The sequence below is a fragment of the Candidatus Binatia bacterium genome, from assembly GCA_026415395.1.
Taxonomy (GTDB): domain Bacteria; phylum Desulfobacterota; class Binatia; order HRBIN30; family HRBIN30; genus HRBIN30.
In genome coordinates, this window is record JAOAHD010000012.1 from 1 (window position 1) to 50710 (window position 50710).

The 50710-nt window shown below is 63.2% G+C and carries 40 protein-coding genes and 1 pseudogene; 18 read left to right on the forward strand and 23 right to left on the reverse strand.

The genetic code is table 11. The features are described 5' to 3' along the window. From N3C12_11230 to N3C12_11245, 4 genes are all read left to right on the forward strand, one after another. A partial coding sequence (locus tag N3C12_11230) for a phosphate-starvation-inducible PsiE family protein (protein MCX8073009.1) occupies window positions 1-257 on the forward strand: 257 nt, incomplete at its 5' end. Next, window positions 250-1962 (forward strand): cation:proton antiporter, encoded by a 1713-nt coding sequence (locus tag N3C12_11235; protein ID MCX8073010.1) that lies wholly within the window; start codon window positions 250-252, stop codon window positions 1960-1962. The genes N3C12_11230 and N3C12_11235, both read left to right, overlap by 8 nt. A 121-nt stretch (window positions 1963-2083) precedes the next feature. Then, window positions 2084-2794: an adenylate kinase gene (gene adk / locus N3C12_11240; protein MCX8073011.1), complete on the forward strand. Its 711-nt coding sequence runs from the start codon at window positions 2084-2086 to the stop codon at window positions 2792-2794. Window positions 2795-2855: 61 nt separating this feature from the next. Beyond that, on the forward strand, window positions 2856-4259 hold the full coding sequence (locus tag N3C12_11245) for an AarF/UbiB family protein (GenBank protein MCX8073012.1): 1404 nt from the start codon (window positions 2856-2858) through the stop codon (window positions 4257-4259). Here N3C12_11245 and N3C12_11250 read toward each other — a convergent pair. Both N3C12_11250 and N3C12_11255 read right to left on the reverse strand, forming a co-directional pair. Continuing rightward, the gene (locus N3C12_11250; protein MCX8073013.1) at window positions 4197-4637 is read right to left on the reverse strand and encodes an HIT domain-containing protein; all 441 of its coding nucleotides are present in this window, start codon (window positions 4635-4637) and stop codon (window positions 4197-4199) included. The two genes, N3C12_11245 and N3C12_11250, sit on opposite strands and share 63 nt — an antisense overlap. A gap of 330 nt (window positions 4638-4967) precedes the next feature. Next, entirely contained in the window at window positions 4968-6470 is a 1503-nt protein-coding gene (locus N3C12_11255; protein ID MCX8073014.1) for a CSLREA domain-containing protein, read from the reverse strand. Window positions 6471-6962: 492 nt separating this feature from the next. Between N3C12_11255 and N3C12_11260 the strand changes: the two genes are divergently transcribed. The 4 genes from N3C12_11260 to N3C12_11275 are packed head-to-tail and all read left to right on the forward strand — an operon-like array spanning window position 6963 to window position 12074. After that, window positions 6963-8123, forward strand: coding sequence for a dipeptidase (locus tag N3C12_11260; GenBank protein ID MCX8073015.1), 1161 nt, complete (start codon window positions 6963-6965; stop codon window positions 8121-8123). A 46-nt stretch (window positions 8124-8169) separates the two neighbouring features. Then, a complete protein-coding gene (rnr, locus tag N3C12_11265; GenBank protein ID MCX8073016.1) occupies window positions 8170-10458 on the forward strand; it encodes a ribonuclease R in 2289 nt (762 codons plus the stop codon). Window positions 10459-10509: 51 nt separating this feature from the next. Continuing rightward, complete coding sequence (locus tag N3C12_11270) at window positions 10510-11709, forward strand: cytochrome P450 (GenBank protein MCX8073017.1); 1200 nt, start codon at window positions 10510-10512, stop codon at window positions 11707-11709. Then, window positions 11706-12074, forward strand: coding sequence for a rhodanese-like domain-containing protein (locus N3C12_11275; GenBank protein MCX8073018.1), 369 nt, complete (start codon window positions 11706-11708; stop codon window positions 12072-12074). Before N3C12_11270 ends, N3C12_11275 begins: the two co-directional genes overlap by 4 nt. 18 nt (window positions 12075-12092) lie before the next feature. On the opposite strand, the gene ispH is transcribed toward N3C12_11275, so the two are convergent. Further along, a complete protein-coding gene (ispH, locus tag N3C12_11280; protein ID MCX8073019.1) occupies window positions 12093-13067 on the reverse strand; it encodes a 4-hydroxy-3-methylbut-2-enyl diphosphate reductase in 975 nt (324 codons plus the stop codon). Between the two features lie 201 nt (window positions 13068-13268). On the opposite strand from ispH, the gene N3C12_11285 reads away from it, so the two are divergent. The 3 genes from N3C12_11285 to N3C12_11295 all read left to right on the forward strand — a co-directional run bounded on the left by N3C12_11285 (window position 13269) and on the right by N3C12_11295 (window position 16679). Beyond that, window positions 13269-13721: a CBS domain-containing protein gene (locus N3C12_11285; protein MCX8073020.1), complete on the forward strand. Its 453-nt coding sequence runs from the start codon at window positions 13269-13271 to the stop codon at window positions 13719-13721. A gap of 24 nt (window positions 13722-13745) precedes the next feature. Next, the gene (locus tag N3C12_11290; GenBank protein MCX8073021.1) at window positions 13746-15158 is read left to right on the forward strand and encodes a sigma-54 dependent transcriptional regulator; all 1413 of its coding nucleotides are present in this window, start codon (window positions 13746-13748) and stop codon (window positions 15156-15158) included. A gap of 258 nt (window positions 15159-15416) precedes the next feature. Then, complete coding sequence (locus N3C12_11295; protein ID MCX8073022.1) at window positions 15417-16679, forward strand: protoglobin domain-containing protein; 1263 nt, start codon at window positions 15417-15419, stop codon at window positions 16677-16679. 379 nt (window positions 16680-17058) lie between these two features. On the opposite strand, the gene N3C12_11300 is transcribed toward N3C12_11295, so the two are convergent. Both N3C12_11300 and N3C12_11305 read right to left on the reverse strand, forming a co-directional pair. Next, window positions 17059-17478 (reverse strand): hypothetical protein, encoded by a 420-nt coding sequence (locus N3C12_11300; protein MCX8073023.1) that lies wholly within the window; start codon window positions 17476-17478, stop codon window positions 17059-17061. 1052 nt (window positions 17479-18530) lie between these two features. Continuing rightward, entirely contained in the window at window positions 18531-19520 is a 990-nt protein-coding gene (locus tag N3C12_11305; protein MCX8073024.1) for a hypothetical protein, read from the reverse strand. A gap of 187 nt (window positions 19521-19707) precedes the next feature. On the opposite strand from N3C12_11305, the gene N3C12_11310 reads away from it, so the two are divergent. Both N3C12_11310 and N3C12_11315 read left to right on the forward strand, forming a co-directional pair. Further along, window positions 19708-20142: a hypothetical protein gene (locus tag N3C12_11310; protein MCX8073025.1), complete on the forward strand. Its 435-nt coding sequence runs from the start codon at window positions 19708-19710 to the stop codon at window positions 20140-20142. A gap of 66 nt (window positions 20143-20208) precedes the next feature. Next, a complete protein-coding gene (locus N3C12_11315; protein MCX8073026.1) occupies window positions 20209-20676 on the forward strand; it encodes a hypothetical protein in 468 nt (155 codons plus the stop codon). Window positions 20677-21378: 702 nt separating this feature from the next. Here the strand turns inward: N3C12_11315 and N3C12_11320 are convergent. Beyond that, a complete protein-coding gene (locus tag N3C12_11320; GenBank protein MCX8073027.1) occupies window positions 21379-22218 on the reverse strand; it encodes a pantothenate kinase in 840 nt (279 codons plus the stop codon). 24 nt (window positions 22219-22242) lie between these two features. Continuing rightward, complete coding sequence (locus tag N3C12_11325) at window positions 22243-23469, reverse strand: GNAT family N-acetyltransferase (protein ID MCX8073028.1); 1227 nt, start codon at window positions 23467-23469, stop codon at window positions 22243-22245. 201 nt (window positions 23470-23670) lie between these two features. Between N3C12_11325 and N3C12_11330 the strand changes: the two genes are divergently transcribed. Then, complete coding sequence (locus N3C12_11330) at window positions 23671-25197, forward strand: PAS domain-containing protein (protein ID MCX8073029.1); 1527 nt, start codon at window positions 23671-23673, stop codon at window positions 25195-25197. A gap of 44 nt (window positions 25198-25241) precedes the next feature. Here N3C12_11330 and nadA read toward each other — a convergent pair whose 3' ends face one another. The 4 genes and pseudogenes from nadA to N3C12_11350 all read right to left on the reverse strand — a co-directional run bounded on the left by nadA (window position 25242) and on the right by N3C12_11350 (window position 29873). Beyond that, a complete protein-coding gene (nadA, locus tag N3C12_11335; GenBank protein MCX8073030.1) occupies window positions 25242-26243 on the reverse strand; it encodes a quinolinate synthase NadA in 1002 nt (333 codons plus the stop codon). Between the two features lie 77 nt (window positions 26244-26320). Further along, window positions 26321-26923 (reverse strand): annotated as a pseudogene (locus tag N3C12_11340) (CDP-alcohol phosphatidyltransferase family protein). Window positions 26924-26967: 44 nt separating this feature from the next. Continuing rightward, entirely contained in the window at window positions 26968-27888 is a 921-nt protein-coding gene (locus tag N3C12_11345; protein MCX8073031.1) for a class I SAM-dependent methyltransferase, read from the reverse strand. Window positions 27889-28025: 137 nt separating this feature from the next. Further along, the gene (locus tag N3C12_11350; GenBank protein MCX8073032.1) at window positions 28026-29873 is read right to left on the reverse strand and encodes a hypothetical protein; all 1848 of its coding nucleotides are present in this window, start codon (window positions 29871-29873) and stop codon (window positions 28026-28028) included. Window positions 29874-30388: 515 nt separating this feature from the next. Here N3C12_11350 and N3C12_11355 point away from each other — a divergent pair. Continuing rightward, a complete protein-coding gene (locus N3C12_11355; protein ID MCX8073033.1) occupies window positions 30389-31618 on the forward strand; it encodes an acyl-CoA dehydrogenase family protein in 1230 nt (409 codons plus the stop codon). Between the two features lie 52 nt (window positions 31619-31670). Beyond that, a complete protein-coding gene (locus N3C12_11360; protein MCX8073034.1) occupies window positions 31671-32789 on the forward strand; it encodes an acyl-CoA/acyl-ACP dehydrogenase in 1119 nt (372 codons plus the stop codon). Here N3C12_11360 and N3C12_11365 read toward each other — a convergent pair. The 8 genes from N3C12_11365 to rpmB form a co-directional block, all read right to left on the reverse strand. Continuing rightward, a complete protein-coding gene (locus tag N3C12_11365; protein MCX8073035.1) occupies window positions 32786-33559 on the reverse strand; it encodes a sulfite exporter TauE/SafE family protein in 774 nt (257 codons plus the stop codon). The genes N3C12_11360 and N3C12_11365 overlap by 4 nt on opposite strands. Before the next feature lie 122 nt (window positions 33560-33681). After that, window positions 33682-34263, reverse strand: coding sequence for an outer membrane beta-barrel protein (locus tag N3C12_11370; protein ID MCX8073036.1), 582 nt, complete (start codon window positions 34261-34263; stop codon window positions 33682-33684). Between the two features lie 361 nt (window positions 34264-34624). Further along, the gene (locus tag N3C12_11375) at window positions 34625-35629 is read right to left on the reverse strand and encodes a hypothetical protein (GenBank protein ID MCX8073037.1); all 1005 of its coding nucleotides are present in this window, start codon (window positions 35627-35629) and stop codon (window positions 34625-34627) included. Window positions 35630-35638: 9 nt separating this feature from the next. Next, window positions 35639-36217 carry a D-sedoheptulose 7-phosphate isomerase gene (locus tag N3C12_11380; protein ID MCX8073038.1) on the reverse strand — a complete coding sequence of 193 codons (579 nt, stop codon included), beginning with the start codon at window positions 36215-36217 and terminating at the stop codon, window positions 35639-35641. 588 nt (window positions 36218-36805) lie between these two features. Further along, window positions 36806-37693, reverse strand: coding sequence for a hypothetical protein (locus N3C12_11385; GenBank protein ID MCX8073039.1), 888 nt, complete (start codon window positions 37691-37693; stop codon window positions 36806-36808). A gap of 29 nt (window positions 37694-37722) precedes the next feature. Beyond that, window positions 37723-39564 carry a DNA mismatch repair endonuclease MutL gene (mutL, locus tag N3C12_11390; GenBank protein MCX8073040.1) on the reverse strand — a complete coding sequence of 614 codons (1842 nt, stop codon included), beginning with the start codon at window positions 39562-39564 and terminating at the stop codon, window positions 37723-37725. A gap of 32 nt (window positions 39565-39596) precedes the next feature. Continuing rightward, complete coding sequence (locus N3C12_11395; GenBank protein MCX8073041.1) at window positions 39597-40994, reverse strand: hypothetical protein; 1398 nt, start codon at window positions 40992-40994, stop codon at window positions 39597-39599. A gap of 317 nt (window positions 40995-41311) precedes the next feature. Then, window positions 41312-41521 carry a 50S ribosomal protein L28 gene (rpmB, locus tag N3C12_11400; protein ID MCX8073042.1) on the reverse strand — a complete coding sequence of 70 codons (210 nt, stop codon included), beginning with the start codon at window positions 41519-41521 and terminating at the stop codon, window positions 41312-41314. A gap of 68 nt (window positions 41522-41589) precedes the next feature. Here rpmB and N3C12_11405 point away from each other — a divergent pair, with 68 nt between their 5' ends. Next, the gene (locus N3C12_11405; protein ID MCX8073043.1) at window positions 41590-42198 is read left to right on the forward strand and encodes an SCP2 sterol-binding domain-containing protein; all 609 of its coding nucleotides are present in this window, start codon (window positions 41590-41592) and stop codon (window positions 42196-42198) included. On the opposite strand, the gene rfaE2 is transcribed toward N3C12_11405, so the two are convergent. The 4 genes from rfaE2 to N3C12_11425 all read right to left on the reverse strand — a co-directional run bounded on the left by rfaE2 (window position 42191) and on the right by N3C12_11425 (window position 50095). After that, complete coding sequence (gene rfaE2, locus N3C12_11410) at window positions 42191-42706, reverse strand: D-glycero-beta-D-manno-heptose 1-phosphate adenylyltransferase (GenBank protein ID MCX8073044.1); 516 nt, start codon at window positions 42704-42706, stop codon at window positions 42191-42193. The two genes, N3C12_11405 and rfaE2, sit on opposite strands and share 8 nt — an antisense overlap. Window positions 42707-43257: 551 nt before the next feature. Next, entirely contained in the window at window positions 43258-46227 is a 2970-nt protein-coding gene (nirB, locus tag N3C12_11415) for a nitrite reductase large subunit NirB (GenBank protein MCX8073045.1), read from the reverse strand. Next, window positions 46224-48437, reverse strand: coding sequence for a nitrate reductase (locus N3C12_11420; GenBank protein ID MCX8073046.1), 2214 nt, complete (start codon window positions 48435-48437; stop codon window positions 46224-46226). The genes nirB and N3C12_11420 overlap by 4 nt, the downstream gene beginning before the upstream one ends. Then, a complete protein-coding gene (locus tag N3C12_11425) occupies window positions 48434-50095 on the reverse strand; it encodes a dimethyl sulfoxide reductase anchor subunit (protein MCX8073047.1) in 1662 nt (553 codons plus the stop codon). The genes N3C12_11420 and N3C12_11425 overlap by 4 nt, the downstream gene beginning before the upstream one ends. A 156-nt stretch (window positions 50096-50251) precedes the next feature. On the opposite strand from N3C12_11425, the gene N3C12_11430 reads away from it, so the two are divergent. After that, window positions 50252-50710 (forward strand): hypothetical protein (locus N3C12_11430; GenBank protein ID MCX8073048.1); only part of this gene is annotated, 459 nt, incomplete at its 3' end.

Below are 50710 nucleotides of genomic sequence, written 5' to 3' on the forward strand. Positions count from 1 at the left end.
GTGGGCTCGGAGATGTGTATAAGAGACAGGAGTTCAACCACACAGTACTGTACATGGTGCGCCGCCAAGAAAGTGTTGTGCAAGCGCGCATCGTGATCTGGATTGCCCTGCTGGCCTTAGCTCGAAAATTCATCGTGCTCGACATCAGCACGACGAGCCCCGAGCACATGTTCGGCCTTGCCGCCATTACAGTAGCCCTCGGTGTTACCCTATGGTTATCCGGCAGGGGGCAGACCGCGCCTTCGTCGAATGTCTGAACACCTAGCGGGTGAAACGTTAGTGCTGGTGGCGGCAAGCGCCATCGGCGTGTGGTTGTGCGCGCGCCTGCGCTTGCCGGTGGTGTTGGGCTACCTCCTCGCCGGGTTGGTGGTCGGACCGCACGGGATGCATTTCGTTGGCGAAACGTCCGGCGTGCGTTTTCTCGCCGAGTTGGGCGTGGTTTTTCTCATGTTCACCATTGGCCTGGATTTTTCCCTGACCACTCTGTGGGGGGCTCGACGGGCGGTGTTTGGTGCTGGCACGCTGCAGGTGGGTTTAACGACTCTCGCCGTTACACTCGGTAGTTTGCTCGCGGGCTTGGAGCTGGACCAAGCGATTTTGATTGGCGGCGCCGTCAGCATGTCCTCTACCGCTCTGGCCCTGAAGCAGCTCGGCGACCAAGGGGAACTGTTCACCCACTACGGTCGCATCGTGGTGGGCATCTTACTTTTTCAAGATTTGGCAACGTTGCCCTTCCTCGTGCTCGTTGGCCTGCGGGCCACCCCGACTCCCGTGGCTGGGTGGGAGATCGTGTCGGCCTTTGCCTTGGTCAGCGTCGCCATTCTGTTCGTGGCCGTTTTCGGCCGCCCGCTGTTGCATGGACTGCTGGGTACCGTGGCGCGGATGCGCTCGAACGAACTCATGTTGCTCACCGCGCTGCTGCTCGCGCTGGGCACCGGTTTTGCGGCGCGTGCTCTCGGGTTTTCCACGCCCATTGGCGCTTTTCTTGTCGGAATGGTTTTGGGCGAGACCGACTTCCGCCATCAGATCGAAGATGACGTCCGCCCGTTTCGGGAACTCTTTTTGGGCTTGTTTTTCGTTACCGTAGGCATGACGATCGACACGCCATCGTTTCTTTCTGCTTGGCCGAGCGTCCTCGGGTGCACGGCGCTGTTTATTGTGGGCAAGGCATTGTTAGTTGTCCTGGTTGGAACGTTCGCCCGCTGGTCGCGTGGAGTCGCCGTGCGCACCGCGTTGATCCTTGCTCACGGCGGAGAGTTTGGTCTCTTACTCTTGTCCGAGGCATTCCAAGGCGAGTTGCTGCCAGCGCAGGTCGCGCAGCCGTTGCTCGGCGGCCTGCTCCTCAGTATGGCCGTGGCCCCGTTTCTAATCGGGCGCAACGAGCAGCTCGCCCGCCGCCTCGCAAGAGTGCGGCCGTCGAGTGCCGAGGAGGACCAAGAAGCCTGGGTACAAGCGGAGCACGAGCGGCTCGAAGGGCATGTCCTGCTCTTGGGCTGCGGCCGCGTGGGTCGGCTGGTGGCGGCGGTGCTCGAAGCAGCCGAGGTGCCGTACTTAGCTTTCGAGTCAGACCCTGCGCGGTTTCAAGAAGCCAAGCGCCAAGGCCACCGTGTAATCCTCGCCGATGCCGGGCGTTTGCGGCTTTTGGACGCCGCGGGCGTGGCACGCTGCAAGCTCATCGTGATGACTTTCAGTTACCCGCGATTGGTCGAGCGCATCCTGCACCATGCCCGCGAGCGCAACCCGGCGGTGCCGGCGATTGTCAGCGCCAACGAAGAAACTGAGCTTCCGATGCTGGCGCAAGCTGGGGTAACCGCTGTGTTCCCAGAAAACCTGGCGGTTGGCCTGGCCTTGGGAAATCAGGCACTTTTGCTATTGGGCCGCTCGCACGAGGAGGCCGCGCGAGTGGTCACGGAGCTGCGCGCCTTGCTCAATCCGGAGTTAGCTGGCCACATCGGGGTGTAAGCCACAAGGGTCCGCTATGGTTGTCAAAACACGCACGTCCATGCATTTTGCCCTGGGGTCATGCCGTGCTGACAGGAAGGGCCCAGCGAGACTCTGAATCCAACGTCGAGAGGTTGATTGCATGACATCAGAACGCGACCGTAGAATCGTGTTGATTGCGCCCCCGGGGGCAGGCAAAAGCACGCAAGCCACACGCTTGGCAGAGCAGCTCGGAATTCCTTGGATTTCTACCGGGGAGCTGCTGCGTGCGGCCGTGCGCGACGGCACGCCTCTAGGACAAGCGGCCAGAGGGTATATGGACCGTGGGGAGATGGTGCCGGACGATGTGGTGATCGCACTCGTGCGCGAGCGACTGGCGAGCCCCGACTGTCAAAACGGCTTCATCTTGGATGGCTTTCCGCGCACGACCGCACAGGCCGAAGCTTTGCGCGCCGCTGGGGTGACCCTCGATTACGTGATTGAACTAGACCTCGACGACGCTGAAGCCATCCTGCGCCTCAGCGGACGCCGAGTGCACCCTGCCTCAGGTCGTACGTACCATGTCGTGTTCCATCCCCCCAAGGTGGCAGGCAAGGACGATGTCACGGGAGAGGATCTGGTCCAGCGGGCCGACGACAGCGAGGAGGCCGTGCGCACCCGACTTCAAGTGTACCGGCAGCAAACGGAACCCGTGGTGCGATGGTACCGCCAGTGGGCCGCACTGAACGACCCACAAGCGCCCCGGTATTACCGAGTATCGGCTGCTGGTACGCCCGATGAGGTCGCGGCGCGCTTAGCTGCGGTGCTTCAGCCGGGCGGAGAGCAGGCTCGCGCTGCAGCCTCGCCGGCCTAACCCTGAGCGCAAAGAGTACGAGGGAAATGGTCGCGCTCCCCAGCGCGGCCGGCAGCGAGTGGTGAAGGCGCCCGAACGATCCATCGAGAACGGTCACCCGGGCACAGCGGAACCTTCGCTGGCCCATGCCTTACTCGCTGCCCGCCGATTTTTACAAATCACTTGGGCGTTTGCGGCCGCCGTTCCCCGCTTTCTTTGGCTGCGGTGGCAACTGCGCGGGCAAAGCGACGCGAGCGCCCGCGCCCTGGGGCGCACCTTGGTCCACTTGTGCAGCCGCTTGGGGGCCACGTTCATCAAGATCGGGCAAATTGTGTCGAGCCGCAGCGACTTGCTGCCGGCAAGCTTCGCGCGCGAACTTGCGGCTCTGCAAGACCGCGTGCCGCCGTTTCCATGGGCAACGGTGCGGACCATCGTGGAAACCGAGTTGGGCCGCCCCCTGGCCGAGTTGTTTGCCGAATTTTCCGACGAGCCGGTGGCTGCCGCTTCGGTCGCGCAAGTGCACCGGGCGGTGTGGCGCGACAGCGGAGAAATCGTGGCGGTCAAGGTGCGGCGGCCGGACGTGTTGGAAAAGATCCAGCTCGACCGCGCGGTGCTCCTGTTTTGCAGTCGGTGGCTGGAACGTTTGTTTCCCTCCCTGCGGCTGGTTTCGCTGCACATGCAAATGGCGCAATTTTGTGATGCCGTCGAACGGCAGGTGCACTTCGAGAACGAAGCGCGCAACAACGAACGCTTTCGCGCCAACTTTGCTGGCGATCCTGACATCTCCTTTCCGCGCCTGCTGCGCGAAGCATGCACCGATGCGGTGCTGGTGATGGAGTTCATCGACGGCTTGCAGGAGGCCGACTTGGACCACGCCGCTCTCGATCGCAACCGCATTGTCGCTGCCGGCGTGCGTTGCGTCGGCAAGATGGTGTTCGAGCACGGCTTCGTGCACGCGGATTTGCACCCGGGCAACCTGCGCTTCCTTCCGCCGGGGAGGATCGTGCTGCTCGATCTCGGTTTGGTCGGAGAACTCACACCGGCAGATCGGCAGATCACCGCCGAAACTTTGCTAGCTTTGGTGCAGGGCGATGGCCGGCGCGTGGCGCGCTTGTTTTACGACAATGCGCCGTTTCGCAACGTGCCGGACTACGCCGCATACGAACACGAGATGGAGCAGTTGGTCGGCGAGCTTCGTGGCCGCAGCTTAGCGTCGGCGGAGTTTTCCCGCGACATCGCCAAGATTTTCGACGTTCTTCGGCGCCATCGCGTCCAAGCGCGCGGGCACATGACCATGGTGAATTTGGCGCTCATGACCGCGGAGGGTTTGGGCAAGCGCCTCGACCCCTCATTGGTGCTGGCCGAGGCAGCCCTCCCCTACCTGCTTGCCGGAGTTGGCGGCACCGAAGCGCGAACGCCCGACTCACCCCTGCCCTTGCATACTCCCTTCGCTAGCAGCGAGAGCGGCACGCAGCTTCGCGGCTAGCTCGGCAAGCTCTTGCGGGTCGCCCGCTTGCCGCGCATGCAGGCGCAGGGGCTCGCCCTCCGCACGGGGCATCAAGTGCATGTGGTAGTGGAATACCGTTTGGCCGGCGGCAGCCCCGTTGAGTTGGAACACCATGAGCCCAGCAGGGCGCACCACCGCGCGCAAGGCGTGCGCGACTTTTTTGGCCACTGCCGCGACCGCCACGAGAGCCGCAGCATCGGCTTCGAACAAGTCGGCGTAGTGCGCCTTGGTAACCACCAGGGTATGTCCGGCGCTGACGGGAAAAATGTCGAGAAACACAATGACGCACTCGTCCTCGTACACGCGATGCGCGGGGGCCTCCCCGCGAACAATCTTGCAAAAGATGCACGATTGCATGCCCGACTGCCTACTTCGTTTGCGCGCGCCAAGCTAGCCTGGTCTATGTTGCCCGCTCCTCACCATGGGCCACTCGCCTAACTGGGCGCCAGAGGTGCCTAGGCGCTCTCTTGGATTCTGGCATGCCTAGCTGCGAGCATCGTGCACCCCTTCCGCTTCGGCATCCACTTCCACTCCGGCTAGCACCGTGCTCGAGCCAAAAGCAGCCGCGGATCCGCGGCTTTGCGCGGTTGTTGCCGGCACGGAGAGACTTGCCCGCACCACCCAACGGGACACCAAACGCGGAGCGCGTGTGACCAGTGCCTCTCCGGGTGCGCGGTGAACGACGAGTTACTTGCCTGGCCAGGGTCTCCAGAGCCGCCGGACGCCGAACGCAGCGAGGCCTGCCGACAGCGCCGCCAAGCCCCACAGCGGAGCGACCGGCACCGGAGCCGCACTCCCCCAGAGCGTTTCGTACGCACCCACGTCGCAGCGCAGCCCTTGGGGGCGGCCGATCCCACGCTGATCGGCCGCGACCGGGGCGTTGCTCATGTCCATGCACTGCCCGAGCGGCACGCCATCGATCGCCACACTGCCAGCAAAGAGCGCATGCGTGTCGGTCGGACCGCCATAGTTGGCGAGGGGTCCAAGATTGAGCTGCGTCGAGGTGACTTGAGTGAACGAACTGCAGCTCGCATCGGTGGCGAGGTTCACTCCACTGGCCGTTACAGCTCCACTGCAATTGCTCGAGATGTTGTCTCCCACGATCGAATTCCGCACGGCAAAGCTGCCCGACGCCCCGTTGTTGTTCTGGATCCCCCCACCAGCCGCGTTGTTCGCCACCGTAACGAAGCTCGCAGTCACCGTGCCGCTGGGGTCGTTCAAGATGGCGCCTCCCATACCCATAAAGGAGAAGTTGGCCGAAAGAGTACAATTCAACAACATCAACTGCCCAATGTTGTAAATGCCGCCGCCAAACCAGGCCGCGTTGTTTGCGATCGTGCTGTCGACAATGCTTGCAGTGCCGTTGTTCCAAATGCCGCCGCCTATGTTGGTTGGAGGTACAACAAGGGCATAGTTGTTAGCCACAGTGCTACGCTCGATCGTCAGGATGACTCCCTGGCCATTGGCGATTCCTCCGCCGAGCCCCTGGGAGAGATTGCCGATCACCAGGCTATCGGTCATGCGCACCGTGCCGCTGGACGGCCCGGCCGCAATTCCTCCGCCTTCGGCCATCGCGAAATTCTCCTCGATCCTGCTGTTGCGGAGCAGCAAAGTGGCCCCAGGAGCCACCAACACACCGCCGCCGGTGGGGTCGGAACCGCCGGACCCATCGGCGCACCCGAAAGAGATCGCGACGCCACTCAGCTTCAACACTGCGTTGTTCTGGACGTGGAAGATGCGAAACTCACCCGCAACACTTCCGCCGTCGGGGTCACAGTCGAGCTGAAAATCGCGCGCGACCAGTGTATTGTTCCCTTGGATGGTGACTGTGCTTCCTGTGGTGACGTCGAGGTCGTCCTCATCCGCAGCATTCTCGTCTCCGTTGTTTGGGTCCCGCGATAACGTATACGTTTGCCCGGCCTGCAACACGATGGTGTCAGCTCCTGAACCCGCACCGCAATCGCTCGACCCGCTTTGATTGTCGTTGTTGGCATTGATCACCGCCTCGCGTAACGAGCATTCGCCGTTCGTGTTGCGCTCGTCGGCCGTCGTCGTAACCGAAATGGTGGCGGCTCCTGCCGGCAGGCACCCGAGGAAGCAAATCAGCCCACAAAAAAACGCCGCTGTGCCTAGGCTCACTCGCAGCACGCGCTCGTCGCTAACCCGTAGGCGACACTTGCTAGCCCGCATCGTCCCGTTCCTTTCTCCTTTCCCGCCTCCATGCTGGGCCGAGTGGAACGTCGGCGAACCTGCAATACGGGTAAGGCGTAAGCAGCAGCGGCCCAGGGCATGAATACTCGACTTGAACTATTGTTCCGCACAGTCCTCCTCGACCTTGAGGGCCGCGAGCCCGGGGCTGCTGGGGAAGTGACCCGCAGGGTACGTCACTCGTCGCCTACTACGGATTGCCGCCACCAGTCAAGCGAAAACTGCGGCAGAACCGTTATCAGGATTGGGGAGCAGAGTTCTCGAATAGGGCGCTGGCTTCGGAGCGAGCAATAGGGGCAAGGGGATCGCGAGCGTTAATCGCGAAGGACACGATCGTGCGGCCACCAGCCGGTCGCCCCCCCCACGCGAGTGTGGCGGATGGCAACAGCGTGCCGTGGATGTGCACTCCCTTGGGTCTTCGATGAGCAAGCGCCCAGGTTGACAACTCTGCGCCACATCAGCGAAACGGAAGCCGTGAAGTGGTTCTTGCTCGCGGTTGGGGCCGCGCTGGTGTTGATCGGGGCAACGGTGTTGTACATGCTCCCGAATGCGGTGGACCGCCGCTTCAACCGCATTCTCCCTGCCGACCCTTACCCAGTGCGCGACGACGTCCGTACTTGGTTTCAGGGCTTGTTTGTCGCCGACCTGCATGCCGATACGCTGCTGTGGCAGCGGGAACTTGGCGTGGAAGCCGATCATGGGCATGTCGACCTACCCCGCTTGCTGCGCGGCAATGTGGCCCTCCAGGTGTTCACCGCAGTCACTAAAGTCCCAACCGGTTTAAATTACGAAGCGAACGACGCTCATTCGGACATGATCCGTTGGCTTGCGGTCATCCAGCGCTGGCCCTGGCCCACGTGGAACAGCTTGCTGGAACGCGCACTGTACCAAAGCGAACGCTTGCGGGTGGCTGCCGAGGCGGCGCACGGTCAACTGCTTCTCGTCCGCAACCAGCAGGACTTGCAAGCCCTGATGGCCGAGCGACAGCGAGGCCGCGGGGTGGTAGGCGCCGTGCTCGGCGTCGAGGGCTTGCATTGTCTCGAAGGGCGAGCGGAAAACCTCGAGCGCCTTTACGAAGCTGGCTACCGCGCCGTCGGCCTCGCGCACTTTTTCGATAATGAAATCGGTGGCTCGGCCCACGGTCAGGAAAAGGGCGGGCTTACGGCGTTGGGAGCCGAGGTGGTTCGCCGCGCCGAAGCTCGCGGCATGATTATTGACCTCGCCCATGCCTCACCCGCGCTCTTTGCCGACGTCATTGCGCGAGTGACCCGGCCGCCGATTGTCTCCCACACCGGGGTGAAGGGGACGTGCGGTTCGGTGCGCAACCTATCGGACGAACAGCTACGCGCCGTGGCGGCGAAAGGCGGCGTGGTGGGCATCGGGTACTGGGACGGCGCTGTGTGCGAGCCCAAGCTAGCGAACGTCGTGCGCGCGATTGTTTATGCCGTGCGCTTGATCGGTGCGGAACATGTGGCGCTTGGCTCGGATTTCGATGGTGGAACCACGACGCCGTTCGACACCACCGGGATCGTCCAACTTGCCCAAGCCTTGCTGGATGCGGGACTCACCCGACCGGAAGTGGCCCTGGTCCTCGGTGGCAATGTGCAACGGCTCTTTGCTCAGTTGCTACCGTGAACAGGCGCCAAACCGCGAACGAGGGCCATGAGGATGGGAGGATGCGATGGCGCGCGCTGTGAGCGCCGATGAACTGTTGCGAGCCTTGCAAGAAGCAGCACCGCGCCCGCTGACCATCGCAGAGCTGGCCCGCCGGCTGGACCTGGGAAGCTACGACCGCCGCCAAATCAAAGCCGCACTCGAAGCGGCGGTTGCTGAGCAAAAGCTTCGTCGGATTGGCAAGACGCGCTACCAGTGGATCCGCATGCCCGAGGTGCGCAAGCTCACTCAGCCGCGTCCCCAGGCGCGCCCGCGCTTGGCCGTGGAGGAAGCACGATTCGAAGGGCGTTACCACCGTGTGCGCGGCGGTTACGGTTTCGTGGAAATTCTCGGCATGGCGGCCCGCCACTTCCCGCGCGACGTCCTCATTCCCGCCGGGTTCGAAAACGGTGCGATGCACGGCGACCGAGTCGAGATCGAAGTGGTGCGTCGCGATCCACGGCTGCGGCGGGTGGTGGGCCGGGTCACGCGCGTCGTCTCCTCCGTCCACGAGAAAATTCTCGGCACCTTGGAGCCGACGAGGCGGGGCTGGCAACTGGTGCCGGAGCTCGATGTCTTGCCCACGGTGGACATCGTCGGCCCGCAACAGCCGCGGCGCGACCAAGCTGGCTTGATTGCCCAGGTGCGCATCGTTCGTCCGCCCACGGCGATGCGCCCACCCGCCGGTGAGCTCGAAGTGGTGCTCGGGCCCGTCGAGCATCCCGACGTGCAATTCGCCATCATTGCCGCGGAACATGGTCTTAAAACGGAGTTCCCCCCGGAGGCGCTCGCCGAGGCCAAGCGGCTACCCGATGACCCGGAGCCGAGCGACTACGCCGCGCGGCGCGACTTGCGCGACTTGCCCTTCGTGACCATCGACGGCGAGACTGCGCGCGACTTCGATGATGCCGTGTGCTTGCAGCACATCAGCGCCGGGAATCGCATTCTTTGGGTGGCCATTGCTGATGTGTCGCACTACGTGCCGGAGGGCTCGGCGCTCGACCGGGAAGCCCTGGCGCGCGGCACCAGCGTATATTTCCCCGACCGCGCCATCCCCATGTTCCCAGAACAACTCTCCAACCAGTTGTGCTCGCTGGTACCGGAGCGGGATCGCTTAGTACTCGTGGCGGAGCTGCATTACGATCGCCACGGGCATCGCCAGCATGCAGAGTTTTATCCGGCTGTAATCCGGAGCCGGGCCCGGCTGACCTACACAAAGGTGGCCGCAGTGATTTCGGATGCCGTGTCGGCGGAAATCGATGCATGGCGGGCCTCGCTCGGCCCTTTGCTCGACGACTTGCGCGCCATGCACGCACTGATGCAGCAGTTGAACCGCGCCCGGCTTGCGGCCGGCTCGCTCGACCTGGATTTGCCCGAAGCCTTGATCGATCTCTCCGAAGAAGGGCGCAGCGTGGGCGTGCGGCTGCTGCTGCGCAACGACGCCCACCGCATTATCGAGGAGTTCATGCTGGAAGCCAACCGCGCGGTGGCCATGTTCTTGCGCGAGCACCGTGTGCCCTTCCCATATCGGATTCACGAACCACCCGACCCGAATGACATCGAACAGCTCAACCGCTTCTTAGTGCGCTTCGGCTTTCGCGTGCAGTACGAGGGGCGCGTCCGCCCACACGATGTCGCGCGTGTGCTGAAACAAATTGAAGGGCACCCGCTCGCGCGGGTGCTCTCGCGCCAGGTGCTCCGGGCCTTGAAACAAGCGCAGTACAGCACCGTGAACGTCGGACATTTCGGCTTGGCTTTTCCCGTGTACTGCCATTTCACCTCCCCGATTCGCCGTTACCCAGACCTGCTGGTTCACCGGCAGTTGCGGCGGGTTCTGGCGGGCGAGGTTGACGAAGGCAGGGAACTTGCCGAACAGCTCGAAGCGATGTCCGTCCAGTGCTCGCAGTGCGAGCGGCAAGCGGTGGAGGCTGAACGTGCCATGCTCGACCTCAAGAAGTGCGAATTCATGTTCGATCACTTGCTGGAGCCCGAACCTGGCACCATCGTCAGCGTGACCAACTTTGGCTGCTTCGTCGAGCTCGATGCGTATCCCATCGAGGGTTTGCTCAAACCGGAAAGCTTTCCGGACGACCGCTACTTCTATCACGACGAACAGCTTGCATGGGTCGGGGCCCGCCGCCGGCAGCGCTTCACCATTGGCGATCGCGTACGGGTGGAGTGCACGAACGTATCGCTCCGGCGCCGGGAGATTGATTTTGCCTTCCTGGAACGGCTCCCGGCTGCGGGATCGGAGGCGAGAGAGCGGAGCGCGGAGCTGCGGCCGAAGAAGCGTCGCGAGCGTAAGGGTCGTCGTTGAACGCACGGCCGGACTCGCCCCTGTGCCACGACTGTGTAAAAAACGGATCGCATGACCCAGAACTTCAACTTTCATCCGTTCGACGAAAGCACCCGGCGCAATCCCTTTCCTGTGTACGCTCAGGCGCGCCGCACCTGCCCGGTGTACGAGCACGAGGGTTTACCGGTGGTGTCGATCTTCCGCTATGCGGACATTTTGGAAATCTTGCGCGACCCGCACACCTGGTCGAACGTATTCCCGCCGCCCCCAGGTTTCGCGCGCCCGGATCACCTGCCGCCGAGTATGCTCATGCTCGATCCCCCGGAGCACACCCGCCTCCGCAGCCTGGTGAACCAAGCCTTCACCCCGCGCCGAGTGCGAGCCCTCGAGAAGCGGATCGAAGAAATTGCCGAGGGGTTGGCTCGCGAGTTGGTTGCCCAGCGCACGTGCGACTTTGTGGCGACCTTTGCTTACCCCTTGCCGGTGATTGTGATTGCCGAACTCCTTGGCATTCCTGCGGAAGACCGCGAGCAGTTCCGGGAGTGGTCCGATGCCTTGGTGGAACACTTGGGCGGCGGCATTTTGGCTCCTCCTGCGCCAGAGGTGGTGTGGAAGGAGCTGGCGACCATTGAGGCCATGCGCGGGTACTTTGCCGAGAAGGCCGCAGAGCGCCGCCGGGCACTAAAAGACGACCTTCTTTCTGCCTTAGTGGCCGCTGAGGTCGAGGGCTCGCGGCTGAGCTTCGACGAAATGTTGCAAATGCTCGTGCTGCTCTTGGTTGCCGGGAACGAAACCACGCGCAACTTACTGAGCAACGCCGTCTGGACCTTGCTGGAACATCCCGACGCGCTCGCCCGTTTGCGGGCGGAGCCGGAGCTCGTGCCGTCAGCGGTGGAAGAGGTGTTGCGCTTTGCCAGCCCGATCCAGTGCGACGTCCGCCGCTTAGTGCGGGATACGGAAGTGGCGGGCCAGCGGATCGAAGCCGAGAAGATCGCGCTGCTTTGGCTGGGAGCGGCGAACCGTGACGAAACCGTGTTCCCCGAAGCCGAGCGGTTTGACATTGCGCGGGCGGACAATCGCCACTTGGCCTTCGGCTTCGGGCCACACTACTGCTTAGGTGCCAACCTCGCCCGTTTGGAAGCGCAAGTCGCGTTACGCGTCCTACTGGCCCGCACGCGCACTTGGCGCTTGGCGACATCCGAGCCTTTGCCGATGCACCCCAGCTTGATTTTCCGCGCATTCACCCGTTTGCCGCTGGAGGTCGAAGGATGAAGCACGCACCCGGATTCTTGCGCTTGGTCGAAGCCGCACGCCGACAAATCAAAGAGGTGAGCATCGACGAGGTGAAAGACATGCTCGCCCGCGGTGAGCCGGTGTTGCTGCTCGATGTGCGCGAAGAAAGTGAGTGGCAGCGCGGGCACCTGCCCGGAGCAAAGCACTTGTGCAAGGGCGTGCTCGAGCGCGACATCGAAAGCCTGTGCCCCGATGTGCACACGCCGATTGTGCTCTACTGCGGGGGAGGTTACCGCTCGGCCTTGGCGGCGGAAAACCTCCAGCGGATGGGTTACACGCGCGTGGCCTCGATGTGGGGTGGCTGGCGCGCCTGGGTGGATGCGGGCTACCCGACAGAAAACTAAGCGGTGCCCACCGCAAGCTTACGCGCGCGCTTGTCCCGCCAGCGCACGCAGTGGCCGTGGCAAAGGAAACGAAACGTCTTCGTGCGCGGCTTCCACCGTTTCCACCCGCGTGAACCCGTACCCGGCTAGGTGCGCAATGGCGCGTTGGACCAAATGTTCAGGAGTCGATGCTCCGGCGGTGAGGCCGACTCGGTGCACGGGAGCGAGCCAGTTCGTCTCAATCGCTTCAGCCCGCTCGATCAGATGGGCCATCGCCCCTTGTTTGCGGGCAACTTCGACCAGGCGATTCGCATTGCTCGAGGTGGGTGAGCCGAGAACCAACACGAGCGGGGCACGGCGAGCGAGTTCTTTGACCGCCAGTTGCCGGTTTTGCGTCGCGTAACAAATGTCATCGCGCGCCGGCAGGCGGATATTCGGAAAGCGCGCCTGCAACGCAGCAAGGATTTCTTTGGTGTCGTCCACCGACAGCGTAGTTTGCGTGACCACAGCGAGCTTCTCCGGCTGGCGAACCACGAGACGTTCTACGTCCTCCGGGCTTTCCACCAAATACATCCGCTCCGGAGCATGGCCCATCGTTCCCTCCACCTCCACGTGGCCGCGATGACCAACCATGACAATTTCGTAGCCCTCCCGCGCGTAGCGCAGTACCTGCAGGTGTACTTTGGTAACGAGCGGGCAGGTGGCGTCGATGACGCGCAAATTGCGTGCCCGCGCCTCGGCGCGCACGGCGGGCGATACCCCGTGGGCGCTAAAGATGAGCAGTGCCCCTTTGGGGACGTCCGCCACATGGTCGACGAAGCGCGCCCCGGCCGCACGCAACTCTTCGACCACATGCCGATTGTGCACGATCTCATGGCGCACCCAAATGGGCGGCCCGTAGCGCTCGAGAACCAAGCGGACGATTTCGACTGCGTACGACACACCGGCACAAAATCCCCGCGGGCTCGCAAGGAGCACGGTGCGCTCGGACTGCGGCTCGGCCGCCTTTGCCATGGCTTCTTCAAGGTGGCAGGCGGGGAAGCTGAGATCAAGCTTTCTAAAAAGCGATTGGCGGCTGAGGCCCGCGTGTTGCTTCTTAGATGTCGGAAGCCCGCCGGTTCGTGCCGTACTGCGGCTGGTAGGCGAGCAGCGGAACGGTTAGGCAGAGAACCGCACCCTTCGAGGCACGCTTGTTGATAGCCAGGAGATCAGCCCATGCTCGTACGTGATTTGATGCAAACGGAAGTGGTCACCCTCAACGCCCGCGATCATCTCGACCTCGCCGACTCTTTGATGCGTTTGGGGCGCATTCGCCATATGCCCGTGGTGGAGGACGGCAAACTCGTCGGCATTCTCTCTCAGCGCGATTTGTTTCGCGCTGGGATTTCCACGGTCCTCCACCTGCGTCCGTCTGCAGAGCGCGAGTGGCTCGCCAAAATTCCCGTGCGCGAAGTGATGACGGCTCCCGTGATCACAGCCACGCCAAACATGCCGGTGCGGCAAGCTGTGAACCTCCTGCTCGAACACAAAATCGGTTGCCTGCCGGTGGTCGATCGCGGAGAGCTCGTCGGCTTGGTGAGCGAGACGGACTTTTTGCGCTACCTCGCGCGCCTGCTCGACTTGTGGGATACCAAGCAAGACTTACCCGGCCTCGAAGAGCCCGAATGACGTCAAGCTACAGGTCAAACGACGATGGGAAACGCCACACAGAAATCGGCAGGGATCAGAGGGAGAATCTTGATTGCCGAGGACGAGGCGGCGGTTCTGGAAAGCCTCGGCGAAGTTCTCCGCGAAGAGGGCTATGAAGTCGTTGCCGTGAACGATGGCACGGCAGCGTTGCGCGCCCTCGAGGACAGTGAGTTCGATCTCATCTTGTCCGACATTCGCATGCCCGGAGCGGACGGGCTCGCGGTACTCCGTCGGGCCCGCGAGATTGCGCCGCAAACCTTGGTGTTGCTCATGACGGCCCATGCCACCGTAGAGACCGCCGTCGAGGCGATTCGGCGCGGGGCACAGGATTATCTGCTGAAGCCCATCATTTTCGACGACTTGCTGCACAAGATCGACCATCTCCTCACCCACCGGCGCATCGCTTGGGAAAACCAGTTGTTGCGCAGCCAGGTCGAGCGGCAGTGGGACTTCGAGAATTTGGTCGGCCGCTCCGCAGCGATGCGCGAAGTGATGGAGTTGGTTCGCCGCGTCGCCCCGACGCCGAGCACGGTGTTAATTACCGGGGAAAGCGGTGTCGGTAAGGAGGTGGTCGCTCGCGCGATCCACCACTTCAGCGAATACCGCGACCGCATTTTTTTGCCGGTCAATTGCGGCGCGATCCCCGAAACTTTGTTGGAGAGCCAGCTCTTTGGGCATATGCGTGGCTCCTTTACGGGAGCGATCGCCAACCAAGAAGGGCTATTCCAGCGAGCACGCGGGGGAACCATTTTCCTCGACGAAATTGCCGACATGCCGCTGTCGCTGCAGGTAAAAATCCTACGGGCGATCGAGGCGAAGGAGATCCTACCCATTGGCGCTTCGACGCCCATCAAAGTCGAGGTCCGCATCATTGCAGCCACCAACCACGACTTGAAAAAGGCGGTCGAGGAAGGGCGGTTTCGCGAGGACCTGTACTACCGCTTGAACGTGTTCAACATCGACATTCCTCCGCTCCGTGAGCGGCGCGAAGATATCCCGTTGCTCGTCGACCACTTCATTCGGCTCCACAACCGCGAACTCAAGAAGAATTTCAAGGGTGCAGACAGCGCTACCCTGAAGCTCCTGATGTCGCTGCCGTGGAAAGGCAACGTCCGCGAGCTCGACAACGTGATCGAGCACGCCATGATTTTGGGCGATGGCGATTGGATTACTGTGCGCGACCTGCCGCGCGCCTTGCAGCAAGACGTGGGCATGGTTGCCGAAATCCCCGACACCGACAACTTGCGCGAGGCCGTCCGTGCCTTCGAGAAGGCACACATCCAATCCGTGCTGGCCAAGTGTAACCAGGACAAGCGGCAGGCAGCCCAGCGCTTGGGGGTGTCGCTTTCCTCGCTCTACCGCAAAATGGAGGAACTCGGTATCCCGCTGCAGGCGGAGCGCCCTTTGAGCGAGTAGCGGTCTGCGCTCGCTCTTTCCCATCGGGACGCTCAGAATGAGCGGGTGGCGGGCGCAGGGGCAACCGCCTGGTCGCCCGCATTGCCGGTGAAGGCCACGGCGACCACGGCGCGATGAAATCTTCCGATCGCCACGCCGGGCCGGTGAAGTGCGAGGGGGCAGCGGGCTCGACGCCTGCCGTCGCTGCGCGAGGCCAGCCCGGACCGCTGGCTTGCGCACTAGCTCTTTAGGGCTGGCCAAGATAGATAACCGCCAGCCATGGTTCCGGAAGAACTGCTGCGGCAACTGTCGTTCGACGCCAAACGGCGTCAGCGCCGGCTTGAATTTCTCAACATTGGCCCGCGCGACGAGGAGTTGCTGCATGAGATCCGGGAATTCGGCCGTGCCCATGTGGATGAGATTGTCGAAGAGTTTTACCGCCACCTCGAGCGATTCGAAGAAACGCGTGCCCTTTTAGGCAGTGCGGAGCGCATCGCGCGACTGAAAAAAACCCAGCGAGCGTACTTTCTCCGCATGCTCGAAGGGCAGTTCGATGCTCAGTACTTCGAGAGCCGATTGCGCGTGGGCGACGCCCACCAGCGCATCGACATGGCCCCCGAGTGGTACCTGGGCGCTTTCGCCTTGTACTTGCGGCTGCTCATTGAGCGTTTGCGCAGCCATTACTCTCACAATCCGGACCGCTTGTGCGCCATCGTGGAAACGCTGACGAAGGTGATTTTCCTCGACGCCAGCTTAGCCATCGATGCGTACATCGCGGGCGGTTACGTGCAACGGGCACTTGCCGAACAATTGGCCCAGATGGCTCAGGCTGCTCAGCGTGCCCTGCAGGAGAAGGAGGAGCTCGAGCGGCTGAAAACCGATCTCACCAACATGATCGTGCACGACCTCAAAGGGCCGATTGGTGGGATCCTAACGGTGACGCAACTGGCTTTGCGGAAACGCGGCTCCAGCGAAGAGGCCCACCTCAAGCGCTTCGAGCAAATCCAGCGCAGCGCCCGCGATCTGTTGCGCATGATCGAGAACTTACTCGAGATCGATCAAATGGAAAGCGGCCGCTTGGAGCTGCGGGTCGAGGCCGTGGAACTCGAGCCGCTACTGCAAGAGTGCGCGAGCGAGTACCGAGCAGCCGCAGAGATGGCGGGCCAAACTTTGACCGTCGAGGTAAACGGCGATCTCCCGGTACTCGCCACTGATCGTTGGCTGCTGCGGCGAATTTTGAACAACTTAGTCGTGAACGCCATTCGCCATGCTGGATCGGGGGTCAAAATCACCTTGGGCGCACGGGCCAACGGCGAGCGCGTGGAAGTGTTCGTTACCGATACCGGTCGCGGCATTCCAACGGAAGAGCAAGCGACGTTGTTCGACAAGCATCGGCACGGCTCGCGGGGGACCCACCGCGAAGATACGGGCCTTGGCCTCGTGTTTTGCAAGATGGCAGCGGAAACCATGGGCGGCTCCATCAGCGTGTGGAGCGAGCCGAACGTCGGCACGCGCTTCACGGTGACTCTCCCAAGCTCCTGAGTACCCCAGCGAGGTACAACCCCAGCGCGAGTGTCCGGTCCCAGACACACAACAGAGCACGCGGTTCATGCAAAAGAACCTGCAGGTGCGCTCGAGCCGAAAAGCTCGCACCCTGGTGCCTCTTCCAGGCAGAGCCTCTAAGCAACGCACAAACAGGGTCGCGGGGGCTGCGCGCACCCCACAACCCAGATCAGAGAGAACACGTGGGATCACCACCCGCTTAGTCGCCTCTTCACGCATGGCAGGGTGTGTCGTGGGGAGGAATTGCCCGGCGGTTACCGAATGACACGGAGAAGGGTTTCCCTTGGTTCTCTGGCGCACGCCGAGGCGTTCCACGCGCGCAGCTCAGGAGTCGGACACCCGCTGCGCGCCGCGGAGCTCAGCTTCCGTACAAGGACTGGAGACGGGCGATGAACTCGGGCCCGAACTCTTCCAGCGCTCGCTTCCGTGCTTCGGCGAGCGCTTCCTTGTCTTCGACGATTGTACCGAACCCTGTGGCCCGGCCTTCGCCAAAAGCTTCCGCTGTCGCGTAGAGGTAGCCATTGGCGACGTCCCACATCGCGCCCTGGACCATTGCCAGCGCATCGACGTTGGTATCGGGCACGAGCCATAAACCGACGATCGTCAAGTAGAGAACGGGAAATCCGTTCAGGTAACGATCTACTTGGCTCGCTGCTCGCATGATCAACACAGCGTCTGCGCCATGCTTGGCTGCGGCAAGCCGCACGCTTTTGACGTCGGTGCCACTCACTACGAGATCGGAGATCAAGAACAGGTCGGAGACGATCCCTTCTTTCACGAGGGCTTTCCGCCACGAGAGGATCTCTTGCTTGTCCTCATCGCTCCACCGCCCCAGGCTCGAGGGATAGAAGTGGTCGCGTGCTGGTGATTCCGGCAGCAAGTACACAGCGAGCTTAAACGGAAAGCGGAGCTGGGGGTCTGAGTTCGAGCGCGGCCTTGATGTCTGCGTCGGTGACCTCGAGTGGCTCGCTTGCCAGGCGCTGCCGGAGAGCGCCGCGGTCGAACCCGGAGCTGCAACCCACAACTACCAGCGCGCCCAGCAGGAGCAGAGCTCGACGCCCGTTCCCAGGATGCATCATTGCCACCGCCCTCCCTCGTGATGGCCCGAAATACGCGACAACCCGCGCTCAGGCAAGCACGTCGCTGAGCCTACCTCGAAGGTTCGCCACCAACAGCCCCGCGGCCCGCGCGCTGTTCTCAGCCGCAGACCACTCGACCTTCAGCCCTGGAGACAAAATGGACCGCTGAGAAGTCGCCAAACGCTAGGTCACGATCCCCAGGGTCGCCCGGGGGATGTCCGGGTGGGTAGAGCGTCGAAAAAGGCTGCGAACGAATGGCGCTCGGCGAGCCGTCAGCTGAGCTAAATTTCTCTCGGGCGGCGTCGCAGACTGGCTGTGCGGGCCCGGATACACGCTAGCTTGTGTGTTTCTGCCGAAGCTAAAGGGAAACGATTTTGTCCACCGGCCCTGCCCGGCGGTTCCGATGGATGCCGGCAGCGAATTCGTGGGCGTCCTCGCCCGTGCCAGCGCAGGTTGCCCGGTACTCCCTGTGGCGAGTTGCGCCACACCATCCGTAGTCGCAGAGCAGCGCTACTTGTGCCGGTGGGAGGAACGGCACACGGCGTGCCCGCCACGGTAGCATCGTTAACCCGGCTGAAGCTGTACTGCCGCTCCACATGAGCAGCCATGTGATGTCGAAGCGCAGGTCCTTTCCGCAGGCCCCGGTGGGGCAACCCCCGGCAAACGAGGGGCGGGAGCAACGCGAGAAACCAAAATCGCACCGCGGGGGCAGCGCACACCTTGCGTGCCCCCGCGGTGCGGTGTGAACAGCTCATTGAGGAATCAGGGCCACAGACGTGCTCGCCTCGGCAACCAAGCCGGAGTCATCCGTCATGGTCGCCCCTAGTGTCAGCGCGGAAGGCAAGGGCAAAGTCGTGTTCACCTGCAGCTTGAGTCGCACCTTGCCCGACGGTACCGGCAAATTGGCGAACCGCAAAACGTGATCCTCCACGCTCGAGGGCGGAGGCCAGGCACTGAGGAGCGTAATTTCGCGCGGTAAAACAATCACGAGTTCATTGTTCGCGGTCGCCCCATTGTAACGCGCGAGTAAGGTGGCGCTTTGCGACATCCGCCATTTGCTGGGCCCCTTGAGAAACACGCTGAGGCGTTCCTGTGACCGCACCACCGAGCGGTGTTCGCACACAGCCGCATTGCCCGCTGGGTCCTCAATGCTTGCCCACGAGTACAAAACCGTGCCGTCCGCCACGCTCGAGCTCACGCTACCATCGATCCGTACCATGCCTGCGGTGCGATAGAGATTCCGGTACTCGACCACGGAGCCTGCAACCGTGTCTGGCGGGGGCACAAAGGCGATTGGGGAAAAGCCGATCTCCGGCAACGACACGGTCAGGGTGTTGCTCGTTCCCGCGTTTTTGTACCGCGCAGCGTACCGAATTGGCGTGCCAGGGCGAGCGTACACTTGCGCTCGGAGAGCACAACTCAAGCGACCGGACGTGGTTACGCTCACGACCAGCGGATCGATTGCCTCCGCAAGCAGCTGCGTGCCGTTGTACAGGCGAGCGGTGTTCAGCAAGACTTGGCCCGGGCCGAGATCGGCAGGCAAACTCACATCAATGGTTGCCAGGCCTGCGGGTCCTTTATCAAAGCGATCCAGGTGGAGCCACACCCTGCGCCCGTCGGTCGTGATCACAGCATCGCTAGCGACGCGCAGCAGTTGCAGTGGCTCCGGCAGCGAATCTTCCAGCACAACATCGTTGAATGAAGTGCGACAAGGGTTGCTCCAGCGAAGCACGTAACTCACGCGCCCACCAGGACTCGCTAGGCCGACGTGGGTCTTGCTCAGGCGGATTTGACAATCATCCGGTAAGGCGGGTGTCAACGTCGGCGACGGCGATGGAGTTGGTGGCAGAGTACGTGTGCCCGCCGCAGTCGGCGTGGGAGTGCCCGTCGCTGTGCGGCTCGGCGTGTAGGTTGGCGTCGGAGTGCTGGTGGGCGGCGCGGTGCGGGTGGGCGTGTCCGTGCGTGTGGGAATGGGGGTGCGGCTCGGTGTTGGCGTTCTCGTGAAACTGCTGCCACCGCCGCCACCTCCGGACGTAGGCGACGGAGAGAACACGAGGCCTGCGGTAGGTGAAGGAGAAGGGGTCGGCGATGGGGAGAACGAGGGCGTGGCCGTCGGGGTTACAGTTGGCGTGAACGAGCTAGAGGCTGTGGGTGTTGGAGACCCGGTCCAGGAGGCCGTTGGCGATGCCGTGAACGTGGCGGTGGGTGAGGTGCTCGGCGTGGAGGTGGGAGAGGGGGTGACCGTTGCGCTGAACGTGGGCGTGGCGGACGGAGGCGCACTTGCTGTAAAGGTTGAGCTTGGCGTGTGCGTGGCAGTTTCCGTGGGGGTCCCGGTCGCACTCGGGGTGGCCGAAGGCGTGTGAGACGGCGTCGCCGTCAAGGTCCACGTGGGCGTTGCGCTTGGTGAGAAAGAGAGCGTGGGGGTCGGTGTGAAGCTGAGGGTTGGCGTGGCGGTTGGGGTCAGGGTTGGCGTCGCGCTCGCGCTGGCTGTGGGGGTGGGAGTCGAGGTTCCAGTGAAGGTCATTGTGTGCGTAGGCGAGTGGGTGGCAGTGAAGGTCTGCGTCGCACTGGGGGAAGGGGTGAGCGTAGGGGTAAATGTTGGAGTCGCGCTCGGGGTGAAGGTCAAGGTCGCAGTAAATGTCGCTGACGGCGTCGTCGTTGGGCTCGGAGAATTTGTGGGCGTCGGGGTTCTCGAGGGAGTATTTGTGGGAGTGCGCGTCGGGGTCACGGTCGGCGTGTTCGTTACCGTGGGCGTCGCGGTGGGGGTGAGAAACAAGCCACTACAGCCGTTCTCGCAAGTGTTGCCGGTGCCCCCCACCCACGTGCCGCCGCTGCTTCCGCCGCAAAGGGAATTGCACGTTGTGTTACACTGCGCAGCCCCAGTGGGGTTGTTGTAACATGCATTACAAGCATTGCAGGCACAACAGCCGGCAGCGGACACTGGCTTTGCTGTGGCGAGTACGAGGACAGCGGCGCCCAGGGAAGCGACGAGAGACCGCCTGCCAGTCACCAACAGCAGTCGCGGTACGAACATCGTGGACACAGACCTACTCCTTCGAACCGCGCCATCGCGTTGCTCCCGGCGAGGGAAGAACTCCCGCCGGCACCCAAGGGCTTACAGGCACGCTGCCTCCGCCAACCCTACCCCAGCCCGTTCAGTCCCGTTCCCCTGGGAACAGCGCGGTTCATGAAATGCATTGATGACGGCTCTCAGAATTAAAGCGGAACAGGGGTTTCGCAAGAAAAAAAATCTTAACCTCTTTATTCGAGGAACTGATTACCGGCGACAACCAACGAATGCGCGCTCTGAGCGGCGCGGGTAAAGCACGGTCGGAGTGAGGATGCCGTGAGAGCGGGGAGTCGTCCTGGAGGTTGTTCTCACCCAAGAGGCAAAAATGCTCTGAGTGACGTGAAAACTCCCGGCGGAGTGGCGACGCTCCTCGTTGGTCCCGATTGCGTTCGGTACGTTCGGCCCTTCCCTCACGGCCTGACCCTCGGGCACGACCCGTTCGACGCCGGGGAGCGGCGGCAACGAGCGTTTGCTTGCGGGTGCCCAGGGCCACCGTTCGTCTGTCGCACACCCTACAAAAGCCGCTTGTTCAGCTTACCTGCGATTCAGCCGACCGACTGGCAGTGGCGGCAAGATGCCGAGCTGCGCCGATCGCCGTGGCGTACTCAGCATGCGGCGGAACCAGGAATTCGCAGTCGAACAGCCCCGATGTGGCAAGCACGCGTTCGACGAACGGGCGCACACGAAGGAGTTTTCCGGTGAGCACAATCTCCCGTTGGCCGCACGCGCGTGCGGCTAACACGCTGAGCGAGACGATGACCTCGGCAATCATGTTGATCAAACCGCGAGCTTTGTCCTCGGCACGGGCATCGGCACCGAGCTTCCCAAAGTTGCTGGCAGTGGCGTGCGCGGGAAGGCGACCGACAGGGCCACCCGCAATATCCCCCACGGTTAGATCGACATGCGACAAATCGCCGCCTGCAGCCAGACGCTCGAGGGTTTCCAAGCGAGAGATTTGCAACAAGTGTTTTGCGAGCCCGAGCAGTGTGCCACCACCCACCCCGGTGCCCCCGACATGTTCCACCCGATCATGTTCCACCGACACCATCGCTGTTCCGGTGCCGAGGGAGACCACCAAGGCACGCTCCTTTCCCGCGAGACTCGCCCCGCCAACCCCGATGGCGATGATTTCCGGCACCTTGTGCACCGGAATGCCCAAGAGGTTGGTGCCGAGGTGGCGGGCACCGCCGCCGGTGGCAGCAATGGCGTGCACTGCGGCAAGCTCCACCCCGAGCTCGTGTGCGAGCTTCCCTAGGGCACCGGCGGCCGCAGCGGTCGGATCGTTCGCCTCCACCGACACCACCGGCAACGCCGCGGTGTCCAGAACCGCGTCGGTTGTGGAACCGCCGATGTCAATTCCAACAATCACCCGCGCGCTTCCTTCCCGTCGGTTTCAAGCGCTGGTCTCCAGATCGAGCCGTAGAGCGACCACGGCTCTCTTTCGCTCTACAGGGTACCCGCTCCACTTCGCCGCAGGCACGGCGCTGTGGGGCACGACCCGAAACCCCTCGCGGGAAAAAAATGCCTGTGCGGTGGGCACACTCGTACACGCAAACACGTAGCGGAGGCCAAGGGCGCGCGCGTCTGCCAATACGCGTGCCAGCAGCTTGCGGCCGATGCCCTCCCCCTTGAAACGCGTGATCGTGTAGAGGCCGATGATTTCGCCTGCACCCTCGGCGCGATAGCGCTCGCTTTCCAATGCGCACACACCGGCCAGGTGATGGGCACCTACAACCGCGCCGTACGCTTGCACAAGCAAGCGGGCAATTTCCTCCGGTGAACGGGGCTTAAGCACGCCCTCGCGCACGCCCCGGGCCAACAGCCGTTCCACCTCCGGAAAATCGTCGACACGAAGCCGTTCCACCGTGCAATAGTCCGATGACGTGAACAGCGTGCCCGAACCCGTGTAGGTGAACAGTTCTTCCGCCAAACCGCGCAAGCAGCACACATTCACAGAGCCGACGCCGGCGGCGAGCGCACGCCGGACGGCGGCAAACAGCGCGCGGCGGTGTCCGAGCCCGGCCCATTCGGCTTGGCCAACCGCCAACACCGCGTCGAGCATGCTCGCATCCATAAAGGGCAGGATCGTCCCCTTGCCATCGGCAATGCCGCCCTCCGGCTCGACGAGCACGAGCTTGTGCACCTGTAACTTGGCCGCAATTGCCGTGGCAAAATCGTGCACACGCGCTCGGTCTTCCTCTCCAGTGACGACGACAAACCAGCCGTGCTCGCGCAGCCTGAGCCATGCCCGCGCGAGAAAGTCGGCATCGACTTCCTGCTCACCACCGCGCAAATCGACGCGGCTTACCCGTGTACCCACGCGGCCGTTTGCGTCAAAAAGCGCTCCCGCAGTGGGATGGCGTGTAGCGATTTCTTGCAGCAATGCCTGGGTCCGACGCGGCACGGCGCTGCCCAACACCAAGACGAGCCTCGTTTCGTTCCGCACGAGATCGTCGACGAGCGAAACGAGCGACTGCAAAGCCTCAGCCTCATTGGGCAGTTCTTCACTCGGCAGGGCGAGCACCAGGGTGCGACGACGGAACTCCTCGAGATAAAACTCCTTTTCCGGAGCCCAGGCGGCATCCGCGATGGCGAGCTCGTTCGCTTTTTCGCAATTCATTGGCAACGGGAACGCTATCAAACAATATGCACCTGAGCGAGCAAGACAGTTCCGCTTCCGGAAGTTTGGAAAACCCGTCTCCCTGGATTTGCAAGCGCAACAACCGCCGTGCTTACGCAAAGCACGGAGCGGGCCCCGAGCCCCGGCGCTCGGATTGCTTTCAACTCTAGCTTTGCAACCTCTTGGCAACAGGAAAAGAGCGTGTGCGACGACGAGACGCGAACCCAAGCTGGGCAACACTTCGACCTCCGGAATAGTGCTCTGGCAGCGTTGCGCGCGTTCCCGGATCCCTGGTGGCTCCTCGACGATCACGGGAAAATCCTTTTCGCCAGCGACGTGCTCGGGGCATTGCTAGGGTTGCAGGGGACTGATTGCCGCGGCCTGACCTTGGCGGAACTCTGGCAGCGAGTAGGGGCACGGGTGATTCACGACGCCGAGGTGTTGCAGAGGTGGTCGGGGGCCAGTGCGCTCGTTGAGTGGAGAACGGGTCGGGGCGAGCAGCGCCGGGCCATCTTGCGCGAGACGGTTGTCGCTGCAGAGGGGGAGCCCGTGCGTGTGGCCGTGCTGCACGAAGTCAGTGCTTGCCTGGCGGAGCATGTAGCCCTAGCCGAGTGCCGCGATCGCTTTGCCGCGTTCATGGAGCATTTGCCCGGAGTGGCGTACATGAAAGATCCTGCGGGTCGCTATGTGTACGTGAGCCCCACGTTCGAGCGCCATTTTGGGAAGCCGCCCGATGCGTACGTTGGAAAGCGCGATGCTGAGGTGTGGCCGGCGGAGGTGGTGGAGCAACTCCGAGCGAGCGACGCAGCCGTGCTCGAGCGGCGGAGCGTGGTGCAAACCACCGAGCGCGTGCCGCAAGCCGATGGCTTGCACTATTGGCTGGCAACCAAGTTTCCCATTCTGTCAGCCAGCGGCGAGGTCGTGCTCATCGGCGGCGTGGCTGTGGATGTCACGGAAGAACGACGTGCTTTGGAAAGCCTCAAGGAGTTGCAACGCTCGGCGCAGCAGCGCGAGCGTCTGGCCGATGTGGGCGCAATTACCGCGCAAATTTTGCATGACTTAGCGAACCCCATCGCTGGCTTGTCCATGCAGGTGCAGCTCTTGTTGCGCCGCGCCGCCCGCGATCCGAACCGCCCGGTGGCGAGTCTGGTCCAGTCGCTCGGCCGGCTCCTGGCCGAGGTGCAGCGCTTGGACGCCTTGCTACGGGAATTTAAAGACTTTGCCCGCGAGCAGCGCTTAGAGCTGCAACCACTCCGGCTGCGCGCATTCCTGGGCGACTGCATCGCTCAGTGGCGACCCGTCGCACGATCGCGCGACATTGGCTTGGTGGGCGAGTTGTCTCCCGATCTCCCGGTGATTCGGGCAGACGCCGAGCAGCTGCGGCGGGTTATGGATAACTTGGTCAAGAACGCCATCGAGGCCATCGACCGCGGACCAGGAACCATCTGGCTCCGTTCGGCGCCGGTGGGTTCAGAGCGAGTGCGGATCTCGGTGGCCGACGACGGTCCGGGCATCGCCTCCCATATCGATCCGTTTCGCTTGTTCGAGACCACCAAGCCCTATGGAACCGGGTTAGGATTACCCATCGTCCGGCAAATCGTCGAAGCGCACGGCGGAAGGATTGCCTTCGAGCCGCGGGAGCCACGCGGAGTCACGTTTCACATAGACCTGCCCCAGCACGGGCCCGCCTGGCCGACGCCCCCGACCGGGTTTGTCGGCCCGCGGTAAGCACCCGCGGGAATCCTCGCAAGCGAGCGGCAACGTGCGTCGGCTCACGCACTGAGCTCGAGCATGCGTCGCAGCGAGCGCTCTGCGCCGCGGCGGACCTCCTCGTCCAGCACGATTTCGTGCTGCATGGTTTGCAGCGACCACAGGGTACGGTCGAGGGTGATCATTTTCATGAACTGGCACAGCTTGCACGCCTTGTAAAACTTTTTCTCCGGCACCTCGAGAAACAACCGATCGGAGAGGCCGCACTCCGTGACCACAACAAATTCCGTGGCTTCGCTGCGCTTGGCGTAATCGACCATGCCACTCGTACTAAGCACAGCGTCGGCCAACGCGATCACGTCGGCGCGACACTCCGGGTGAACCAAGATGCGAGCGTGCGGCAGTGCCTCCTTGATTCTCAGAATGTTTTCCGGGGTGATTTGGTGGTGCACGTAACAGGCGCCGTTCCAAGTCAGGATGGTCTTGTTCGTGTGCTGCTGTACGTATTCGCCGAGGTGTTGGTCGGGCACGAACAAGATGTGCTCGCTCGGAAGGCGGTTGACGATTTTCGCTGCGTTCGACGAGGTGCAACAAACGTCGACCACAGCCTTGACCGCTGCCGTGGTATTCACGTACGCCACCACCGCGAGATCGGGATACACCGCCTTGAGTTCATCGCGGCGCTCGACGACTTCGTCGGCCGTCACACTGTCCGCAAGCGAGCAGCCCGCACGCAGATCCGGAAGCAGCACGGTCTTCTTTGGGTTCAGGATCTTTGCCGTCTCGGCCATGAAGTGCACACCGCAAAACACAATCACATCGGCTTCCACGCCGGCTGCTTGCCGCGCAAGCTCGAGCGAGTCGCCGATAAAATCGGCCACCTCGAAGATCTCGGGGCGCTGGTAGTTGTGCGCCAGGATGACCGCGTTGCGCTCTCGCTTGAGCGCACGGATTTGCACCACCACTTCGGCCAGATGACGGCAGGTATCGAGGTCGTAATAGCCGGGGTGCGTGGGCGCGAGTTTTTGGTGGAGTTCCTCCGCGAGAGTTGCGTGCCGTTCCATAATCGATCCCGTTTGTTATCGCGACTTTGTAGCGTGACCCAGCGATTTCCCCAATGGGTGCGGCCACCGCTCGGCGTTCAAGGCTTCGGAATCCGTAGTCGTTTGCTGATCATGAGGCTGCCGGACAGGGCGAAAAGCAAGCTCGGCCAGTCTAAGGTCACGCCAGCGATCGGGAGTGCACCCATCGCATCCTGGACATACGCGCCCAGCGTAATCGCGAGCGGAACCACACTGGCGGGAATCGGTGTGCCCTCATAATAAGGAACCTTGCCACGGATGTCGGCCAACTGCTCAGCACTGATGTTGTACCGTGCCTAACGCGCCAGGCCAAAAAGGGCAAAAAAGATCAACACCGCTTGATCGGCAGCACCGCGCAGACCCACTGCATACGCGATGGCTGCGGGCCCGGCACCGAAGGAAAGTAAGTCTGACAACGAATCCAACTCGCGACCGAGGATAGGACTCGCTTGCCGCTTGCGCGCGAGCCACCCGTCGACCACGTCGAGCACGAGCGCCACCGGGATCAAGGCACAGGCAATCCACAGGTGAGCGGGGTTTCCGTCCTCGACGAAACGAATCGCTTGAAACAACGCAGCAACGCCACACCCGCCGGGAGCCAAGGTGACGACATCGGAGGGTTGCAAGCTGCGGAGCAAATCGAACCGGCGAGCCTGGGTCATGGCAAGGGACTCGTACCGCTAGGTTGCCTGCGCCTCGGCGCAGGTCAATTGCGCGCCGCCGGTGCGTTCCTGGCGGGGCGTGCGGGTGCGAGCAGCCGCAGCAAAATTTCCCTCTCCCCGATGCGACGCTCGGGCGGCTGCCCAGAGTCTAGCTCGATGATGACGATGGATTCATAAGTCCACCACGGAAACAGTTGTGCGGCTGCATATTCGATCCGGCAAAGCCAGCGAAGCAAGAACCGGCGCGGCAGGATATACCCGAGGCTCCGAGCCAGCCGATACACAGCGTTCCACGGTGGGCGGGCGAGCCAGCGGTAGCGCGGTTGCTCGCGCACGTCATCTTCGGCGACGAGCGCGTAGAGCGGACGCACCAGCCGACTCAAGCTCGGAAAGATTTGGGCGCGCGCGCCGAACAGGGTTTGCATTTGTGCTCGCGTGAGGAGGCTCACGTGGGCGTGCGGCTCAGTAGGCGGTTCCGGCGCCTGACCCATGCGTGCATGCGGCAACGCCACAACGAGCAAGTGACGAGCAACCCGCTCAAGCTCCTCCACGGCCTCGTGAATCGGGCGGATGTGTTCCAGAGTATTGACCGAGATCACCACATCCACGCAATTGTCCTTAAAGGGGAGCTCTAAGGCATGCGCACAGACTACGTGTTCCACCCGCTCCCGGGCTCGCCGGCAAGCGTGTAAGGCGAGATCCGTGGCAAAACAGCGAGCACCGAAGATCTCGGTAACGAGCTGTGCAAGAAATCCCTCGCCCGCACCCACATCGAGAGCCGAACGAAAGGAATAATGGCGCAGACGGCGCAGGATGGCATACAAGTGCGCATACGTGCCGAGATACCGCGCGCGGAACGAAAGCCCACCAATGGGGCTGTGCGGCACGTAGTCCCCGAAGCCAGGCGGTGGCCCGGAGTAAATCTGCTCGAGCCAGGCCCGGGTGCGCTGGGTGTACTCGTCCATGGGCCAGAGTTTACTCCTGCCCCGTTCCGTTTGGAAACAAGAGGATCCGCTCTGGCCTCAACCTCCCCGAGCGATTTTGCAGGGCGCCATGGTGCGGTGGCCAAGGTTCTGCACGCGCCAGGTAATGGTAGGCAACCTCACGATTGAATGCGCAGGATCATTTGTGCAATCGGTCCCGTCTGCCCGCTTTCGTCGCGCAGGCGGACGGTGATGCGGACTTCGCCAGGCGGAAACCGCGTGGCCACGTCAATAAAACCGCAGAATTGGATGGTCGAACTACTAACGACAAAGTCAAAGCCGCCGTCCGGCTTGAGCACACAAGCATCGGTTCGCCCCCGCCCGCGCGGTTGGCCGCCCCCGTCCAAAAAGCGACAGCCGAGGTCGTTGAGCGCATTGATGACTTCAGCCGCGTCGCTAAAAACCGGCGGGTCTACAGCCGGTACTCCTCCGGCCCGGGGAGGCAAACGATCGCAAACCGCCGCGCTGCCATCGCCGAGTGGGCGGGAGACGAATACCTGCACATCCGGCGGGCCGTTTTCGCGAAAGGTCACGCTTCCCACGGGAACATTGCTCGTCCCCGGACGCCCCTCGACCACAATATTGAAGCCGGCGCCCGTGGGGCGCTCGAAAATGGGAATCCCGTCCGCGGTGACACCCGTGGGCGCAATCAGTGTATCGTCAGCGCGCGTGATCCCGAGAAAGGTAACAATCGGGCCACTAGCGGGCGCCACGCTCGCGGTGGGGGTGCGCGTTGCCGATCGTGTGCGCGTGGGCGTTGGACTTGCCACCAGCAACGTGCCTGTGGCGGTGGGTGTGCTGCTCCGGGTCACCGTTGGCGTGCGCGTGCGCGGCGGAGTTGCGCTCGCGGAGGTGGCGGTTGGAGAGAGTGTTAGCGTTGCCGCAAGGGTACGTGTTGGCGACGGCGAGGCCGTGGGCGTGCGCACCGTCGGCGAGCGCGTACTCGTGGCGCTCGCACTGGCCGATGGCAGCGCGGTCCGGGTGGGCATGCGCGTGGCGGTGTGCGGCGGAGCGGGGCTCACGCTTGGCGTCGCCGTTGGAGTCGAGGTTGCCGTTCGCAGGGGAGTGAGAGCCACCGTAGGCGGCACGCCGGTGGCGGTGGGGGCCGGTGGCGAAGGGGGCGCGGTAGGCGACAGTGGAACCTCGCCAACGCGAACCAGGATTTGCCGGGCCCGACCCAGCTCGCCGCGCACGTCGCGCAGGCGTACGGTCACGATCGTGTCGCCCGCTGGGAAGGCAAGCGTGCGCGCAATGGTGGCGCAAAACTGAATCTGGCTGTTGCTCGCCGCCAGGGCCGGCTGTCCGAAGGCGTTTACCACACAAGCACTGAGCGACCCAAGGGAAAAGTTGCATCCGATGTCGTTCAGTGCGTCGGACACCGCCTGGCCGGGGCGAAAATCGGGCGGCACGACGGCGGGCACGCCGCCGGAACAAACGGCCGGGCTGCCGTCACCGAGCGGGCGGTTGAACAGAACCTGCAGGTCAGGCCGGCGATCGGTAAACGGATCGCTCTGGAAAGTGGCGATGCCCACTGGAGATCCGCTCATGCCGGAGCGCCCTTCGACAACGAGTTGGAAGCCGGAGCCGGACGCCCGTTGGAACACCGGGAGCCCGTCGAGTTGCCCGGACGGGGTGACCAGGCGACCATCGGCAGTGCTGAGGCCGAGGAAGGTCACCACGGGTCCACGCGGCGGAGCGGCGGTGTGCAAAATTGCTTGGCTCAAATCTGCCGCCGACACTCGACCATCGAGATTTTGGTCAGGCGTCACGCACGCGGTGCCAAACCAATCGCGGAATAGGAGCTGCGCAAGAGCCGCGAGATCCTCCTCCCCCTCCGCTCCCGGGCACCCCAAGGCGTTGGCCGGCGCCCTCGCAGCGCTTGCTAAGACCACCGCCCACAACAACACACCCCAACATCGCCAGCGCCAAGCGGAACGATCCATACGCAGAAGACGCACTCTACCCACGGATTCTCGCCGTGGGCAACTAGCGAACCCGCGCGCCGCACGATTCCCCGGGGCAGGTGAGCCCTGCCGTTTCCATGGGAGCCCGCAGCCAGTGGCCGGTTGATCAAGGGGTACCCCGACTCTTCGTTCCCGCTTCCATGGCTCGGCCCTGGCCCGTACCGAACCGAGCTCGCAATCGACCGAAGGAAGAAAGGACGAGAAAACGCGGCGCAAAAGCCGCCCCGACAATGGCCCGCGGAAAGATGCCTATTGGCATCGCTCCAAGTGGAGTCCGAGCGCGGCACCGCTTCAACAAGAAGGGTTCACCGATGTTCCTACCATTGTGAGGAACCCGACCTTCGAAAGCGCGCTGCCGTACCCCCGGCAATCCCGCCGCCCCCCCTCGCATTTCCCTTGCATTTTGGCAAAAAGAAAGTCCGCCAAGCGCGAGGCGCCGTGGCGTAATGTGCAGGTGGCGTTCCGCCCTTGCCGCTGCACGGTGCAGCGGCGCTCGACGATCGAAAAGGAGGTAATCGATGTCCCAGTACCGACCGATGACCGAAGAGGAACTGCGCGAACGGGTTCGCCGGCTCAAAGCCGAAGTCCACCCCGACAAGGTCGATATGTTCACCTTTCGCGGTGCTCAGTACGACCACGGCCTCGCCTGGGTGCACTTCCCCGAGGGCTATGGCGGCCTTGGGATCAATCCGAAGATGCAGGCAATCGTGGCCGACGAGCTCCGCAAAGACGTCGAAACCGTTTACGACGACTTGGCCATCAACCCGATCGGCATTGGCATGGGGGCTCCCACGTTGATGACCTACGGTTCTGAGGAGCTCAAGCAGGCGCTGTTGCGCAAGTGCTTTACCGGCGAGGAAATCTGGTGCCAGCTGTTTAGCGAGCCCGGGGCTGGCTCCGATGTCGCTGGCTTAGCCACTCGCGCCGTGCGCGATGGCGACGATTGGGTGGTGAACGGCCAAAAGGTTTGGACCACCTTAGCACACGTGGCCAAGTGGGGTTTGCTTGTTGCCCGCACCAACCCAGATGTGCCGAAGCACGAGGGGCTCTCGTATTTCCTGCTGGACATGCATTCTCCCGGGGTAGAAGTGCGCCCCTTGTACCAGATTACGGGCGAAGCGGAGTTTAACGAAGTGTTCTTGAACGACGTGCGGATTCCGCACCGCTACATGCTCGGCAAGGAAGGACAGGGCTGGCAAGTAGCGATTACGACGCTGATGAACGAGCGGACCGCTTTGGGGGGCGGATCCACGCAAAAAGGCGGGGGGCCCATCCAAGTGCTCATGCAAATTTGGAAATCGGGGCCGGCAAAGCGGCTGAGCAAGAGCGAAGCCGCAGTGCTGCGCGATCGAATCGCGCGCTTGTACACAGAATCCGAGTTACTCCGGCTTACCGCCTTGCGGGCACGGGAAATGATGCGTGCCGGGAACCCTGGGCCGGAAGGTTCCGTGGGTAAGCTCGCACAAGCAGAGCTTTACAAGAAGATTTGGGAATGCTGCATGGACGTCCTCGGCGAGGATGCCTTGGTGTACGAGCCGGGCTACACCTTGCGGCGCCCGGCCCACGAGGAGCGGCGCGACAAGGTGTTGTTGGCGAAGTATCAGTTCCTCCGCTCCCGGGCCAACTCCATCGAGGGCGGTACATCGGAGATCATGCGTAACATCCTCGGTGAGCGCGTGCTCGGGCTACCTGGTGAGCCGCGCACGGACAAAGGCATTCCTTGGAAGGATATCCCGCGCGGCGGATGAGGCACTCGTTGCCCTCCGACCACGCAACCAAAAGACCAGCGAGGGAGAACCAATGGATTTCGCATTTACCCCAGAGCATGAAGAACTGCGGCAAACCGTTCGCCGCTTTTTGCAAGACCGTTCCGACGAAGCCACCGTGCGCCGCTTAATGGTGACCGACGAGGGCTTCGATCGCGCCACCTGGCAACAACTTGCAGGCCAACTGGGCCTTACGGCGTTGATCGTTCCCGAGCAATTTGGCGGTAGCGGTTTGGGCCCGGTGGAACTCGCGATTGCGCTCGAAGAAATGGGGCGCTTCCTGTTTTGCGCACCGTATTTCTCCACCGCCGTCCAAGCCGTGAGCTTGCTGGTGGAAGCTGGGAACGACGAGGCAAAACAAGAATTGCTACCGCAAATCGCCAGCGGCGAGAAGATTGTTGCGGTGGCGTTAGCCGAGGCGCCGGGGATTTGGGAGCCAGGCGAGGTGCGCTTCAAGGCCCGTCGCACCCCGAGCGGGTGGACATTGACGGGCGAGAAAACCGCTGTCATCGATGGCCACATCGCCGATGAACTCCTGGTGGTCGCGCAGGGCGACGCGGGCTTGTCCTTGTTTCGTGTCCGCGGCGACGCCGATGGTGTGCAGCGGGAGCTGCTCCCCACCTTGGATCTCACCCGCAAGCTCGCCCGCATCCGCTTCCGCAAAACCCCGGCAGAGTGCATCGCTGCGGGCGATGACATGCAAGCGCAGATCGAGCGTGCGTTCTTGCTCGGATTGGTAGCCTTGTCGGCAGAACAAGTGGGCGGGGCTCAACAGTGCCTCGACATGTCCACCCAGCATGCCAAAACGCGGTGGCAGTTTGGGCGGCCGATTGGCTCGTTCCAGGCGATTAAACATCGCTGCGCGGATATGCTCGTGGCGGTGGAGTTCGCCAAATCGGCCGCCTACCACGCAGCTTTCCGCGCCGCCGAAGCGGACGTCGCCGAGCTTCCCGTGGCCGCGCGCATGGCCAAGGCGTATTGCTCCGATGCTTTTTTCCAAGTGGCCAACGACACCATCCAAGTGCATGGCGGGATGGGGTTCACTTGGGAGCACTCCGCCCACTTGTACTTCAAACGGGCCAAGAGCAGCGCCCTGCTCTTTGGCGATGCCGTGCACCATCGCGACAAACTGGCAGGCCTGATCGGCCTCTAAAAGTTCCGTCCCTCGGTTTGGGCGCGTTGCTCGGGCGCAAGCCATTCCCAAGCAGCGCGTCCGGCCCCTAAAATCGCGAGTGCGACGAGTAAGACCACCACGGCGCGACGATAATGTCTCGCTCCGTGGCGTTCGAACATCAGCCGCCCGAGGCTGACGCCGGCCAATGCCGGCACGATCCAAAGGAGCGCGAGCAACCCCACCCGCGGCGTCAAAAGTCCGGTTCCCGCCATGGCGGCAAGCGAAACACTGTCGGCAACGACAAAGAACGCAATCAGCGAAGCGCGGATGGCGGCCGCAGAACCAGACGCGTTCAAGTAGTAGAGAATCACGGGCGGACCCCCGACCGAGGCGCTTGCGTTCAACACCCCCGAGCAAAAACCCGCAAGCAGTTGCACCCAGAATCCCCGGGCCCGGGGACGAGACTGCTCGCGCGTGAGCGTGGCCGCGGCAAAGAGGACTGCCAACGATACCCACAAACGCAGGGCGCTTGGGGAAGCGTGGGCGAGCAACCACACCCCTGGCGCCGTGCCGACAACCATGCCGACCCCCAGCCACAGAATCGACGGCCAGTGCACTTGCGACCAAACACCCGGCAGCAAGTGAATGCTCGCAAAAATCTCCAAACACAAAATTGCGGGCACGACCTCGGCAGGCGGATGGAGGAGCGCAAGCCCACTCACAGCCACAAGCGCAAAGCCAAACCCGCTAAAGCCGCGTACGGTGCCGGCAAGCAAAAGAACGAGGGAATCGAAAACGAGCTCCGCCAATAAGGCCATTCCGGGTTAATCAGGGGAGTCGCAACCAACGACAGACGACAGAATTCAGCGATAAAAAAACAGGCGTGCCGCCCGCCCAACGGCACGCCTGTTCGCTTCACGGGAGCAAGCTTTCACTCAGCTGGAATGAGGTAGGTCAAACCGATCCCGGTAGTCACGAATTGAACTTCGTTGGTGGGGTTCACCCGCTGGTCGAGCTGATTGTAGCGCGCCCAAGCGCCTACGCTGAGCGCATCGCTCAACAATAGATTGATCCCCCCGCCCGTCGAAAAGCCCCAGGACGTGCGGCTAATCGGCGTGTCCCCAGACAAGCCCGTAAATACACCCACTTGAAACGTCTGGTATGCCTCCAGGTTTAGGTCCCCAAGGGCGAGCGGCTCGGCAATCCGCGGCCCAGCGTGAAACCCGAAGGCCCAAGTGGCATCCTTGTCGCGGATGCCAGGGCGGTTGTCGTTCGGAAAGCCAACCACTTGCGCTTGCGCCATTACCCCCAAATAGTCGTTCATCATGTAAGCCACATAGGGGCTGAATGTTCCACCGGTTTCCAACCGATCCGTGGTCTTCTCCACAGGGATGGCGGCACCTAAGTCCAAGCCGGCCAGAACCTTGCTTTTCTCTTCCCCATGGCTGAGCGCAGGCGAAAACCCGGCAACCAATGCAACGAGGGCTAAGGTCCAGAATCGGCGTCCTTTCATGCTCCACACCTCCTTTTCCTAACGTTGGTGCTTGCAACCAAACCGTGGTTGTTCGTAACGCGCAGATGGGCGCGCTTGCTGGCCGGCTTACATAACAACTTTTTTTCTAAACACCAGAGGTACAGCGGGGTCGAACAGCCGCGGGTGATGCGCACGGGGGCGAGTGGCGAATCGTAGGGGCGACGCATGCGTCGCCCGTCGGGCGGAGGTTACCAGCGAGTGGCGAGTGGTGGGAAGTGGATGATGGTGAGGGCGCGCGTTGGCGATGGTGTCGCGGCTGGTGCCACGGGCGTTGCCATCTTGCCACCTTGCGCCGACGCCATCGTAGGGGCGACGCATGCGTCACCCCTACGCCGCGGTGTCACGGGCGGGACTTTGCCAGCTCTCCCTTCCGAGAACGACTCAATGGGCGCTCCATGGCCTCGAGCCAGGCTGCGCATAACAGCGGAAAGAGGATCTCGTGGTGGCCGGTAAGGTGGATGCCGTGGCCATCCGGCATGGTCGGTCGCTGGAGCACGTTGAGTTGCGGGCGGTAGTGGCGGAGAAAATCGAGGTTCACGGTTAAGAGCTTCTCCACGCGGTGGCCGAGGTTACGCGCCAGGCTTACGGCTTTAACGAAGACCTCCGGCAAAACCACCGCGGAGCCAAGGAGGATAAAAGCACCACGGTCCAACCCGGCAACCAAAGCCGCGAGGTGCCTGAAGTCATCGAGGCTCGCTTGTCCAATCTTGGCCCCGTCGGCCTGCGGGTGCATGTGGATGATGTCGGTGCCGAGTGCCACGTGCACGGTCACCGGAATTCTTAACCGATAAGCGCGGGCAACAATGCTGATGTCGGGATGGGCGAGTTGGGCATCTTGCAAGGCGCGCCCAACCGCAGCCCCTAACCCCTCGCCAGAACGTGCCTCCGCAATGGCTCGGTTGAGGAATTCCCCTGTTTCCCGCGCCATGCCAAAACGGCCATCGAGAAGGTGGCTCGCCACGTCTTCGGAGGTCATCCCGGCGTACGCGAGCTCGAAGTCGTGGATGATTACCGCGCCGTTGACGACCAAGCCATCCACCAAGCGCCGCTCGAGCAAATCGATGACCACAGGGCTCAAACCCACCTTGACCACATGGGCACCAAAGCCGAGCAGTACCCGCCTACCCTGGCGGCGCCGCCGCGCAAGCTCGTTCGCGATCCACAGGAGATCCTTGGCGGCAAGAACGTCAGGCAAACCTTGCAAGAGCTCGCGCACGCTCAACCCCGCGCGCAACGGCGCGGCAAAACTGCTCGTCGCCACTAACGAGGGGCGTTTCTCCAGCGGATACGTCTTCAGGCGCGACCAGTCTAAATCCTGTAAGCGGGTGGGGCGTTTGCGTGGCATGCTCTGCCTTCACCCTTCCCCGAACAGCAAGAGCTCTACGAGCTCGCACAAGGTGTGCCCGATGAGGATGTGCGATTCTTGAATCCGCGCTGTGTTGCGCGTGGCACTCACGCAGAGAACCAAGTCTACAGCGCGAGCCAGTTTCCCGCCGTCGCCGCCCGTGAGACCAATGGTAAATACGCCAAGTTCCCCACAGGCGCGTACCGCCCGCAGGACATTCGCGGCATTTCCGCTGGTAGAGATGGCAATGGCAACATCGCCGGCCCGCGCGAGAGCACGCACCTGCTTGGCAAACACATCAGCGTAGCTGTAGTCGTTGGCAATGCTGGTCAGCGCGGAGGTGTCCGTGGTCAGCGCCAGTGCTGGGAGCGGCGGGCGCTCGCGCTGGAAACGATTGACCAGTTCCGCGGCAATGTGCTGCGCGTCCGCAGCACTTCCACCGTTGCCAAACAGCAGCAGCTTGTGCCCACTCTGAAATGCCTGCGCCACCCGCTGCGCGGCCTCCTCCAATTGCACGGCGTGTTCGCGCAAAAATACCTGCTTTGCGCGAATGCTCTCATGGAAGATTGCTCGGATGCGCCGCCGCACGGCGCCCCGGTATAGCGAAAGCCTCGCCGCGGAACCAACCGAAAGGACAGAACCAGGACCCGCGATGGCTTTTGCTCCCGATGTGTGGCTTCGCGAAAACTCAACGGCGAGCAGATACCGATTTGGCAGGGGGTGGGGCATCGGCGTCGCTTGCCTTCGGCCGGGCCGGTATTCGTTGCTGCTTTGAGCACCGCGTTTTTGGGGAGGCGTGCGCCAGCGCACGGCAAGTGAAAGCGCCAGTGCGCGGAACCCGGGAGTGGTGTGCCAGCCTCCCGCCGCAGCGTGGGCACGGAAGAGTCGCGCCGACTGCTGAGGCAAAGGTCGAACGAGCTGCTCCCGTCTGCGCCGCCCCTTCTTCCGCACCGCCGGCCGCCGGCGACAACGGGCCGCCTCAACTACCGTTACCCATGCAGACTCGGGACACCGGGGGTCCCTCGGCGTTCCCGCGCCACTTCCGAGAGGGTGGCGTGTCTCGGCTGAGTGGTCGCACTTGTACAGCCCCGGGCAGGATCCCGCTCCCGCGAGCCAAAAGGGCGCAACTTGCACTCCGCTCGGGACCTTGGCACCGCCCGTCGCAACAGTCTTACCTTAACCGCAGCCGGCAAAGCGGAGCGCGAGCAGGATGAGTACGCCACCATAGTACAGCATGGTGAGCGCTTGCTCGGCCCGCAGGCGGATGCGCGGGGCACTGAGGGGGGCAAGCTGTGCGGCCAGCCACAGGAGCCATTCCATGGCGGAGCGCAGGACACCCGCAAGCAGCATTAAGTACGTAACCACCGTGCCGTAGTACACGCACCAGGTTCGCAAGTACGCGGCCCAACCTCTCTGATAGTACTCGCCCCACAAACTTCCGTAGGCGATGTGCTGGTGCAACTGAAACAACAACGCAGTGGGCACGAGACCAAAGAGAAAAAATTTCACCCCGTAATGGTACCACCGCACCGGCGGCCGGGCGGCACGCGCCTCGGAAAATGCAAGTGTGCCGCGGCACGCCCAATCCTCGGCAGCGACTAGCGGCAGGCGGTGCTCCTCCGCCCAGCATCGCGGGCAGCCGACTTCCACTCGCTCGCGCAAAGGTGTGCCCCTACGGGTGATGAGATGAACACCGGGGCCCGGCAACGGAACTCGCCACGGGGTCGCACCGCTCAACAGCTCGCGGGGGATTTCCAGCCGGAAGAAGCGGAGCTCGAGTCCCAGCACCTCGCCGTCGCCAGAAACACGCGCCCGGAACGGGTAGCGCAGGGCATATTCGACAAGCCAAGGCAGGGCAATGGACACCGCAACCAGGCGAGCCAGCAGTGGGGGAGTGACCGGCGGATCGGTTGCAAGCACGACAAGCGCACTGACCAGCCACACGCCGCACCAGCGCCATAACACCAGGACGGCAAGCACCACGCGCATCGCACGCGGGTAGGCGTACGCGACCTCGCGCGTCTTGTGCTCGTGAGGCAGCCGCGCCACTGCGGGCAAATCCATCGGGCGAAGCTCAGTCCCAACGCAGGCAATCAAACGCGGCGAAACAACCGCTCGATCTCCGTCCGCGGCCAAGCGAGAAATGCAGGCCGGCCATGCGGGCAGTGAGCGGCAAAATCCACCTCGTCCATCGCGCGCAACAGGGCCTGGATTTCCTCGATGCTCATCGCCTGTCCGACCCGCACCGCACTGTGGCAGGCCATGCGCGCAAAGATGCGCTCCGTCGCACGGGCTGGAGCTTGGCTGCGGTCGAGCTCCACGAGTTCCTCTGCCAAGTCGCGCACGAGCTGCGCTGGATCTATGTGCGCGAGCAGCGCCGGTACGCTGCGCACGAGCACCGCATCTACCCCAAACGGCTCAATGTCAAAGCCGAGCCGAGAGGCTTCCTCGCGGTACTCGCTCACCCGCGCTTGCGCCTGGGGATCGAGATGTACCACCGCGCCGATGAGCAAATGTTGCTGCGGCAAGGGGCCACGGGCGTATGAGCTGCGCAGGCGCTCGAACACCACTCGTTCGTGTGCGGCATGCTGGTCGAGCAGCACGAGTTCCTCGTGCCCCTCGCACACCACATACCCCGCGAACACCTGCCCCACGATGCGTAATTCGCCAAACCGAAATGCTCGCGCGCTGGAGTGCAGCGCACGATCGGCTGCCTCTCTCGAGCTCGAACGCCACGGGACTTCCAGCACCCACCGCGGCACGCGGGAAGACGGGGTTCCAGGAGGCGGCGGGTCGAACGGTAGTAAAGCTGCCGGCGGCAGGCTAGCTTCCAGCGTGAATCCGGCAGCGGGCGCACCGCTTGCGCTGCTCGCTTGCGGAGCTAACGCCAGCCGCAAACGCTCCTGCACCCCGCGGCTCACCAATTCGTGCACCGCTCCACCGCGGCGAAAACGGACTTCGAGCTTGGCGGGATGAACGTTTACGTCCACTTCCGAGGGCGGAAGTTCCAGAAACAGTACGGCTGCGGGATAACGCCCGGTCATGAGCAAGGTGTTGTATCCGGCAAGCAGCGCATGGGTGAGCAGCTTGTCCCGTACGTAGCGCGCGTTCACGTAGGTAAACACTTGCCGCGGCGAGGGTAAGCTAAAGTGGGTCGGACTCAGCCAACCGGCAACCCGGCCGAGGGAACTTTCGGCTCGGAAGGCGAGGAAACTTTCGGCGCGCTCTCGCCCGAACACTTGCGCGAGCCGTTCCAGGGGCTCGTTGGCCGCAGGCAAGTCCAGCAACAAGCGCCGCCCGTGGCGCAATTGAAAGCCGACGTGCGGCCAAGCCAAGGCAATGCGGGTGAGGTACTCGCTCACTTGGCCGACCTCGGTTGCCGGGGCCTTTAAGAACTTACGCCGCGCTGGCACGTTGGCAAACAACCCGACCACCTCCACGCGCGTACCTGGCGGCATACCGACATCGGCTACCTCCAACACCTTCCCCCCTTCGACCACCACACGGGTGCCCGCTAAGTCCTCAGCACGCCGGCTGCACAACGTGGTTGTGGAGACTGCAGCAATGCTGGCCAGCGCCTCACCGCGAAAACCGAGCGTGGCGATGGATTCGAGATCCTGGATCGTGCGGATCTTGCTCGTGGCATGGCGTTGGAATGCCGCCACCGCATCGGCCCGATTCATGCCCTCGCCATTGTCCACCACCGCAATGAGGCCGAGCCCTGCCTCTTCGAGTTCCACCACAATGGCCGTGGCCCCGGCATCGAGGGAATTTTCCACGAGCTCTTTCACCACCGACGCTGGCCGTTCCACCACCTCACCGGCGGCGATTTGATCGGCAACGTCTTTCGGCAAGACCTGCACTCGGCAGGGCTCCTGCCCCGCCGCTTCGTTTCGGTGCCAAAGCCCGTCTACCGGCTGTGCAAGCGAATTCATGAACTGCCCGCGACCCTTCGTGGCGATTTTCCTCAGAGGATCCACTCTTCCCGCTGGCTGGCAAGGAGACGTGCCGCCTCCTCACCTTGCGCCTCGAGGCCTTTACGCCCCAATTGTGCAGAGAGCAAGCGCCGGTACGCCTCGCTCGCCGGTTGCAACCACAAGTCGACGCCGAGAAGCTCGGCCAAGTACACGACCACAAGCTCCAGCGCATAAATCCATTGGCCCAAGGTGAAGGCATTGACCTGCGGCCAGCGTGTGGCCACATGCCAGCGGCCAGACCGTCTGAGGAGCGCCTCCAGGGCGCGCGCGCTTTCCTGCAAGATCTGCCCGGCGCCCTTGCCCCCCAAATAGGCCAGCGCATCGAGGTCTTGATACGCTGCCGCCACGGCCAGTTCGCGGCCATGATCGGTGGCGGTGAGAAAAATCGCCACAGTGTCGTGGGGCCGCTCAAGCAAGAGTTCGGCAAGCAACGACGGATCCGCCGTGCGCCACGAATTGGGGAGCCAGGAGAGCCCCGGGGTCGAGGGCGCCCTGGGGCTCTTTTGCAAGGCCTCGACAAACAGTTCCGCGCTCCAATGGGCCAAGGCTTCCAACTGCCGGCAAAAGGGCAAAAAGAACAGATGCGCGAGCCGAAGTCGGCGGTGCGCTACATACAGGCAAGCGGCAAGCAGCAAGGCGGGATTGCGCCAAACACTTTCCTCCTGGCAACGAAGCTCCATCCAACTCGCGCCCGCGAGGACATCGTCCGGCTTCAGGCCTGCCACCGCGGCGGGGAATAGGCTTGCGGGGCTGAGGGCCGCAAAGCGGTCGCTGACACCTGCGGGAATCGCCAGCGCCTGGAACCCCTCGTCGTGCACGATTTGCCGGAGCGCGCCCTGATCTGCGTCCGTAGTAACCACGAGGTGGCGCGTGTAATCCACGGCCCCAAGATGGCGGAGCAACAAGTCCCGAATGACCAGGAACTGTGCCAGAGTTTCCGCTGTCTCCCCAGATTTGCTGATGACGTTGAACACGGTCGTGGTGAGATCGAGTTCTTCGACCAGCGCGCCAAAGTAATCAGGGTCGATGGTGTCGGCCACAACGACGCGGAACGACGCTGGCCGCACCGCACCCACCAGCGCTTGCGCAGCTAACGCCGTTCCTCCGCTGCCGACCACCACAAGCGTTTTGGCGTTTCTCCGTACCGTGTCCGCCAGCTCCTTTACTGCCGAGAGCTCGCCCCGTGTGTGAATCCAGTCGAGGAACGGGAGCTCGCCCGCCTGCCGCCGGCTGGACACGCGCGCGTGTACGCGCGCCAGTTCACCAGCTAAATTCTCGATCTCGCTCACAACCCCAGCGTCGTTTTTCGGCTCTCCCGCAAGCACTCCATGGAAGTCGAAGCGGACACTCATCGCCTCCTTGGTTGCGCGGCGTCGATAATCCGGCATGCGGGCACGGTAACATCCTCAGCAAGCAGCGGCTAGCGCCTGTCACCTTGTATTGCTTTAGCGTGCGGGCAAAGGGGGTGGCGTTCGCCGCCACGAACAAGGCCGGTGTAGCGCACAGGGGAGGGCGAGGAACGAGTCGTAAATGGCGGGGTGCGGATCGTCGGGGCAACGTATGCGTCGCCCCGTGCTGCCGCCACACCACGATAGCAGCACGCTCAAACGGAACCTTTCGATCGCGATGCCGCTCTACCAGTGAACCCTTCCAACACCACGCGGCGCGTGAAGCACCAGCGTCCGCCCGGAGTGGGGACCAAAAACTAAAGAGCCAACGATCGCACCGGTGCTTTCGTCACCCGGCCAGAGCGGATACAGCGCGTGCACACGCGCAGCCGGCGCACCCCACCGTTGACTTGCACCCGCACTCGTTGCAAATTCGGCTGCCACGTTCGCTTCGTTTTGTTATTGGCGTGGCTCACATTGTGCCCTACCGAGCGATGTTTTCCGCAGATTTCGCAGCTTCTGGCCATAGATTCACCCTCGCGAGCCTGCACCGCCTAGCGAGAACACCGTAGCTTGTAAAGGGAGGAGCGTTGAAATGCAAATGGAAGCGCGGCCAGTGCCGAGTTTGGAGGAGTTTTTGAATCAACGCATTGCTCCGCGGTTTGCGGAGCAAGTGCGGGATGTTGAGAAACGCTTAGCCGAGCTCGAGCGGCAGTTGGCCGATTTGCGTGCTGCGGAAGGAACCATTGCGTGGGAGATTCAAGGCAGTGAGCCAGCAGTGCGCTATGCCAACTTTGCCGCGGGGCAAATGCGCATCGAAGCCGAGCCTGCGCATCCGCCGGTGATGACGATTGTACAAACCGCCGAGGATTGGGCCCGTTTTACCTCGGGCCTTCCAATTCCGTTCGGCACCGATCCCAGGCGGCCCTTGGGGAAGTCGCGGCTCGAGAGGCTGAAGGGCATCGTCGGCAGCGTGCGCTTCATACTCACCGGCTTGGAGGGCGGAGACTGGAGCTGCCTCGTGGTGTTCGGGGATGCCCCGAAGGAAGGGGAGCCGCGGGTGACGATCACCCTGCCCGCCACCACGGTGACCGAATTGCAGCAGGGCAAAATCGATCCACAGGCGGCTTTCATGCAAGGACGCATCAAACTCGCCGGGGACATGGGTTTTGCCATGCAACTGGGGATGACGCTCTTTATGTAGTTTCCGGCTCGCCCAGGCTTTTCGGCGATTGGGCAAGCGTCACGATCCGCTGAATGAGCGCGCTCGTCGAGTATCCTGGAGCGTATGCAAGTGCATGCACTTCCCCCCCGTGGGCGCGCACGACGTCAGCGCCGACGATACGCTCGAGCGGCCAGTCCCCACCCTTCACCAGCACATCGGGCACGAATTCCTGGATCAATTCGAGAGGAGTGTCCTCCTCGAACACGGTGACGTAATCCACCATCTCCAAAGCCGCGAGCACCTCGGCACGATCGGCCGCCGGCACCACGGGGCGGCTCGGGCCTTTGAGGCGCCGTACCGAGTCATCGCTGTTGAGGGCAACGATGAGCACGTCACCGAGTGCCCGCGCCGCTTGCAGGTAGCGCACGTGCCCAGGATGCAGGAGATCGAAGCAGCCGTTGGTGAAGACGACGCGTTTACCGGAACGCTTTAGCTCCGGGACCACCTCGCGCAGACGCGCGCGGCTTACGATTTTTTCATTTGCCATGCCGCCCTCCCCTAGCACGGCCACGAACCCGGCCACACTCCAGCATGGTCGAGCACGCCGGGGCAAGGCCGCCGCGCGCATCGCTCAGCCTTTCCGCAGCCTGGCGCAAAGCGCGAGCGCACCACTGCCGCCGCCATGAGAAACACCGCCAGCGCCGACCGATCGGGGTGTGGAAATGGGAAGCACCATGGGCACCGGTGGCGTGAGCCAACACCCCATCGTCCCACCCCGGCTCCACAGGCGCCGCCACTCCAACGGGCACGCTACGGCACGCCCGCAGTACGGGCGACGCATACCTCGCCCCTACGATCGCGTTCGTACGGGGTGCCAAGATGCGGACGCACACGGCAACGATCGCAACGTCATCGCGAATCCGCCTGTTCCCCGTCTGCCGTTCACCATTCCCTATTCGCGATTCGCCATTACCCATTCGCCGATGCCACCCGCGCCGCCCCCACGGGCGACGCATGCGTCGCCCCTACATTCTGCTCGCCATGTACGGCCGCGGTGGGCACTGGGACGGCGTAGAACCACGGAAGGCAAGTGCTGCGCTAACCCGCGGCGTTGCCGCGGCCGAGCGCAACCCGCTCGGTTGCGAGGGCTTCGTCCAGCAACTCCGCAGGTGGCAGGTGCAGCCACACTTCCCCGTGGCGAATTTCCACGGGGAAGGTTGCCAGCGCGAGCGGCTCCCCCGAAAGGCAACGCCCGTTGGTCAACGCAAAGAGTTTTTTGTGCAATGGGCACGCCACCGTGGGTACGCCCTGGTGGTCGCCGATGAGGCCGCGCGCGAGCACGAGTGCGCGTTTGTGCGGGCAGACATTCTGCGTGGCGTACCACTCACCGCGGGTCGCAAAGCGATAGACAGCGATTTGCGTGCGCCCGTACAACACCACTCCTGCCCCATCCTCGGGGAAATCCTCCACACGGCCGACCCGAACCCAGCGTCGGCTCCCGTTGTTCAGCACCTGCGCCAGGGTTTTGCCGTTGGAGAGCTGAATCTGCTCCGGCGGCGGTAGCGTGGCATCCGCAGGCCAGTCCACAGGCCGCTTTTGCCCGCGCTCTTCCACCAAGCCAATGCCAGGTTGGCTTTGCTGCGAATTCACAAACTGCCGAAACCAGCGCCGCCGCTCGGGGTTGCACACCACTTCCGTCCATTCGCACCGGTAGCTCTCGACGAGCCGTTGCATTTGCGCTTCCAAGTCGGCAGCGATGCCCAGCCGGTCGTGTACCACCACATCGCGCACTTGCTCGATGCCGCCTTCGAGCTTTTCCAGCCATACACTTGTCCGCGTGAGCGGATCTGCCGTGTGGATGTAGTACATGAGAAAGCGATCGATGTACCGGATGGCAGTTTCCTCATCGAGGTCGGCGGCAAGCAAATCGGCGTGCCGAGGCTTGGCCCCTCCGTTTCCGCACACATAGAGGTTCCAACCTTTTTCCGTTGCGATGAGGCCGAAGTCCTTCCCTTGTGCTTCCGCGCACTCGCGGATGCAGCCCGACACGGCCGCTTTGATTTTGTGCGGCGCGCGGATCCCACGGTAGCGCAGCTCCACCCGGATGGCGAACCCCACGGAATCCCGCACCCCAAACCGGCACCAACTGGAGCCGACGCAGCTTTTCACCGTGCGCATGGCTTTCCCGTAAGCATGTCCCGATTCAAAGCCCGCAGCAACGAGCTCTTCCCAAATGTCCGGAAGCTGGTGCAGCTCCGCCCCAAACAAGTCGATCCGCTGACCACCCGTGATTTTCGCGTACAAGCCGTATTTCTTCGCCACTTGCCCGAGCACGATCAGCTTCTCCGGAGTGATTTCTCCCGCCGGTACCCGTGGCACGACCGAGTACAAACCGCCACGCTGCAGGTTGGCCAAGAAACGGTCGTTGGTGTCTTGAATCGTCGCGTGGTCGAGGATGTGCTCGTTCCACAAGCTCGCCAGGATCGAGGCCACGGCCGGTTTGCACACCTCGCAGCCCGCCCCGCGCCCGTGGCTGCGCAGGAGTTGTTCGAAGCGGCGGTACCCCTTCACCTTGACGATGTGCAGCAGCTCTTGCCGAGAATACGGAAAGTGTTCGCACAACTGCTTGCGCCGCGGCGCTCCGCCAGCCGCAAGCTCCGCCTCGAGAATCTCCTGCACGGCCGCAGCGCAGCCGCCGCAACCGGTGCTGGCGCGCGTAGCGCGTTTGACTTCCGCGAGACTGGTAAGCTGCTGCTGGCGGATCGCAGCGCAAATCGCCCCCTTGCTCACGTTGTGGCACGAGCACACGGTGGCCGCATCGTCGAGCGCAGCCCCACCGCGACCAGGCTGCGCACTTTGCTGCGCCCCTCGCACCAACGCGCTGGGAGGCGCCGGCAGTGGCGCCCCGCAGCGGCTTAGCGCCACCAAGGTGGCATAGTCGCTGGCATCGCCGACCAAGATGCCGCCGAGCAAGCGCTTGCCTTCGCGGTCGAACACCAACTTACGGTAGACGCCGGCGAACGGGTCTTCGTACACGATCGCGCGCCCGTCACCATCGGCGTCAGTGCAACCGAAGCTCGCCACTTCCACTCCCAAGAGCTTGAGCTTGGCGGCCAAAGGTCCGCCGACAAACTCCCGCCGCTCCCCGCACAAGTTGGCCGCCACCACTTCGGCCATCTCGTACCCCGGGGCAACCAAGCCGTAAATTTTCCCCGCGTGCAAGGCCACCTCACCGATGGCGTACACGCGGGGGTCGGAGGTACGCAGGTAATTGTCGACCACCACACCCCCCTGCGGCCCGACGGTGAGGCCGGCTGCGCGCGCCAGTTCGTCGCGCGGACGAATCCCGCACGAAAACAGCACCATGTCGGTACCGAGCTCGGTGCCATCGGCAAACTCTACAGCAGCAACTTGCCGCACCCCGGTAATCGCCTGCGTCACCTTGTTGAGCAGCACGTGCACACCGAGCGCTACGATTTTTTCTTGCAGTAAACGGGCACCGGCTTGGTCGAGCTGGCGCGGCATGAGGCGGGGCGCAGCTTCGACCACGTAGGTCTCCAATCCAAGATCGTACACAGCCTTGGCCGCTTCGAGGCCAAGCAAGCCTCCGCCGATGACCACAGCGCGCCGGCAGCGCTCACCATAGGCCAAGATGCGCTCGAGGTCGTCGATGGTTCGATACAAGAACACGCCTGTCAGTTCCGTGCCAGGAATCGGCGGTACAAAGGGAAACGAACCAGTGGCGAGCACGAGCACGTCCCAGTCGACGCTGTGGCCGCGCTCGGTCTCTACTTGCTGGCGCTCGCGATCAATGCGGGTGACGCGCTCGCCCACCCGCAACTCCATGCCCCACTCGTGGTAAAGCTCCGGCGTCGCCAATCCTAATCGTGTCGCATCCCGATGGGCGAAAAATTGCGTCAACCCTACCCGGTCGTAAGCTGCACGAGGCTCTTCCCCGAACACCACCACCTGCCAGCTCCGGCCACGATCTCGCTCCCACAACGCCTCGCAAAACCGGTGGCCGACCATGCCGTGCCCGACCACCACCACCGTCCGCTTGGCGCTCATCTTTCCTCCCGACGCAGGGCGGGGCGAACGCGCACTGCGCAAGCTTTGTAAGAAGGCTGGCGCGAATAGGGGTCGAACACGGCTTGGGTCAGGGCATTGGTTTGCCGGTCGTGCATGGGCAGGAACACCTGGCCAGGGCGCACTGTCGGCGTGACCCACGCACGCACGCGGGCCTTGCCCCGGCGCGATTCGACAATCACCTCGCAGCCCGGATCGATGCCGTAACGCACCGCATCGCTCGGGTGCATCTCCACATACGCAACGCTCGGCGACAAGCGCCGCAGAATCGGCGCTTTGCCCGTCCGCGTTTGCGTGTGCCACTGCGCGGCCGAGCCGCGCCCGGTCAACAGCAGCAACGGATAGTCGGCGTCGGGGAGCTCCGGAGTTGCCCTCGGCGCTTCGAACACAAAGCGTGCTTTGCCATCGGGATGATAAAACCGCCCGTCGCTGAACAGGCGCCGATGCACCTCGGGCTCCCGTGCCGCCATGGCTTCCGGCCATGGCCACTGGATCCCACCTGCGCGCTCCAACGCTTCGTAGCCGCTTATGCCGGTGAAATCGCAAGGCTGCCCGCGAGACAATTCGCGCAGCAGCAAGAAGACCTCTTGTGGCGTGCGCCAACGCCGAAACAAGCGACCAACGCCCCAGCCCTCGGCGAGACGTTGGAAAATTGCAAAGTCAGGTAATGCCTCGCCGGGCGGAAGGCGGAGCGGCCGAATCACGCCGATGCGGCGCTCGGAGTTGATCACGGTGCCCCATTTTTCTCCCCAGCCAGCCGCCGGCAGCAGCAAGTGCGCGCGCTCAGCGGTTTCGGTGGAGTGGTACATATCCTGAACGACCAGAAACTCGAGCCGCTCGAACACGTCCTGCAAATCACGCCGGTTGATCCAGGAATGCAGCGGGTTGGTGCCGGCGATCCATAAGGCACGAATCTCACCGGCAGCAATGGCTTCGACAATTTCCGGATACGCGTACCCCGGCGAGGTTGGAATGCGTGCGGGGTCGATGTGCAAAATCTCCGCAACTTGGCGGCGATGCTCGGGGTTGTGAAAGTCCCTTCCGCCCAGCAAGCACGTGGTGTTGGCAAATAGCCGCGAGCCCATCGCGTTGCACTGACCGGTAATCGAGTTCGCGCCGGTCCCGGGACGCCCGATGTTTCCCGTCAATAACGCAAGCGCAATCAGGGCTTGCGCCACACGCGTTCCCTCGTGACTTTGGTTGACCCCCATGGTCCACCAAAAGGAAACCCGCCGATGCGTACCCACCAGCCGTGCGACCTGCAGCAGTGTCTCCGACGGCACTCCCGTGGCAGCGGCAACGCGCTCCGGAGGGTGTGCAGCCACGTGGGCCGCAAAGGCGTCGAAGCCACAGGTGTGCCGGGCAACGAACTCGGCATCGTACCAGCTCTCGCGCAAGAGCACGTGGGCGAGTCCGTAAAACAAGGTCAAATCGGATTTTGGACGCAGGGCAAGGTGCAGGGTGGCGCAGGCAGCCGTTTCGGTCACCCGCGGATCTACCACAATCAATGCCCGCAACTGCTGGTTGCGCAACAGCCGCTGCCACAAAATGGGGTGAGCCACCGCGAGGTTGGAGCCGACGAGGACGACGACTTCGCTTTCCTCGAGATCCGCGTAGGTATAAGGTGGGGAATCGAAGCCGAAGCACTCTTTATAAGCGACCACCGCACTAGCCATGCATTGGCGGGTGTTGCCATCGCCATGCACGATTCCCATGCCGAACTTGGCCAGCGCGCCGAAAAGGGCCAGTTCTTCGGTAGGCATTTGGCCAGTGCCGAGGAAGGCCACCGACTTTGGACCATAGCGTTGGATGACGCGGCGCATGTTCTCCACGAACACATCGATTGCCTCGCCCCACGATACCCGGCGGCGAGCCCCATGACGGTCGCGCAACAGCGGCACAGTGGCGCGATCCGGAGCCTCCAACACGGTGAGGGCTTGCCAACCCTTGGGACACGCCTTGTCCAGGTTCACCGGATAGTCCGGGTCCGGGGAAAGATTGACCGCGCGGCCCTCCTGCAAGTGCGCGAGCAACCCGCAGCCGGTCGAGCAGTAGCCGCACACGATCGGGGCCACTGCATCCGGACACAAGCGCGCCGGCACCTGGCCGATTTTCGCACCTGCATCCACCCGCTCGAGCTCGGCGGCCAGACCACCGTACCCCAACGCGCGCCAGAACCGACCCAGCCTCATGCCGACACCTCCACGGCAGTTGCCGGCACCCCCGCACGGAAGAACAACCAGCGCTCGAGCAACTCGCCACTCACGAGCAACAGCAAAGCAACGAGCGCGGCGGCGAAAGGTTGCGCCGAGCCCGGCGGCACGGGCACGAGCAACAGCAACGGCACAACTACCCCACCGACCCAGCCGCAGGCAAAGCGCAACACGCTCCATTGGTACAAGACGTCGGTGAGTAAACGCGCGGCGCGACCCAAGGCCGAGCTCAATCCCTTCCGGGCCCACCAAAACACCCTGGCCTCGAGCCCGAGTTTGACCAACGCCAACATGATCATCGCCACCGCCAGCCCCTGCACGGTGCGCTCGGAAGCAGCAGCGGAACCGGGAACATGCACCAGCACGCTTACCGCGCTCGCCGCACTGCCCAGTAGCAACGTCGTGAGCCCGAAGCGCCACAAAGCACCATGCCACAGCGGGCGGGCCGTGCGCCGGTACACCATGGCCGAGGCTACCAGCCCGATGCCACCCGCGAGGGCCGCGCCCGTTTGCACAAACCCAGCCAACGCTCCTCCCCAGCCCCTCAGCAGTCCGCCTTCAATTGCCGCTGCCACCGCCGCCAAAGCAGCAAAGGCGCCGAAGGCAACGACCTCGCGGCTCAACCAAGAGTGCCCAAGACCAAGCACGGCGCGCCAGGCTAAGAGCGGACGGCCAAGGTGCAGCAGGCTAGCACCGAGAGCGAGGCTGGCTGTAGCCGCGGAAAGCGCCGCATGTCCTTCCCGCACGGCTATGCCTGTGCCCGCCTGCTGCACCAACTTCCCGATGAAAAACGCGCCCACTGCAAGTTGAGTGAGCACCAACATGATCGCCAGGGGCCAATGGCCCTCCTCCGGGCGGAGGAGTTCCGGGTCAGCCAGACGCAAATGCTCCGGCCAGTGTCGCTTGGCGTAGCGCGATGTCGGCTCCGTGAGACGAGGATGCGCCCCGTGCGGCAAAAAGCTTTCGGCACGGGCTCGCGCTTCGACCTCGGTGCGCTCGACTAACTCGATGCGGATGGCTCCGTTCGGGCAGCCTTGTACGCACGCTGGGGCTTGGCCCGCGTTCAGCCGCCCAGCGCACATGTCGCACTTGCGCACGATGCCTAGCCGGGCAACGTACTGCGGTGCGCCGTACGGGCAGGTGAACGTGCAATAGCGACAACCGATGCACTGGTCGTCGAGGTGGCGAACGATGCCCGTGAGCGTGTCCTTTTTGTATGCGTTCGCTGGACACCCTTCAAGGCACGCGGGCTGCAAACAGTGGTGGCAGCTCGCAGTCACATGCTGGAGCACAACGGCGGTCTCGCTCGTGCCGCTGAGCAGCGTCACATTGCGCCACGCTTCCTCGGGGTCGAGACCGTTGAGCGCATGACAAGCCGTCACGCACGCCTTGCAGCCTGTGCAAGCGTCAAGGTCGACCGCAAATGCGTATTGCTCACCGGTTCGTGGTGCCCGCATCGGTAGCGGGTGCCGATACAGCCCACTGCTCGGCAACGTGCCCCGCGCTTGCGCCGAGGCAAATTCTTCCACTGCGCTCGGCAGCACAGGCGCGGGGGCTTTTGCCGGGGCATCGAAGCGCAACACGCCCCCCGAGCCGTGCAACGTGCTTGCCATCGTGAAGACGCGACGAGAGGCCATCTCCGCCACGCACCGCGCTCGATGCGTTGTTTTTCCGGCAGCAGAAGGAGCAGCAGTCCTGCTGCTACAGCAGCAGTGGCTGCAATTGCACCCGCCTCCGACCGCGTACGCAGCCATTCTCTTCGATTGGCGCGCAGCTTGCCGCAACGGCGGGTCATGCAACGCGAGATCACGAGTGCCGACGGTAAAGCGCAACAAATCGAACTGCTGCGCTTCGATACGCCTCCGATGCGGGCTTTCCATCTCTCCTGGGTGGCTTTTTGCGTTGCCTTCTTTGCTTGGTTTGCGGCGGCACCGCTGACCCCGATCGTGCGCGATCAATTAGGCTTGTCGGCCGCAGATTTGAGCAATGCCATGATTGCCAGCGTGGCGGCGACGATCTTCGCCCGCATCGTGGTGGGATTCTTGTGCGATCGCTTCGGCCCCCCGCCGTGTGTACGCGCTCCTCCTGGCAGTAAGCTCGCTACCCGTGTTCCTGCTCGCTCTCGCCGACAGCGCCGGTGCCTTCGTCGCTGGCCGATTCGCCGTGGGCATCGTCGGGGCAGCGTTTGTGGTCACCCAGTACCATATGAGCCTCATGTTTGCGCCGCGCGTGCTTGGCGCCGCCAATGCGCT

Bases quoted from the DNA above. Each gene is read 5' to 3' on its own strand.
- N3C12_11425 (MCX8073047.1), bottom strand. From the start codon at position 50,095: ATGGCCTCTCGTCGCGTCTTCACGATGGCAAGCACGTTGCACGGCTCG.
- N3C12_11285 (MCX8073020.1), top strand. From the start codon at position 13,269: ATGCTCGTACGTGATTTGATGCAAACGGAAGTGGTCACCCTCAACGCC.
- N3C12_11355 (MCX8073033.1), top strand. From the start codon at position 30,389: ATGTCCCAGTACCGACCGATGACCGAAGAGGAACTGCGCGAACGGGTT.
- rnr (MCX8073016.1), top strand. From the start codon at position 8,170: ATGGCGCGCGCTGTGAGCGCCGATGAACTGTTGCGAGCCTTGCAAGAA.
- rfaE2 (MCX8073044.1), bottom strand. From the start codon at position 42,706: ATGGCAAATGAAAAAATCGTAAGCCGCGCGCGTCTGCGCGAGGTGGTC.
- nadA (MCX8073030.1), bottom strand. From the start codon at position 26,243: ATGGAACGGCACGCAACTCTCGCGGAGGAACTCCACCAAAAACTCGCG.
- mutL (MCX8073040.1), bottom strand. From the start codon at position 39,564: ATGAATTCGCTTGCACAGCCGGTAGACGGGCTTTGGCACCGAAACGAA.
- N3C12_11275 (MCX8073018.1), top strand. From the start codon at position 11,706: ATGAAGCACGCACCCGGATTCTTGCGCTTGGTCGAAGCCGCACGCCGA.
- N3C12_11420 (MCX8073046.1), bottom strand. From the start codon at position 48,437: ATGAGGCTGGGTCGGTTCTGGCGCGCGTTGGGGTACGGTGGTCTGGCC.
- N3C12_11235 (MCX8073010.1), top strand. From the start codon at position 250: ATGTCTGAACACCTAGCGGGTGAAACGTTAGTGCTGGTGGCGGCAAGC.
- N3C12_11360 (MCX8073034.1), top strand. From the start codon at position 31,671: ATGGATTTCGCATTTACCCCAGAGCATGAAGAACTGCGGCAAACCGTT.
- N3C12_11290 (MCX8073021.1), top strand. From the start codon at position 13,746: ATGGGAAACGCCACACAGAAATCGGCAGGGATCAGAGGGAGAATCTTG.
- N3C12_11250 (MCX8073013.1), bottom strand. From the start codon at position 4,637: ATGCAATCGTGCATCTTTTGCAAGATTGTTCGCGGGGAGGCCCCCGCG.
- adk (MCX8073011.1), top strand. From the start codon at position 2,084: ATGACATCAGAACGCGACCGTAGAATCGTGTTGATTGCGCCCCCGGGG.
- N3C12_11375 (MCX8073037.1), bottom strand. From the start codon at position 35,629: ATGCCACGCAAACGCCCCACCCGCTTACAGGATTTAGACTGGTCGCGC.
- N3C12_11345 (MCX8073031.1), bottom strand. From the start codon at position 27,888: ATGGACGAGTACACCCAGCGCACCCGGGCCTGGCTCGAGCAGATTTAC.
- nirB (MCX8073045.1), bottom strand. From the start codon at position 46,227: ATGAGCGCCAAGCGGACGGTGGTGGTGGTCGGGCACGGCATGGTCGGC.
- N3C12_11385 (MCX8073039.1), bottom strand. From the start codon at position 37,693: ATGGATTTGCCCGCAGTGGCGCGGCTGCCTCACGAGCACAAGACGCGC.
- ispH (MCX8073019.1), bottom strand. From the start codon at position 13,067: ATGGCAAAGGCGGCCGAGCCGCAGTCCGAGCGCACCGTGCTCCTTGCG.
- N3C12_11255 (MCX8073014.1), bottom strand. From the start codon at position 6,470: ATGCGGGCTAGCAAGTGTCGCCTACGGGTTAGCGACGAGCGCGTGCTG.
- N3C12_11395 (MCX8073041.1), bottom strand. From the start codon at position 40,994: ATGCCGGATTATCGACGCCGCGCAACCAAGGAGGCGATGAGTGTCCGC.
- N3C12_11370 (MCX8073036.1), bottom strand. From the start codon at position 34,263: ATGAAAGGACGCCGATTCTGGACCTTAGCCCTCGTTGCATTGGTTGCC.
- rpmB (MCX8073042.1), bottom strand. From the start codon at position 41,521: ATGGCCAGAAGCTGCGAAATCTGCGGAAAACATCGCTCGGTAGGGCAC.
- N3C12_11270 (MCX8073017.1), top strand. From the start codon at position 10,510: ATGACCCAGAACTTCAACTTTCATCCGTTCGACGAAAGCACCCGGCGC.
- N3C12_11295 (MCX8073022.1), top strand. From the start codon at position 15,417: ATGGTTCCGGAAGAACTGCTGCGGCAACTGTCGTTCGACGCCAAACGG.
- N3C12_11325 (MCX8073028.1), bottom strand. From the start codon at position 23,469: ATGAATTGCGAAAAAGCGAACGAGCTCGCCATCGCGGATGCCGCCTGG.
- N3C12_11405 (MCX8073043.1), top strand. From the start codon at position 41,590: ATGCAAATGGAAGCGCGGCCAGTGCCGAGTTTGGAGGAGTTTTTGAAT.